Origin of the sequence: Microcoleus sp. Aus8_D2, assembly GCF_036702665.1 — a bacterium.
Lineage (GTDB): Bacteria > Cyanobacteriota > Cyanobacteriia > Cyanobacteriales > Microcoleaceae > Microcoleus.
In genome coordinates, this window is the sequence record NZ_JAUBUN010000023.1 from 64082 (window position 1) to 121752 (window position 57671).

Genomic DNA, 57671 nt, shown 5'->3' on the forward strand with positions numbered 1-57671 from the left:
GTCCTAAAAATTCTAGGTTCGTAGTGAGGACTTCAGTCCTAAAAATTCTAGGTTCGTAGTGAGGACTTCAGTCCTAAAAATTCTAGGTTCGTAGTGAGGACTTCAGTCCTAAGATTTTTCTGCGGACTAAAGTCCTCACTACAAACCTATTTTAGTGTGAGGACTTTAGCGGATATAAGATGCTTAAAAATATCGCGCTCCGAACACATCCTCCCATATAAACATACATGATAATATTAAGTATTAAATTAATAAAAATTACAAAAATGAAAACTTCGCTCGCTGAGCGCCACAATGTCAAGATCCTGGGTAAAGGCGCTCAAACCCTGATTTTTGCGCAAGGCTTCGGGACGGATCAAACAGCTTGGCGACATCAGGTAGCCACCTTTGCACCCAACTACCGCATCGTACTTTTTGACCACGTTGGGGCTGGAAATTCCGATTTTGCTGCCTACAGCCCGCACCGCTACAGCAGCATTCACAGCTATGCAGAAGATTTGCTAGAGCTTTGCTGCGAGTTAAATTTGAAACATTGTAATTTAATTGGTCACTCGGTTAGCGGTATGATTGGCTTGTTAGCAGCCCTAGCCGAGCCAAAACTATTTAACAAGCTTGTATTTATTGGTGCATCTCCACGTTATTTAAATGATACGGGATACGTAGGCGGTTTTGAGCCGTCTGACCTCAATAGCTTGTACGCGGCGATGTCGTCTAATTTCTACGCATGGGCTAGCGGTTTTGCGCCGTTAATGATGAGTCACCCAGAGCAGCCGGAATTAGCAGCCCAGTTTGCCAAGACTCTAACTGCTATCCGCCCAGATATTGCCCAAGCTGTAATTAAGGTGATTTTTGAGTCGGATTATCGATCGCAATTACCGCAGCTAAAAGTACCGACACTGATTCTCCAAGCGAAGGATGACCCCGCCGTACCTGTGGATGTAGGCCGATATATGGCTCAAAAAATACCCAAAAGTCAACTGATAGAAATAGATGCGCGGGGTCATTTTCCCCACATCAGCGCACCAGGGAAAATCACGCAGGCGATCGCATCCTATCTTTCCTCGCCCTAAAAAATAATCAAAAATTATAAGTCAAAAATAAAAAATGGACTGGCGGGAAAAATGCTTTAACTATTTCAAGAAAATTCCTGAATTAAGTCTAAAACTGCCAAAAAACAGTTTATTTTTAATTTTTCAATCTTCAGCGCTGCGCCATCCCGACAGTTTGCCGACGTTCAGGATGCCTTTGGTATTGCTGTTTGTTTTTTTCATCGCGATCGACAGTTGGCAACACACAGCAGTCAGTTGTTCGATCGACGAAAGTATCGTATTTCTCCTGTGCGTGCTGCTACCGCGCGATCGGGCGTTGCTGGGAATGCTGGGACTCCTGACGGGTTTGAAAGTTTTGTTTCCCGCCGCCGGTGACTTGCTGCTCGACTCGTGGATGACACTCGCTATCGCTGTGGCATTCAGCATTCTGGCGCGGAGGTTTCTGTTGCGAGTTGAGTGGCAATTGGCTTCGCAGAATGTACTCGCAGCCGTCACCCGTACCGGGGATACAGAAGGCGCTCAGACAGTTATTGCTAAAACTTTGACAATGCTACGGGAGTATGCTAAAGCCGATGCAGCGATCGCCCTGCGCCAACTCGATGACGTAACTGCCGAGGCGATCGCCTGCGTGCCCGCCACAGCTTTGCCGAGTCGATTCACCAGTCCGAAAATCTTTGCCGGGGCCCTAGCCAACAACCGCTGCATCTACTATTGGGACTACGCCACAACTCCCGGCGCTAACCGTACCTTACTCAGCAAAGGAGCAAAATCCCTCGCAGTGCTGCCGCTGTCTGCACCTGAGGGAGATGAAGTGGTTCGGGGGCCCAAACCAGGGGCGATCGTCCTGGTTTGGTACCGCCCCTACCGAGTTTCTGCCTATTTTCAAAACTTCACCGAGTCAGTGCTGGGGGGATTGAGCACCATACTCAGGTTTCATTACGCCAACTTCCGCCTAGAAAAGCTGCAAACTCGCTACAGCGCGATTTTGCAGACGATACCGCAGGGGGTGGTATTTGTGGACGCCAGTGGCGAACAAGGTTGGATTAATAGTGTGGCGGCTCAACTGTTCGGTTTGACAGAAGGCGCTCAAGAAGCGGCGGCGATTGCTGATGCGATGGCAAAATTGCGATCTAGGGCCACAAATTCAGAGGAAATTGCAGCCAAAGCAGCAGATTTTTTTAGCAAAGCAGACGCTAAGATTCGCGATTGGGAGTGGGTTTTTTCCCAACCCAACTGCCAAGTCTTGAATCTGTCGAGCACTCCTACTTTGCTGCGCGACGTACCGGGCCGCCTGTGGCTGCTCAACGATATTACCGATCGATATTTAAACCGTTTAGCATTGGTCGATCGTACCGCACAACTGGAAACTGCCAACAACGCTCTGCAACTGACTCAGTTTTCGGTCGATCGAGCCGGCGATGCGATTTTTTGGATCGGAAGGGATACTAAAATACTGTACGCTAACGATGCAGCTTGTGTTTCCCTCGGCTATTCCCGCAGCGAGTTGCTGTCAATGAATCTCAGCCAAATCGATAGCAACTTTACCGCCGAAATCTGGCCGCTGCACTGGCCAACTATCAAGAAATGCGGCTCTCTTACCCTGGAATCTCAGCATTGCACCAAACACGGCAAACTTTTTCCCGTCGAAGTAACAGCCAATTATTTAGAATTCAACGGCAGCGAGTACCACTGCGCCTTTGTCCGGGATATTAGCGATCGCAAGCAAGTCGAGGCCGCCATCCGCGCGGAACAGGAAAAGTCGGAGCAATTGCTATTAAATATTTTACCGCAATCAATTGCTAAACGTTTAAAACAAAACGAAACAAACATTGCTGAAGGATTCGCCGAGGTGACAATTTTGTTTGCCGACATCGTTGGCTTTACTCAGCTTTCGTCTCAAATCACTCCCAAAGAATTGGTGTACTTGCTTAACGAAATCTTCAGCGAGTTCGATCGCCTGACCGATTTGCACCATTTAGAGAAAATCAAGACAATTGGCGACGGTTATATGGTAGCTGGCGGCATTCCGATCCCTCGGAGCGATGGCGCGGAAGCTGTAGCCCAAATGGCGATCGGTATGCAAAAGGCGATCGGTTTATTTAACATCGCCCGCGGTCACTCTTTAAGCATTCGCATCGGCATCAATACCGGGGCTGTAGTAGCGGGCGTAATTGGCACGAAAAAGTTTATTTACGATTTGTGGGGCGACGCGGTAAATACGGCTTCGCGGATGGAATCTCACGGCATTCCGGGCTGCATTCACGTCACAGAAGCAACTCGCGAATTGTTGGGCGATAAATATATTTTTGAGGATAGAGGAGTGATGTTCATCAAAGGTAAGGGAGAAATGAGGACTTATTTGCTGATTGGAAAGGTTTAAAATCATCACAAATTACGCACAGTAACTCTCATAAACCGGGTTTTTAAACTCATATTCTCAGGCGTGTTTTAGTAAAAAAAACAGTTAGTGTGTCAATCCCAATCATATTAAATTTTAAATATCCCATTTATCTAACTAAAATCTCAAATCCAATGACTTTTAATCACCGTTTTTTCAAATATCGAATAGCCCTGCTCATCGGTATAATTGTGATTGTCCCTTTAGGTTATGTGGTGAGATTTTCTCACGGCGCTGCACCGGAATGGTTCAAGGATTATTTTGGGGGCATAGCTTATGAAATGTTTTGGATTTCGCTGGTAGTTTTCATCTGGCCTCGATTTTCGCAAAATAGGGCTGCTGTAGCTGTATGTCTTGCTACGTGCGCGATCGAGTTTCTCCAACTGTGGAAACCTCCATTTTTACAAGCAATTCGAGCTACTTTGCCGGGAAGGCTGGTATTGGGCAATACCTTTAGTTGGTCGGATTTTCCCTCTTATTTTCTTGGGAGTTTTTTAGGTTGGTTGTGGGTGCGATGGCTTCATTTCACTTGGCTCCGCTGGGAATGACATGGTTGCGGTTATTTTATTTGGCCGTAGGGTGCGATCGACTTTCAAAGCGATCGCCCTCATCTAAACTCATAAAAAAAAAGAGGACACAGCATTGCTGTGTCCCTACAAATACCGAATTTAAAACCCAGTTTAAAAAGACTTAAAGTCCCCCACCGGACTGAGTTTTTTTACTCAGCCAATCCTTACCCAATCTGATTGTCACATCCGACTGCAAAGCACCGGTACTCTCAACCAGCACATCTCCAAAACCCAAAGACTGGCGAATCGCTTGAGCACCTTTAATGTCGCCGTCTTGAGCTACAATCGTAGTTACGTCTAGCGGTTCAGACCAAGCTCTAGAAACCTGAACATTCCGATAGCCTGCCCGAGTTAAAGTCCTGACAAAATCTTCAACAGCCGATCGATCGCCCGTACTGTCTTGCACCGCCACCTTCAGGAAAGTCGAATCAGCATTCTCGATTGTCCAAGTATTTTGACCGAAGTCAAAATGCTCTGCTACCAGAGTTTCGATGCCATTTTGGTCTGGCAACCAAAAACTTGCCTTGTAGTCCTTAGGATCGCTGAATTTGCCCGGAACCATCAACATCTGCACGCCAGCGCGATCGGTTTGAGTAGCAAAACCAGCCAAAGCCACCAATTCTTCTATACTCAAATTCGTGTCAAGGTGAGACTGAATCACCGACAAAATCTTCGGCAAGCGAGACAGCAAACCAACATTAACTTGCTCTTCCACAAAAGCCCGCATCAACAATTGCTGGCGCTGCACTCGCCCGATATCGCCCAAATCGTCGTGCCGGTAAAGCAAATAGTGCACGATTTGTTCGCCGTTGAGACGCTGTTTGCCAGCCTTTAAATCAATATATAAATGCTGGCTTTCATCGGTATACTTCATGTCTTTAGGGACATTAATAGTAATGCCGCCCAGGGCATCTACCAAACTTTTGATACCTTGAATATTGACTGTGACATAGCGGTCAATTCCCACGCCGCCCAGCAGTCCGCTGACTGACTTCGCTGAAGAAGCCGGGCCGCCGTAGTAATTAGCCTCATTGATTTTCACGACACCCCTACCTTCAACATAGGTGCGGGTGTCTCGCGGAATGGAAAGCACGCTTATTTTTTTATTTTGAGGGTCAAACCTCACTAACAGCATAGTATCGGTTAACCCCTTAAAAGAGTTTTGCCAGACATCGTATCCCTGATCCTTATCGGGATGGCCTTCGAGGTCTGAACTCAGAACCTTAAGTCCTAAAACTAAAATATTAACTGGGCGAGTTAGCTCCGGCATCTTCATGCTGAGTTTTGCCATGTCGCCTTGAGAAAACACCGCCGCTTCTTCAGGACTCAACTTTTGTTGCTGAAGTGGCGTTGTGGAAAGGGAGACGGCTAGCAGCGCTCCGGCTGTGGCTGAGAGCATGGCTACTCCAGCCAAACCAAAACCAAAACCCAGCCAACGGCCTCGATGGGGCTGGTTCGATTTTTTGGTTGAAGGTTGAGCGGTTGATTGTTTGATAGGGTCTTGATTAGGAGTTTTTTGAGCTGGCACTGGCTTCCTCACACACAACAAAAATAAAAAAGATCGTGACAATATGTAGTATCAAGCTGAAAACGCACTCAATCAATACGGTAGGGGCTTAAAGGAACCCTAAATTATGATAAATGTTTGCCGACCACTTGCTCGGCTACGCGGCTAATTCCGGGCAACCATAGCGGTTGACGCTTCCAGAGGCGAACCATCAGTCCCAGAGCAACGATAAAATAGCTGGTTGTCAGCAGGCTACTCATTAATAACATGGTAAGTGTCGGAGATTCCGCAGAAATCGCTCCAGCTTCTAAAAGAATATGTCCTAAAAGCCAACTAAAAGCAAGGGCAATTGCCAAGCGGCTGACGGCTTGGCGTTCGGGGGTGCCCTGACGGCGGTAAAGATTCCACAGGGCGGGGAAAAACCCGATGACTGGGATCATTAGTACAAACAGACTTGCCCGATCGAGTTCGGGATTGTCTAAGGGATCTGTATTTTTCATAATTCGCTACTGAAAATTTGCAGCAGGTCTAGTTTTGCACGAAACTTATTTGTTAGAGGTAAAAATTATATCCTAAACCCAAATTCGGAGAGCTGAGCGAGTTTTGCACAAAAATTGCGGGTTAAAGGTCAAGTTTTTCCGCTAAACCTGTCCCTAGCTATTATTCACAACTTTGAGCCCCGATCGCCGTATTTTGATAAACTGGATACAGCACAGGAGACAGGAGACACAGACCTAGCCATGACCAAATCCCAAAAATCGATCGTTATTTCTCCATCAATATTATCCGCCGATTTTAGCCGTCTCGGAGAAGAGATTCAGGCTGTCGATCGCGCCGGCGCCGACTGGATTCACGTAGATGTGATGGACGGTCGCTTTGTACCTAATATTACGATCGGGCCGCTGATTGTCGAAGCAATTCGCCCCGTTACTACCAAGCCCCTGGATGTCCACCTGATGATTGTGGAGCCGGAGAAGTACGTGGAGGACTTCGCTAAGGCTGGTGCTGACATTATTTCGGTGCACGCCGAACACAATGCTTCGCCTCACTTGCACCGCACCCTGGGTCAAATTCGGGAATTGGGCAAAATGGCTGGTGTGGTTTTGAACCCTTCGACGCCGCTGGAGTTGATCGAGCACGTGCTGGAACTTTGCGATTTAATCCTGATTATGAGCGTCAACCCTGGCTTTGGCGGTCAAAGTTTTATCCCGACTATGGTACCGAAAATTCGCAAGTTGCGCCAAATGTGCGACGAGAGAGGCCTCGATCCTTGGATTGAAGTCGATGGCGGTTTGAAGGTAGACAATACTTGGCAGGTGCTGGAAGCAGGGGCAAATGCGATCGTAGCAGGTTCTGCTGTGTTTAAGGCGAAGGATTACGCAGGTGCGATCGAGGGTATCCGCCACAGCAAGCGTCCGACTCCAGAGTTGGCTGCGGTTTAATTCAAACAGTAAGGTTCGTAGTGCGGACTTTAGTCCGCTCTCATGTTGCGGACTAAAGTCCGCACTACGAACCATTTTTGTTATGGTAATCGATCGAACATGATGTCAAATATTGACGGGACATTCTCAGACCTCAAAGTATCAAGATCTAACCTGCAACGTCAGCTTAACAGTATCCTTCACAAAGCCAGGAATTAGCCAACTAAAGAGCGATCGTTCGATATCCTTAATTAAGCCAGGAATTAGCCAACTAAAGAGCGATCGTTTAATCTCTTTAATGACCTCCGCATCAGTCACCGTCGAGGCATCTTCATTTACAAGTATCCGGGTGATACGCCCTTTGCGGATGATAATTTCTAATGCCAGTTCGCCGTTGAATTCTCCCGGAAAAGTAAGGACTTGCAGGTGTTTGTTTAAACTAGCGATCGTCGCTCGATCTAACCCTGTGGCGATGACGACTTTTACTTGCTGTACGATTGGCGATAGTTCGGCGCTTGGTGGTGCACTTGGAGAGTAGCATATCGACCGCTCTTTACGAGACCCCTCAAAAACCCTCGCGGGCAACGAGATGCCACGCTCTAGTTCTTCCCCAGTGTCGAGAGAGCCCAAATACGACATTCCAGTCCGAGCAGCTCGCAAGTCTTCTAGACTGACACTCTCAAATACTTGCCCATATTCTACCGCTTCCGGCATTTCTACAGGCAGGTTCATCGCGATCGATTCCGTACCCGGTTCGACGCGCACGTCATCGCTGACAGCCACAAAAGCCGTGTACTGCGACAGAAGCTGATAGGTTAGCGCCGTTTCCGTCACTGTTTCCACTCCCACCTTGGTTTCGTACTGCACCATCTGATTCATCAAATCTTTGATGCGGTGCCGCCCCCAAAGCTGGGCTAATGCCGGATTTCCAGGATCGGTAAAGTTCATTTCGTAGGTTTGGACGTACTGGTGTCCGCCTGCGCTAACCCCTTTTATCTGAAGTGTTCCAGCTTGGCGATCGCCCTTTTTGCCAAATAGAACGAGGGGTTGTTCGGCAAATAAATCAGGTGCAATTGAAGGATAAATTACCGGATTTTCGCCCTCTCCCTGCCAAGTAATTTCCAGATTCACCAACACGGGATTGTTGATTTGGCGGAAGAACTTTTCGACAAATTCGTTAACTGGTTCGTCGTGGGTGACAATCCGGGAGAACCCCCGCCCAATTTCGGCAATGCGATCGAGTAAAAAACGATTGACGGAACTCCCCGCACCGAAGCTGTACAGGCGATTCCCCGGTTTGAGATGCTGCTGCACTTCGGCGAGAACTTGGTTTTCGTTGCCGATATAACCGTCGCTGAGAAATACCACATTTCGCAAGCGCCCCGATGGTGCGGGAAAATCGATCGCCGCCCGAATTCCGCCCAACATTTCCGTAGCGCCAGAAGCGCAGAGTTTGTTGATATGTGCGATCGCCATTTGCCGATTCTCTGCTGTATTCGGTAGCGGTTGTGTTGACAGTTGCCGCACCGAGTTAGAAAAATCCAGAATCGAGAAAGTATCCGCCGGATTCAGCCCATTAATAAACTGCCGCAACAATGCCTGACATTGCTGCAAAGGCGCACCGGCTTGCGAACCGGAAGTATCGACTAAAAAGACGACATCTTTCGGCACAATTTCATCGGTTTTGTACTCGATCGCCGGAATCAAGTAAACTGCAAAATGCCCGCCGCGAGCGTCCGATTGAGTTAATACCGTCGATTGAGTTTCTCGACCCAAAATATGATAGCGAACAATCAAATCTTTGTTGGGAATTGTATCTGCATTTCCCAACTGAACGCACACCTTCATCCCATTTTTTTCCTCGCTGCTTGGGGAAGTTTGAGGTGAGTCAAAATATTCAATTTGCAGTTTGTGAGATGGGGAATTGACATTACGAATTGGTACGCCCGCCTCAATTTCCAGCGTCACGCCGATATCGTGTCCCGATCGCATTCCCGGCGGCAAAATCGGGGCATTCAGCCGCGACGCATCGGGGACGATATCGGTAGACGAATTGACTGTCATTGGGGCTGGGGCGCTACCGCTGGCGGTTGTTTCATCCAGTGGCGTACCGGGAATATATCGCGGCCCGACAACCATCGGAAACACAAATTCATAATCGCCAGCTAGAAATTTCAAGCTGTCAGTATAGCGAATCGTGACCTCGATTTCTTCTCCCGGTTTGATGTTGGCGAGGGATTGGGTGAAAATATTATCTCGCTCTTGTTCCAGCAAACCCGCAGTCCGCCCTTCTTGTTTGGCTTTTTCGTAAATGCGTTGAGCTTCTTCGCGTTTTTTGATGCTGCCTTTAATAGTGCGATCGCCAATTTTGATTTCCATCTCATCTACCGCGGCTTCCGCAGGTAGCGGGAAAATATAGACGGCTTCCAACGGCTTAGTAAAAGGATTTTCAAATTTTTGGGAGACTTCAACTCGCGAGAGATTTCCGGCTATTTTGGCTCTGACTTCTGTATGCTTCAGAGGAAAAACGATTTGTTCTCCCTCCGGGGAACGCACGTATAATCCACTGGTTCGCTCTGTAGGAGATGTCGAAGATGGCATAGAAGTAGTCCTCCATAGTTGATAAATCAAACGGAATCGGAACTCACATCGTCTCGATTGCCTTTATGCTAACAATTTCAATCGGGTTTCAGCTTTTTTGCGATATTTAATATCATCTCCGCGCAATAACTAAGGTTCGTAGTGCGGACTTCAGTCCGCTCTTATTCTGCGGACTGAAGTCCGCACTACGAACCGATAGAAACCGGGTATTTTAGCAAATCTGTGGGCTGTAACGCAGTATTTTTGTCAAAAAACCCGGTATTCCCGTGTTCTCACGGGTATCGATTTAGATCGCTGCTGCAAAATCGGCAATATTAATCAGCCCCGCTGGTACATTGGTGAGAGTTGCTAAAAGTTGATTGGAACTGGTAACTCGGAGCAAAGTAGAATTATTTTCTACAACAATGCTCAGTTGCGAAAAGCTTAAAGCACCACTCAAGCCGATCGCATCTATCCCATCTTGAAAGTCTAAAATAGTATCGCTGCCGAGACCAACACCTAAAATAAATCGATCGCTCCCAGTACCTCCAATCAGAGTATCATTACCCTCACCTCCAAACAGCCAATCATTCCCAGCATCACCGCAGACAGTATCCTCACCTTCATTGCCTAACAGCCAATCGTTGCCCTCACCGCCGCAGATTTGGTCTTGAATGCCCGCAGAACTCGGCATAGCGGTGCCAATATCCCCGTACACAGTATCTTCCCCGTCACCGCCACAGAGAGTATCGCTGCCCTCATCGCCAAACAACAAATCGTTGCCCGAGTCTCCCAAGACTAAATCATCGCCTTTGCCAGCGTGCAGTGTATCATTTCCATCACCGCCAGAAAGGGAATCTTCGGCTTCTTTCCCGTTCAAGTAATCATCGCCATTAAGACCAAATAGCAAATCGCGACCTGTAGAATCGCTGTCTAAAGGGTTAAGAGTGCCGCCGTATAAAGTATCGTTACCCTCACCACCAATTAAAGTATCGCTGTCCTTGTCCCCAAAAATTAGGTCGTCATCTTTGCCACCGTAAACCACATCATTGTTCTCGCCCGCAAAGATTAAATCATCCCCAGCCTGGCCATTGAGGTAATCATCACCCTCATTGCCAAAAATCCGATCGTCATCTTTACCGGGGCTAAGCGGGACATCGCTGTTAATTCCGCCATAAATATTGTCATCGCCAGTAAAGCCAAATAACAAGTCGTTACCGTCTAAACCGTTGATATTGTCATTGCGAATGGAACCCAGCAGAGTGTCGTCGCTTTCTGTACCGTTGATATTGTTGGTATTTGTTTGGTTGGCGCCGCCAATAGCAGTCAGGCTGGGGAAGGTTATCTGCTGGCAAATGCAATCTTTGTCTTGAATTTCTGGCGTTGGAGTTGGAGTGGGAGTTGGAGTCGGAGTTGGAGTGGGAGTTGGAGTGGGAATTGGAGTTGGAGTTGGAGTCGGAGTTGAAATTGGAGTCGGAATTCGAGTGGGAATTGGAGTTGGAGTGGGAATTGGAGTTGGAGTTGGAGTCGGAGTTGAAATTGGAGTTGAAATTGGAGTGGGAATTGAAATTGGAGTTGGAGTGGGAATTGGAGTTGGAGTGGGAATTGGAGTTGGAGTTGGAATTGAAATTGGAATTGGAGTTGGAGTTGGAATTGAAATTGGAATTGGAGTTGGAGTTGGAGTGGGAATTGGAGTTGGAGTGGGAATTGGAGTCGGAGTGGGAATTGGAGTCGGAGTGGGAATTGGAATTGGAGTCGGAGTTGGAATTGGAATTGGAGTCGGAGTTGGAGTTGGAATTGGAGTTGGAGTTGGAGTTGGAGTTGGAATTGGAGTCGGAGTCGGAGTGGGCGTGGGAGACTGTAAGTCGTCATTCACGATCGTCCCAATGCCTGTTGCTTTAGCAATAGTCGCATTAACCGGAGTGTTGAGGTTGACGTTAAATGTTTCGTCAGCTTCAAACTTAGAATCGCCGTTGACAGCAACAGCAATGGTTTTTGTAGTTTCCCCGGAATTGAAGGTGAGGCTTCCTGTTGCCGCTGCGTAATCGCTATCAGCAGTGTTAGCAGTGCCGTCTGACGTGGCGTAATTGACGGTGACGGGAAGGCTAGAAGCTGCTGAGAGGGAGACGGTAAAGTTGGCATTAACAGTACCCGTATTTCCCTCGGTAACAGTTACATCGCCGATCGACAGACTAGACGTGTCATCATTGGCGATCGTCACAGTCGCAGTGCTAGCAGTAACAGTAGAGCTTTCCGGCGCTGCGGTCAAATTCGGGTTGCTGAGGGTGACGGTAATTGTCTCGTCAGGTTCAACTAGGGTGTCGCCCAAGACATTGATCGCGATAGTTTTAGAAGTTTCGTTGGCGGCAAAGGCGATCGTCCCTGTAGCGGTAGTAGCCCCCGCAGCATTGATGTTATTGTAGTCTGCGCCGTTAGTTGCAGTGCCTGCGATCGCATAATCTACTTTACTTGCTACCGCCGTACCACCGCTGCGGGTGACGGTAAAAGAGACGGGTTTGGTGCCGGAATTCCCTTCTGTGAGGGAACTTGTGGCTGGATTTGTAAGTGCGATCGCATAAGAAATCGCATCATTGGCTGCAATTGTTACCGTAGCATTGTTGCTGGCAGGTGCGATCGTATAATTTCCATTTGCCAAATTCAACCGCAGCGTCTCTGCCAACTCGGGTATAGTGTCATCAACCGGAGTCAGAATCACATCCACAAAGCTCTGTCCGTTGGGAATAGTGACGGGAAAGGCACTGCTGAGGGTGTAGTCGGCAGCAACGGCGGTGCTGCTGGGATCGATCGCGAGATTTACAGTTAAATTACCGATCGTGCTGTCGCTGCGGCTGACGCGGAAAGTACCTGTATCGATCGGAGTTTCAGTTGCTGAAGTATCCGTCGCGGTAATGCTGACAGTCTGCTGCAATTCAACCGCGCCGATGTCAACAGCGCTGCCAGAGGGCCGGGGTAAGTTACGCTGATCTGTAGTAGGTGCGATCGCGCTATTACCCCTGTCAAGGGCAGGACTTTCAGGCAGTAAGGCGTGAGTCTGGGTGATGCCACCGTTATTTGCCAGTGCTGCTAGTCCTGGAGTTAAATTAACGATGTCAGTACCCGTACCAATGGTACCCGTGTTGCCCGTCAGGCTGCCGATCAGATTGTTGTTATTCCCGGTGATGTTTCCTGAAACGTCGGGCACGATAGTTCCTGCTGCGGTCGAAGCATCCAAGTTACCGGCGATGATGGTATTTCTCAGGCCGATCGTCGCAGCACTGCTGAATATACCACCGCCATTGTCAGTAGCGCCGTTGGTGGCGTCTGAGTCGGCCGTGTTATTTGTAATGGTGCTGTTCGCGATCGTCCCAGCATTACCAATCCACCAAATAGCACCGCCTCTTTCTGCGGCCGTGTTGCCGGAAAGCGTACTATTAGTGATGTTGAGAGTGCCACCACTGTAGATTGCGCCACCTCCCCAAGTAGGATCGCTTGCTTTGTTGCCGGAGAAAGTGCTGCCAGTGATGGTAAGCGTAGCTTCGTTGTAAATGGCACCACCACCTTGAGATGTCACCTCATTGTTGGTAATACTGCTATTAGTAATGCTCAGTTCGCCGAACAGGATTCGGATGGCGCCACCGCCGAACCCAGTCGCCTGGTTGTTGTTGATGATACTGCTGTCAATTGTCGCCTTTCCCAGACTATTGTTGAATATCGCCCCGCCACCACCCGCTGTATTCAGGGCGAAGGTGCTGCCACTAACAGTCATTTGACTCCCGCTATTGTTGATAGCACCGCCTGAGTTGGCTTTGTTGTTTTCAAAAGTAGAATTGGTAACAGTCAAAGTGCCTTCGTTCAAGATGCCGCCACCGATATCGGGAGTGACGTTCCCCCCTGAGATAGTCGCGCCGTCCAGGCTGAAGGTATTGCCGTTAAGGACGTGAAACACGCGATCGTTCCAACCGGTGGCAGTGTTGATAGTTGTGGTTGCTGCGCCTGCACCCGTGATGGTGAGGTTTTTGGTAATGTCGAGGTCGCCTGTCGCCCCCAAGTTTTCGTTAGCACCAGTAATAGTCAGCGTGTAAGTACCCGCTGGCAGATTGATGGTGTCGCCTGTCCCAGAGTACCGAATGGCTTCGCGCAAGGAGATGCCACTACCTCCACCCAAAATGCCGTTATCTTCATCGGCGATCGTGGTGACGTTGATGGTGGCTAAAACGTGATTGTAAGCTGCGATCGCCTCTTGACTAAATGCCGCTTCTGTCTCAACACAGCCAATTGTTACTTCTAAATCCCAGTTACCGCCTAATGCAGCACTCCCTGTCAGGCTATTGGAGGCGGCGATGTTTGCACCTGTGAGTTGATTGAGGCGTTGCAGAAATGAGAGTTCTCCTACGGGTGGGGCGATTTCTGCCGCCACGTTACAACCGTACAACAGGATATCCGCGTTGGGGGTTAAGGCCTTTTTCCATTGCTGGAGTCGATCGGCCCAGCCGTCTAGATTGCCAGAATTTAGCTCAATTTCCCCGAGTTGCAAACTTCCAGGCCCGCCGTGAGAAACAATGTGAACTGCTGAAATATCGGTGTAGCTAGCTAGTAACTGTGTAATTTGCTCGATTCCATCCCCCGCGCGATCGAGTATAAATGTCTCTGTCCTTGGTTCGGCGCTTTGTGCAAGGGTTTGGTAATCTTCAACGGTTGGAGCGATGAAAACTATTTCTGTAATTTTTTGCATGATAATTTTTCCTCGTAGATGCACTTAAAATGGAACTCACAAGTGGCGATTTTATTGCCTAAAAAAATCAAATCTGTATTGAAAAATAATCATTTGAACCTACTAGCTAGGTCGAATAAAGCTGGCCAAAGGCAAGATATAATTATTAAGCTATGAGCCACTGAAACAGTCCTGGTCGCTGTCTGGATTGTGTTGCAATAGTTGGGGATTATTCGCGATCGCAACCCTCGCGCTCAGGACTCAGAATCACACAATTAGGTTGTTAGTACGTCCATAACTATTAAAGTTCCCTAAGACAAATCCTAGAGCCAATTTGTTCCCAATGGTAGAAATTTGTGAGTAAATATAGCTTGAAGTAGGTAGGCGCAAATAAATTCAAGTATGTAACACAATGTAAAGTTTCACAACCTAAAGTGAATTGCCTGACTTTAGCTCGCTAGTATTTGTAGGGTGTGTCGCCACGAACAATCCCGAGCTACCTATCGACTATTTAGCAGCGACGCACCTGACCACAACGGTTTGATAAAAAAACAAAACATTGACTGTGTAGCACTCTTTTGTCAAAATGGTATAAAAGAGCGCCCAAGCGCAACAACGTACCTTTCTTTTTTAAGGAACATTTACTCGCAGTGACTGCGTATTAAATTTTTACTGTTCCCAGACTTTAGCCTGGGAACGCATCTTTAATGACTCAGACTTGAGATAGCAGCGAAAAAGTGAAATAGACACAAAAAATTCTTTTTTGTGTCTATTTCCCTGTTATTTGGAGACACTTGCGAGAATGGTTTCCATCTCTGAAATCTCGATCGCACCGGAGAAAGTTTTGCCGTTCATAATAAAGAAGGGAGTGCCTTCGATGCCCAGTTTTTGAGCGAGTTGCACGTCTTTCTGAATGGCGGCTTCGGCGGCGGGGCTGTTGCGATCGGTGTTGAATTTATCTAATTTGAGATTGAGCTTTTGGGCGATCGATCCGTACAATGGCTCGCCTAACTGTTTCTGGCCTTCAAACAAAGCGCTGTAATATTCCCAGAATTTTCCCTGCTGTTGGGCTGCCCAGGCTGCTTTAGCTGCTGGCAGCGCTTCAGGGTGAATTGAACTCAAGGGAAAATGCTTGTAAGCTAAAGTAACTTTGTCCTGGTGTTTTGCCATAAACTGCTTGACATTATCGTAAGCGCGCGCGCAAAAAGGACATTGAAAGTCAGAGAATTCTAAAAGTACAATCTGCTGCGAAGCCGATCCCGTGCTAGGAGAATCCCCGATCGAAGATTTGGGATTAGTTTTCATCTCCTGCAAAAATGACTCCTGCGCTGCTTTGAGAGACTGCTGCTGCTGTTGCTGGTACGCTTGTACCGAATCTAAAATTGCTTGCGGGTTTTCGCGGATAATCTGCAAGACTTGCTCTTTCAACTTGGGATCGACTGAATTGCCACCCCCTGACTGGGCGGGGGAACAACCGATAAATACAAGGCAACCCGCAAGCAGTGCAGCCAAGCAGAAGGCTTGCTGGCTGCGGAGTTTTCGCCAAATAGTGGATATGTTCATCTTTGTTTCTGATTCACGGCAACACTTAATCCTACATTTAATTTTGCGGAGTGTCAGGTGTACCGCGGTTTACTGCTGTGCAGCTATTTTTAGCTGTGAGCAATAATTAGTAATTGGCGATCGCAAATTCGGAGCGGATAATTGGCAGTAGGTTTTACTCACCCAAACAGCAACCAGGGGCATAATTAAGATTTTAACTCTCGGGATTTTGTATAATATTTGAGCGAGTAGTTTGTAGTAATAACTTGACTCATATTAAAATTTTTAAGACTAAAGTTCTCCCTAGAAACACCATCCAAAAGGTTTGTAGTGAGGACTTTAGTCCTTCCGAACCAAAGCCCTCACTACAAACGCCATCAAAGAGGTTTGTAGTGAGGACTTTAGTCCTTCCCAGATTATTTGCGAAATCCAAAAGGTTTGTAGTGAGGACTTTAGTCCTTCCCGGATTATTTGCGGCTGTTGAGCCATTTAGCAGCAACTATTCCCAAAATACCCGCAACCACTGGATTGCCCAAAAACTTCATCAAACTAGGCTGTTCGGCCAGCACTTCTCGGAAAATATCCGGGTGATTGTGATAGGTAAACGAAGCCAGCTTGGTAACATCGTCAGCAGTCATGCGGCTCGCGTGGTGCGTAGAAAGTCCTAGCTGCTTTTCCAATTGGCGATCGTTCAATCCTCTCTTGTCCAACTGCTTGAAGAATTCCCGTGCCACGTCGTCTCGTTCGTTTGGCTTGATTTGGGCGATCGCCTTTTGCAGTTCCGGTTCCAACTGGGCTGGCGGGAGGGAGTCATGATTCAGAGAACGCCCGAATAATTGTTTGCGCTGATCTGGCGAAGTTCTCTGAGCAAAATCGTCAAAGTTTTCGTACTCTTCACCGGTTGTTTCCGGCATCATTTCTTTATCGCCCTGAGCCAAATCGCTCATAATTTGACGCTTGTAATTATCGCTGCTACTCATGGTAATTCTTTTCCAATCTACACAACAGTTATGTCTCAACTTGAGATTGTTTGGCCTACAAAAAACTGCGGAATATTAAACCGTCGCGCGGCTAAAGTTGAAAGTTTATAGCCTGGTCAAGACTTGTATTCAATCTGATTTGATTGCTGGTCGTACTTAGCCGTCAAAATCAGTTTTTTGTCAGGCGCGTAAACCAAAACACTTAAATCCTGATTTGGGAAATTGCGGTGAAAGCCTTGGGCTAAAGATTTCGCCAAATCTTTCACTTCAGTAGGGCGAACTTGAGGCGTGATTACCACTCCCAATTTATTATTGTCGCGCACGTAAGCATCCTGAACCAAGCCCTGAGCGGTCTTTGTTACCCATTGACCAAAATCTTGACCTGCCGCGGTATTGCCGCGTTCTAGCTGCGCGTAATAGCCTTGACTGCCACCAATTGCGACAGGTACGTTAGTCGGTTTTTGGGCAGAAACGCTGGGGGCGCAGGCAGTAGTAACAGCCAGCATTAAAACCAAGAGTAAACCCGCAATCATTTTGCGACTCTGCTGCAATAAGCTCACCTTTTTTCCTCCGTTGTGAAAACAATTTGAATACTTGAGAGGGTCAGGTTTCAAGACCCTCTCAATGAGTATTAGGCTCAGTCTATTTTCTTTTTGATCTCATCTTTTACATCTTCGATCGCGTGGCCAGCTTCTGCTTCTTTTTGCTTCATTTTACCTTCAGCTTTATCTTTGGGATCGCCAGTGACGTTGCCTAGGGCTTCTTGAGCAGCGCCTTCGATGTTTTTGCCAGTTGCCTTAGCTCTATCTTCAATGCTCATGGGTTTCTCCCTTTCTGTATCTAATATGACGTTTTTTACTTAAATTCATCATAGGTAACAAGGCATCGCCTTGCACTCTACCTGTAGGAAGAAACTAGGACAAAGCTCGGTGTACGCTATTTAAAGGATTTAACGGATATCAGCAATAAGGAATAGGGAATAGGGAATAATACAGCGGCAAAAGTTATTTTTGAGTTGGGGATAGACTGCTAGTTTCCGGCTGAGCGTTTTTTACCTAAACTGCTAACTGCTGCCAAGTGTTACCCTCAAAAAAACTCCACAGACACCCACGCGCCAAGAATTGTTTTTATGAAGCTCAAAATAATTTAAAATGTTTGATTTTATGATGATTTTTATGGTACACAGCTAAAGTCTTTTGCCTGATTTCTCGAGCAGACAAGTAAAGTAAGTATTTTTTTATTGATCTCGCCGCCCAATCCCAAATTTATCTAATTTGTTGATTCTAAAAAAGTGGTGCGGGCAAGATAAACTCTTACCCGCACCCACAACCAAACAATATTAGTCTTAATCTCGCTTTTGATGACACTCTTCATCTATTTTTTGCTGAAGTTCTTCCTTCAATTGTTCTACCGCGCGCAAAGTTTGAGCGTTTTCTTGTTTGTGCTGGCTCAGGGCTTTTTCCGTTACCTCACCGAGCAATTTTTCCCTGGATTTTGGTAGAGTGACTTGAGAGTCGCTGCCTGTGGTTTTCGCATTTTCTTCATCAATATTCATTAGTCTTCACCCTATTTGTTTGCAAAATTTATTTTTTACCAGGCTAGTAAAAAGTGATTAACTTTAAATCGATGGTAAGGGAAATTACAGAGTATTCCCTCTGCCTGAAGGGAGAGAGGGGGCTGGTAAAAGTTGATGACTTTTTGATTGAGGGTACTATACTTAAGAGAAATCACGGAGAGTTGAATCTGCTGGCAGCGAGATCGGTACAGGGGAATAGTGGGTGAGTGGGTGAAGTTACTTGGTGACAGGCAGGCTGCTATCTGCTAAATGAGTTGGAGAGATGGGAGGGAGGCCCGAGAGCGCTACAGAGCGCCCGAGGGGGAGAGTTTGTTTGAGGGTACGATCGCATCTCTTGGGTGCTGCGGTTTGTGGAATGAGGGTGTTTCGACATCGGTGAAAGGTCGAGACAGAAATCGGCGACAGGTTAGTGCAGAATTAAGTGAATGCAGGGAGGTTTGACCGTAAAAATCAACAGGAGGCAGGAATTCTCAAGTTTTGTGGCGATCGGGTGAAATAATCTGCTAAACCAGAGTGAGCCTCCGGACTAACTGCCCGCAGGAGTGAACTAAAATTTCTGTTATTAGTAAAAAGTATCTAAAACCCTATGGGAGCAAGGAGCAGTAACCCCCTCGAAGCAGCCGGCCCAACTTGTGAGCCGATCAAAATAGGCGTGTTGCATTCGCTGACGGGCACGATGTCCATCAGCGAAATTTCTGTTAAAGATGCGACGCTGTTGGCTGTTGAGGAAATTAATGCGACGGGAGGGGTACTGGGACGCCCCTTGGAAGCGGTGATAGCAGATGGAGCCAGCGATTTGCAGACTTTTGCTCAAAAAGCTAAGCAATTGCTCCAAGAATCGCAGGTGGCGGTGGTATTTGGTTGTTGGACTTCGGCCAGTCGCAAGGCTGTACTGCCGGCTTTCGAGAACTCTAACGGGTTGCTGTTTTATCCGGTGCAGTATGAAGGGCTAGAACAGTGTCCGAATATTTTCTATACTGGTGCGGCCCCGAACCAACAGATTGTACCTGGGGTGAATTACTTGCTGGCTCAGGGGAAGCGAAAAATTTTCCTGTTGGGTTCTGATTATATTTTTCCCCGGACGGCAAATTTGATTGTGAAAGCTCAACTGGCGGCACTCGGAGGGGAGTTGGCGGGGGAAGCGTATCTGCCGCTGGGTTCGAGGGAAGTGGACGAGGCGATCGCACATATTTTAGCAGTTAAACCGGATGCGATTCTCAACACTCTTAACGGCGACAGCAATGTGGCTTTTTTCCTTCATCTGCGGGAAGCTGGCTTGAAACCGGAGGATTTGCCGGTGATGTCGGTCAGTGTAGCAGAAGAGGAAGTGCGGGCGATCGGGCCGTCCAATATTGCCGGACATCTGGTGGTTTGGAACTATTTTCAAACGGTGGATACAGCGGAAAATCGGAAATTTGTCAAGGCTTATCAAGCGAGATACGGGGAAAATCGAGTGACGGATGACCCGATCGAAGCGGCTTATTTGGGCGTTTATCTGTGGAAGCAAGCAGTCGAAAAGGCTGGTTCGATAGATGCGGTTAAAGTCAGGGCGGCTGCTAAAAATATTGAGTTTGCAGCGCCTTCGGGCATCGTAAAAATAGATGCCCAAACGCAGCATACCTGGAAAACAGTGCGGATTGGTCAGGTGCGATCGGACGGTCAAATTGAGGAGATTTGGAATTCGGGGGCACCGATACAGCCCGATCCTTTTCTTAAAAGCTATCCTTGGGCGGCGGCACTTACTCCGAAGCAGATTTCTATAGGAACTCGCGCTTCTTTGCTCGGGCTGTTTGTGAGCATGGTACTGATCACTTGGATGGCGGTGGGAATCGGGTGGATGGGTTCTTTGGAGATGAAGAACTCTTTGCTGGCGATAGAGGCTGCCTCATTTCCGGCGGGGGTTCAGCAGGTAACAATGGCGGCGCTAGCTGAGCAAACTATGGCTGTGGCGAGCCGCACTCAGAGTTTGCTGGTGGGGGCTTTGGTTTTGAGTTCGATCGCGGGAATAGTAGCTTGTGTGTCGGTGTCGGCAATTATTCGCAATCTCGGCTTGCTGCGGGAAACAGCGCAACTGATGGCGAGCGGTGATTTGACGGCTCGATCGCCTGTGGTGTCTAATGACGCGATCGGGGTGCTATCTTCTACTCTCAATACGATGGCTCAGCAAATTAGCAGTTTGCTCAAAGGTTTGGAGGTGCGGCAGCGACAGCTAGAGGAGCGCTCGCGCGAATTGGAAGTCGCTAAGAACGCTGCGGAAGCTGCTAACCGGGCGAAAAGCACATTTTTGGCAAATATGACTCACGAGTTGCGGACGCCCCTGAATGCGATTATCGGCTACAGCGAGCTGCTGCAAGAAGAGGCGATCGAACTCGGCGAGGAAGAGTTTGTGATGGATTTGGCCAGCATTAATATGGCCGGCAAGCAGTTGCTCAATATTATTAGTGACATCCTGGATATTTCTAAAATTGAAGCAGGAAAGATGACTCTTTTCCTGGAGACTGTTGATGTGTTGAAGTTAGTCGAGCAGGTTGTGACTACAATTCAACCGCTGGTGGGGAAAAATGGTAACACTTTGAGCGTCAATTGCGATCGCGATCTTGGCACGATCTACGCTGATTCGGCGAAGCTGCGACAGGCGCTGTTGAATTTGGCGAGCAATGCTGCTAAGTTTACCGATCGAGGCAAAATTACAATTAATGTTTGGAAGGAAGAAGGGGAAGTTTTGGTGGTGGGTAATGCCGAGGAAATCTCGGCAACTCCCATGGGGCGCGAAAATGCTGCGATCGTGTTTCAAGTCAGCGATACGGGCATTGGGATGACTGACGATCAGGTGTCGAGGTTATTCGGAGCTTTCGCCCAAGCGGACGATTCGACTACCCGCAGGTACGGCGGCACCGGTTTGGGGCTGACAATTAGCCGGAAGTTTTGCCAGATGATGGGCGGGGATATTAAGGTTGATAGCGAGTTTGATTGCGGTTCTACTTTTACGATCCGCTTACCGATGATGAAGAAAAGGGAAAAAGCAGTGAAGGGCGATCGAGAAATTGCAGAAATACCAGTCAATTCTGCCTCGAACTTAGATACCAGTATAGTCCCGGCAACAGCGAAGAATCTGGTGGAAATGCGATCGCAACCGCTGGAAATTCCCGATGCTGCTACTGTGCTGGTGATTGACGACGATCCCGACTCGCGGGATTTGATCGGCCGCTGTTTGTCGAAAGAAGGATTTCGGGTGATCTCCTCGGCTAGCGGTGAAGCAGGGCTTCAGTTAGCTAAAGAGATGCTACCGGATGCAATTACTCTGGACGTGATGATGCCAAGCATGGACGGCTGGGCGGTGCTTTCTGCTTTGAAAGCCGATCCGGATTTAGCTAATATTCCAGTAATTATGTTGACTTTTTTGGACGACAAAAATCAGGGTTTGGAATTGGGGGCGGCGGAGTATTTGAGGAAGCCTTTGGATTACAAGCGCTTTGCTGATTTACTGAGTAAATATCAGCGTCCGTGACAGTTGACAGTTGACAGCAGTCCTTAGTCATTAGTCATTAGTCATTAGTTATTAGTCATTAGTTATTAGTCATTAGTCATTAGTCATTAGTCATTAGTCATTAGTCATTAGTCATTAGTGATTAGTCAAGTAGGATTACTATAATAATAGGTGAAAAATAGGGATTCAAGATATGATGGATAGAACTGCTTTGCTCGCTAGAATTACTCAAACACCTGGTAAATGTGGTGGACGCCCCTGTATTCGTGGCATGAGAATTCGCGTTAGCGACATTTTAGAAACTCTAGCAGACAATATAACCCCTAGCGAGATTCTGGCTGATTTTCCCGATTTGGAACCCGAAGACATTCAAGCGTGTCTGCTTTTTGCATCTCTCAGCATTGATTTTCCCAGGATAGCAGTATGATTTTCTGGTTAAATGCTCAATTGCCTCCGAGTTTGGCTCAGTGATTAACCGAAACATTCAGTGTTAACACTCTTACATTGCAAAAGCTTGGGTTGCGGGATGCTCAGGATATTGAGATATTTAATACGTTAAATAAATCACTTGATACGGTTCAATTGCTGAATCGGGATAGTAAGTAAATTTGCTAATATTGTTTCATTAGTCATTAGCTAACATTAGACCTCATGCAAAAATCGGAAAACGCCCTAAAATTATCTGCTTTTATCTGTGTTTATCTGTCTGATATCTGCGGTTGAAGGATCGATCGAAGACTTATGCAAGAGGTCTATTGAAACAACATTGATGACTAATGACTAATGACTAATGACCAATGACTAATGACTAATGACTAATGACCAATGACCAATGACTAATGACCAATGACTAATGACTAATGACTAATGACCAATGACTAATGACCAATGACTAATGACTAATTAATCTAAAAATCCCATTAAGGTGGAGCTATCGTCAATGTCGTTGGAAGCAATTGGTCGGTTGCCTCCCATTGTCGAGTAAACTTCATCAATGTGCAGAGTGCTCATGGCTACGGGGCGCGCACCGGACATACTGAACATTTCGCTGACTTGCATGGCGCTGGAGCCGATCGGGCGTCTGCCGAGTGTAGCCACCACTTCAAAGTCGCTGGCTTCGATCGGGCGATTGCCTACAATACCGTAGGTTTCGCTGATGTGCAGGGTGCTGGTGCCGATCGGGCGATTCCCCGAGATCGAGACTGTCTCGCTGATGGTAAAATCGTTTGGACCGACGGGGCGGTTGTCATGTAGGACTTGCGGCTGATAAAGTTGAATGCCCGCTGATTTGGCTTCGCTGGCGGGTGGTAGGGCCTTGGTAGTGCCTTTGTTGCGGCGGGCGCTCGCTTTGACTTGATCTTTGGGTGTGAGAGGCATAATTTTTTTTTCCTTGCTGATTGATGGGTTCGGACAACTGCTTTTCTGGGCTTTCTGCTTTCTATTGCGGCCGATAATTAAAATAATATTATAAAGTTTAACTATTTTGTTAACGAAATTGCAGATTCTCTGCATTTTTGTTAAGATTTATCGGTAATAGCGAAATTTTCCTATGGTAACTGCGGCAGCATCTTTTCAATTGCAAGCGCCCTTCCAGGCCACGGGCGACCAACCGCTAGCGATCGCCCAACTCGTCAAAGGCATCCAAGCAGGCGATCGATTTCAAACGTTACTCGGCGCCACAGGTACGGGCAAAACCTTCACCATTGCCTCGGCGATCGAAAAAATCGGTAGACCCACCTTAGTCTTAGCACACAACAAAACCCTGGCCGCTCAACTGTGCAACGAACTGCGCAATTTTTTCCCCAACAATGCAGTCGAATACTTTGTCAGTTATTACGACTACTACCAACCTGAAGCTTACATCGCCGTCAGCGATACTTTCATTGAGAAGACGGCATCAATTAACGACGAGATCGATATGCTGCGACACTCCGCCACGCGATCGCTATTTGAACGCCGCGACGTAATTGTCGTAGCATCAATTAGCTGCATCTACGGTTTGGGAATGCCCGCAGAATACCTAAAAGCTGCGATTCCTTTGCAAGTAGGAATGGAAGTCAACCAGCGCCAAATATTGCGAGATTTAGTTAACGTCCAATACAGTCGCAACGACATCGATTTAGGCAGAGGCAAGTTTCGCGTCAAAGGCGACGTTGTAGAAATCGGCCCCGCCTACGAAGATCGAATTATTCGCGTCGAATTCTTCGGCGATCAAATTGATGCCATTCGCTACGTTGACCCCGTAACTGGTAAAATTCTGCACAGTACAACCGCTTTAAATATTTATCCAGCCCGCCACTTTGTGACGGCAGATGATAAATTAGAGGCAGCTTGCCAAGGAATAGAACTCGAATTAGAAGACCAACTGGCAGTATTTGAAAAAGAGGGAAAACTCTTAGAAGCGCAGCGGTTAGAACAGCGCACTCGCTACGATTTGGAAATGCTGCGCGAGGTGGGATACTGCAACGGAGTCGAAAATTATTCGCGGCATTTAGCAGGCCGAAATGCCGGACAACCGCCGGAATGTTTGATTGATTATTTTCCGAAAGATTGGATGTTGGTAGTAGATGAATCCCACGTCACAGTGCCGCAAATTCGGGGAATGTACAACGGCGACCAAGCCAGGAAAAAAGTATTGATCGAACACGGTTTTCGATTGCCAAGTGCAGCAGACAACCGCCCGTTGAAAGCAGAGGAATTCTGGGCAAAAGAGAATCAATGTATCTTTGTTTCTGCAACTCCTGGGAATTGGGAAATGGAAATTTCGGAAGGGAGAGTTGCCGAGCAAGTAATTCGCCCTACGGGAGTAGTCGATCCGACAATATTCGTGCGCCCGACTGAAGGACAAATTGACGATTTGTTGGGAGAAATCAAGGAGAGAGTCACTCGGGACGAGCGAGTTTTGGTGACGACTTTGACGAAGCGGATGGCGGAAGATTTAACGGAATATTTGCAGGAAAGGGCGATTAGAGTCCGGTATTTGCACTCGGAAATTCAGTCGATTCAACGCATCGAAATTATTCAAGATTTGCAGGATGGCAAGTTTGATGTGTTGATTGGAGTTAACTTGTTGCGGGAAGGTTTGGATTTGCCGGAAGTGTCGCTGGTGGTGATTTTGGATGCGGATAAAGAGGGGTTTTTGCGATCGGAACGTTCTTTGATTCAAACGATTGGGCGGGCGGCGCGCCACGTGCAGGGACAGGCTATTTTGTACGCGGATAATTTGACTGACAGCATGGTTAAGGCGATCGACGAAACCGATCGCCGCCGTGGAATCCAGCTAGCGTACAATAAGATGCACGGGATTACGCCGCAGCCGATCGCCAAAAAGCGATCGACTAACGCGATTCTGGCGTTTCTGGATGTGTCGCGCAAGCTAAACTCGCAGCAGTTGGAGGAGGTTTACGAACAGGTGGACGAGTTATCTTTGGATGAGATTCCTCAGTTAATCGGGCGCCTGGAGACGCAGATGAAGGCGGCGGCGAAGAAGTTGGAGTTTGAGGAGGCTGGTAAGTTGCGCGATCGAATTAAGCACCTGCGTGATAAACTGTTAGGTCATTAAGCTTTTTGTCAGAGAGTTTAGGGGGTATTTTTAACCGCAGATGCACGCAGATAAACGCTGATTAATTGCAGAAGTCTGCGAATTTGTTCATCGGCGTGCATCTGCGGTTTTGATACTCCATAACGATTTGGGAGATAGCAATGAGCAAATTTCAGTTATTCGATGCAGTGAGTTTAACCGAACCTATCACCCTCGCCGATGGCTTAATTGCACCACCAGAAACAGCCGGGGCAATTGTTGAGATATTCAAAAATGGTGAAGCATATTTAGTCGAGTTATTTGGCGGATGGGTGAAAGCGGAAGTTGGCGGAGATTTTGTGACTGCAACTCAGGATGAACCCGAATCATTTATGGAAACTATCGGCGTTGAGACGGTTTATCCCCATCAGTTGCAATTAGTGAAATCTGCCCGCGAAATTACGGGAGTTCGAGAACAGTTAATGTCTGTGTTAGATAATTTACCTGATAATTTAGTGGCAGAAGTCCGCGACTTTGCTGAGTTTTTGGAGCAAAAACAAGCAAAATCATTCAACTCGGCGGTTGAAACCGCGTCTATACAAGCAAAACCCGCCTGCGCGGGTTGAAGAATGTGCGCGGGTTGAAGAATGGCGGAGATTGTGCGATCGCCCTTTACCATTGTCGTATTTTTGGGATGGGAAGGGCGATCGTACTTTTTACCAGCTTTCTACCCTTTCTGCGGAATAAAGGCGATCGTGACAATCTGCATTTGATGAACCATCGTTATCCCAGTCATTTGGCTGCCAATCACGTTCGCGCCTCAAGTCTTTTATTTCTTGTTGCTGTTCAAGGTCTTTTTGCTCAAAGGATTTTATAGTTTTATCCTTTGCTTCGTTTTCCTCAAGCAAACTGCGGTACGATTCCGCCAAAGCGCGGTGCGACTCCGCCAAAACAGAGAGGGTTTTCTGAGTCCGCCGAAGGTCGGTGTACAACGACTCGCATTCTGGAGTATAATGGTGGCACATATATTTCAAAAGTTACGTTGACTTGTGGTGGTCGGAAGTTGAGATGTCAAACCACCGTGAGTTCGCTTAAAGCAAAGGCCCTTGTCTGAATTAGTAGTTCAGGCGGGGCTTTTCCGTATCACATAGGATGCGATATTGCCAAAAATCCAAGACTTTAGAGCAAACATGTTCAAATGTGAAAATTCAGGAGTCAAGGATTCAGTATTACGACAAATACAAGACATTAAAAGGTTATCGTTCTTACACTTGGGGTGAGGACTATTTCTTCTGTCTTGCACTCTCCCAGTCTACACTAATAAACTTACATTGGCAACCCCCAACTATGAAATTTTAGGATAATCTTTAAAGGTTATAATCTCTCAATATATCCCGCTTATCCAAGATAATATGAGAAATTAAAATGTGTATATGTGACTCTCAAAATTTTGACAATCAAATGATTCAGCATACCTGACTATTGTGAAAAAGGCTCAGAGCGATATTTGAAATATATTATAATTAATGTACTTACCCGGATACTTAGGTATTAATTGCTTAGCATTTAACTAATCCCGATCTTTTAACAACTGTCCTCGATCTTTGTCATAACTGACCAAACATTCCCAGGGATAGCAGCAATTGGCTGGGGCTTGGGGCGAAGGCGATCCTATCTGGAAAAATCCCAGCTCTGGGAACTTGAAAAATTGTTGAGTTCGGGATGCTATGGCCTCGATCGCCCCTCTCTCCCATTTCCTCTGCGTCAAGAACGATCGCCCAAAACATCCTCTTTCATTGTGGTACGGGCGTCTCGCCCGTACATGATTTGTGGTACGGGCGTCTCGCCCGTACATCATCTGCGGTTAAAATATTCATTGACAACAAAAAGTGCGATCGCCTATTCCCAGCGCTGGGAATAGATGTTAAACAAGGTTTAAATATTCATTGACAACAAAAAGACCGATCGCCCAAAACACTACCCAAACCAACTACTTGCCTAATACCACAGCATCCGTACTGCTAGCAAAAGCCGGACGAATAAACTCCTCCTTCTCGAACAGCGTGATGTAACCTTTATCTACAGCTAGCTGCATCACTTCCTCAAGAAAACCTTTGAGCACATCTAATACGTGAGTGCGATCGAACTCAAAAACCTTTTCCCAGCAGGAAGTTCCAAACGTGCTCAAAGTACAGCTAATGCGATCGTCCCTAGGAAGCAACCTAATCATCAACCAACTCTCAGGAAAATCTATTGATATTTTGTGACCTTGCGATAGCTTAGCAATTTCCTGTGGAAAGTTATCCTCTATCATCATGGAAATATCTAAATCTAAAAATACCTCTATTTTCTCATCACCTATTTCTATTAAAACTTTATGGTCGCATTCAAAGCAGAAACGTCGCCATCCCATTTCAAAATGAGAAAGCTCTCCCAATGGATCTTCAGGAGGCTCTGCGTAGTTTTCTAAGAAACGCTCGGCTAATTTAAAATTAAATTTTTGACTGCTATTCATCGCTGCTACTCCTACTTCTATTAAATTTTCGTAGAATTACCCCATCTACTATAGGATAACCACAATTCAGAGTTCCATCAATATTCCTTTGAATAAAAGCGCGACTGACGTTCTCAGTTAGAGTTCGATTGGGATGGTAAACTCTACCAATAGGACGCTGAAAATCAATGATGTATTGACCTCGATATTTAGGTACTAATTGCTCAGCTATTATCCAATCCTCTGAATTTAGCCATTGTCCTTGGTCATCTTTAGTGCTTGCAGCTCTTCCCATAAGTTCATGGGGTTTAAGTTGGGAGCCGTGATGACGAGCAATATGGTCGTAAGCTTTCGTTGATTTAGGATTGTTCCATTGGGGTTCTGTTCCTCTACCTGTCCATTCACAACCGCTGCCAACTTCTACGCTAGAATCTATTATATCCTGTTCTATAATTTCTGCCACTTCGGTATTTTTTTTAATTGGTACAACATACATAATATAAAAAAGTTGTAAGTTGGGCGAAGTGAAACGTAGAATTCGTTACCTCAACCCAACCTACTAATAAACTTACGGCGTGGGATTCGGATACTTAGCGTGCACCGCATTGATTTCCGCTACAATCTCCTTATCCAGCGTCACCTCCAAACTACCGAGATTTTCCTCAAGTTGGGCGATCGATGTTGCACCGATAATTGTGCTAGTAACAAACCACCTAGAGCGCACATAAGCCAAAGCCATCTGCGCCGGACTCAACCCGTATTTTCGAGCAATCTCAACATACGCTTTCACCGCATCATTCAAATTAGTTCTATCGTAACGCTGACCGAATCCTGCGAATAAAGCCAGTCGCGAATTTTCCGGGACTTCATTCAAGTATTTGCCCGTCAAAACTCCGAATCCCAAAGGACTGTAAGCCATCAATCCTACATTTTTAAAACGGCAAGTTTCTGCCAAATTAATCTGAAAAGTCCGATTGCTCAAACTAAAAGCATTCTGAATCGAAACAACTTTCGGCAAACCGTGTTTTTCGGCCAACTCGCAAAACTCGCAAACTCCCCAAGGCGTTTCGTTGCTCAAACCCAAATAGCGGATTTTCCCAGCTTTAATCAAGTCAGCAAACACCTCTAACTGTTCTAAAATTGGTATTGTTTCGCGTTCTTGAGCGATGTCGTAGTCCGGCGCACCAAATAGCGGTACGTAGCGATCGGGCCAGTGGATCTGATAGAGGTCGATGCAGTCAGTTTGCAGGCGCTTCAGGCTGTCGTTGAGAGCTTTTTCGACATTTGGGCGATCGATCTGATTTTTCCCTTCCCGAATCCACTTCAATCGAGTGCTTCTCCCGGCTACCTTAGTCGCTATAATGACTTTATCCCGCTGCTGTTTCGCCAACCATTCACCGATATATTCCTCGGTTTTCCCCTGAGTTTCCGGCTTTCCCGGCACCGGATACATTTCTGCCGTATCGATAAAGTTGATGCCGCGAGCGATCGCAAAATCGAGTTGCTCGGCCGCTTCTGCAACCGTATTCTGCTGACCGTAAGTCATCGTACCCAAACAAATTTCAGATACTAATAAGTCGCTATCGCCTAGTTTTTTGTATTCCACGATCTCAATTGCCGAAAAATTATCTAATTCTATATTACCGAAAAACCTTGATTTAATATACAGCTCAGAAAAGTGAGATCGGCTTTCTCCTCTATTCCTCTTTTTCTCTGCGATCTCTGCGCCCTCTGCGGTAAAAAAAAATAAAATATCTCCGCAATTAAGTGCTAAAATAAATAATTACTCTCCCTCCGATGTATGAGCAGTCGCCAGCCAAAAGTTCCATTTGTAAACCTTTACCTGCAACACCAACCAATCGAATCTCAAATAGCAGCAACACTTGGAAAAATTATCCAGCACGGAGACTTTATTTTAGGTGAAGCACTGGCAGAATTTGAAACAGCATTTGCAGCAGCTTCTGGAGTACAATACGGCGTAGGAGTGGCTTGTGGAACTGATGCGATCGCCCTCGGACTCCAAGCTTGCGGCATTGATGCGGGCGACGAAATTATCCTCCCAGCCAACACTTTTATCGCCACCATAATTGGTGTGATTCAAGCCAAAGCAGTACCTATTCTGGTAGATTGCGACCCGGAAACCGCCCTGATTGACCTGACAGCAGCCGAAACAGCAATAACCTCGAAAACTAAAGCAATTATCCCCGTACATCTCTACGGTCAAATGGTGTCGCCCAGGCAAGTTTTAGATTTTGCCAACCGTCACGATTTGATCGTATTTGAAGATGCGGCGCAAGCGCATTTAGCCGAAAGAGAAGGATACCGCGCGGGTTCTTTTGGAAAAGCCGCAGCATTCAGCTTTTATCCCAGCAAAAATCTCGGCTGTTTTGGCGACGGCGGGATGTTAATTACTAACGATGCAGAAGTCGCAGAAAAAATGCGAACTCTTCGCAATTACGGAGCACCAAGCAAATATTTGCACGCGGAAATCGGCACTAACAGCCGCCTTGACAATTTGCAAGCGGCGGTGCTGAATGTGAAATTGCCTTACTTGGAAAAATGGAATCGCGATCGCCACGAGGCCGCCCAACACTACAATACTCTACTAGAACCCCTGAAACACAAAGGCATTATACCGATCGCCAATCACAGCGGCACAGGTCACATTTATCACCTCTACGTAATCCAGATTACTGACAAAAGCCCGATCGGCCGCAACACCCTTCAGGAAAAGCTGACCCGAGAAGGCATCCAAACAGGCATCCACTATCCCATACCTTGCCACCTGCAACCAGCCTACCAAAACTTAGGCAATCCGGGCGACTTCCCCCACGCAGAAACCCTGTGCGAACAGATTTTATCATTGCCAATGTATCCCGGATTGAGCAATACTCAGATCGAGCAGGTTGTACGGGCGATCGGTTGACAGTTGACAGTTGACAGTTGACAGTTGAGAGAAGGAAGAGTTGACAGTTGACAGTTGACAGTTGACTGAAGGAAGACAGAAGGAAGACGCAAGACGCAAGACTCAAGACTCAAGACGGAAGAAGACTTACACAGTAAACTGTTTAGCGATCGGTATTTTACCTTGAATTAAGTGGATTTTACTTAATTGTTTATAAAAGTTATGCTAAGGATCGTGAATTAAATAATTTACACAAGTTTGTGGGGTGGGATCTTGTAGCCCGCCCACCCTTTCCGGACGGGATCCCCCGCCCATCCCACAAGAAGCATAAAAATTGTAAGTTATTTAATTCTCATTCCTAAGAGTGTTGCAAGCATTAGAGTGCAATGCTCACAGCATTGGAGTTGAGAATTAACAAATTTTTAACTCATAATAGTTCAAAACCGCTTTCGCGTTGCGAACCCTCGTGCGACAATCTCCAAACTTCTCAAACCATGCACATCCAGCGCAGAATACGCATTGTTCTCAAGCGATACCTCCTGGGGGAAGGTATCGGGGTGCTCCTAGTGCTGCTGTACGCCCCTCTGGTAGTACACTGGTACGACGGCTGGTTAAACAAAAACATCAGCATCGAACACGAATATTTCAGCCACGGACTAATAGGTTTGCCCTACGCGGCTTATATTGCTTGGACGAACCGAAAGTGCTGGCTGCGCTTGCCCAACTCGCCGCATCCTTTGGGAAGCTTTTTGCTGATAGTAGCGACGCTTTTTTATCTGAGTCGCTTAAGCGATTTGGTGAATTTATCCCTACCACTAATGCTAGCCAGCATTTGCTTGTCTTTAAAAGGATTTCCCGGCTTAAAATTGCAAACAATGCCGCTTTTATTCGTATTTCTGGCCTCACCAAACCACATTCCTTACCTCATAGAACCCTACGCATTGCCGTTGCAGGACTTCATTGCTAAAACATCAGGCTTGATATTAATTAAGGTTGGTCTCAACGTGAGAGTGGAAGAAATTTATCTGTACGTAAACGATCGCATTGTCGAAGTGGCGCCCCACTGTGCAGGCTTAAAAATGCTGTTTACCAGTCTTTACGTCAGCTTAATTCTGCTAGATTGGACTGGAGTTTCGACTTCCAACAAAAGAAGCATTTTGTTTTTAGCTAGTACATCTATAATTAGCATCACTTCCAACATTCTCCGCAACACTTTGCTAACTTACTTTCACGGAACCAAGAGAGAGAGTCTTTTTACTTGGCTGCACGCCGGATGGGGTGGAGACTTGTATTCTGCTTGTATACTAGGCTTATTGGTACTTCTCATCAACGGGATGGAAAAGTATTTCCCAAGCCAGTCTGCCAATTAATGAAACAAATGATTTCAGCACGGAAACTATGGCGGCGGTACCAATCTAAAATTGTGGTACTGGTGTTTTTGCTGGTACTGGTTGCGGCAGTAGCAATTCCCGGCTACGCAACGGGAAGGTGGCCTTGGACAAACCCGCCACCAGTTGCAAACCTCAAGCAATTGAAAAGTTTGCGCCAACACGGGATGAGACTTCCCGGCTGGCTGGTGATTCGCGTCCAGAATCAAGTCCAAATTGGCGGTCACAGGTGGTTAGTTGAAGAAATTAAAAATCATCAAACAATTGCCATTTTATTGCTAATGCCTCAAAATGACCCCAAAAACCAGCCGCAAGTAGAATGGCTAGATATCGATGGATTTCATCGGTGGCAAACAGATTCTCATCGCACTTTGAGATTTAGAGTTAAATTAGCAAAAATATCCGACAACCCGCCGCCTACCGTCGAGGCCCGGTTTTTCCGAAGCTGGACTCCCCAACAAACTTTTGCTGTCGTGCAGTGGTACGCTTGGTCTAACGGCGGTTCTCCAGCAACCAGCCGCTGGTTTTGGGAAGACAGCATTGCGAGACTGTCGAACCGCCGCGCCTCTTGGGTTGCTGTCAGTATCATCGTTCCCATTCCACCGCAGAGCGACATTAAGATAGTTGAACCGCTGCTGGAATCTTTGGGCGAAACTGTTCAGGCTCAATTAATGGCAGAAACTTTCTGATAATTGATAATGGGCAATGGGTAATGGGTAATTGGTAATGGGCAATGGGTAATGGGTAATGGGTAATTGGTAATCGGCAATGGGTAATTGGTAATTGGTAATCGCTGGTGCCTAGAGCAGAGTCTCAGGTTTTTGGAGGTACAGACGCTTGTGAGAAAACTTGATATTCGCAGAATTGAATCTGGAATACCTCCTGTCGGTAATAACGGCTATATAAGCCAGTCAAACCTTTATATCGTCAGTAGGGACGGGGCGGATTTATATAATTTGTTGATAATTATCAAATATATCGGCAAAATTGCCCCTACAAAACTTAATATAGTGTCCGAGGGCTTAACCACAATCAGATTCGTTCGTAGTGCCCCCTGAGCGTCCGCAGCATGAGAGCGGACTTTCGTGGACACTAAAACGTTCGCGCGTGCGGACGCCAGGACGCAGCTTGAGAGCGTCCTGGCGTCCGCACGCGCGAACCGTTTTTGTTATGGTAATCGACCGGAGATGAGATAACATGATACAAGTCCGAATCAAACGGACACGATCTAATTCCCAATTGTTAAATCTCCAATCTAAAATAGTATAATTTATCTAAAAACTCAATAATTTTATTGACTGCGCAAATGCAACTCAAACAACCGCGAAAACTTCAAATTACTACCGTTTTTTATATCCTCAAAATGCGGGATAAATTCCTAATTAAAAATCCTGTTGCTTTTTTCTTGGCAGGCCTGTATTCAACTGCTTGGACTCTATCTTTTGCTGCTGTATTCTCGGGGTTTAACGGCAAAGTTTTTGCGGAAACGGCTTTAGCCCAATCTGTTGTTCCTAATTCTGAGCGGCTCGTACCGCCACCGCCACTGCGCGTACCGCCACCGCCACCTGCACAGCCGAACCGGGAAATTAACCCAGCTTTTCGGAATCGGCCCTACCGCCTGGGCCCGGGAGACCAGATTTCTGTTCAAGTTGAGCGCTTCCCCGAGCTAGGTTTTACGGGTGCAATCAGCCCTGAAGGGGTAATTGTACTGCCACTAATCGGAACAGTAAATGTGCGCGGCCTTACCATCGAAGAAGCACAGCAGCGCCTCCGCGAGCGGTTCACCCAATTTATTAAAAATCCTCAAGTTTCGGCTGCTTTGCTGGTTCAGCGCCCGGTTGTGGTGACGGTGACGGGGGAAGTGGCGAGACCTGGTTTTTATCCGCTGCAAACCCCGCAGCTTCCGGCGGCTCTGGCGGCTGCTGCTGGGACTACTCCGACGGCCGAACTGCGGGCGGTGCGGGTGCGCCGGACTTTGCCGGGTGGTGCTGTCGCTGAGCAAGTTGTTGATATTTTGACTCCGCTGCAAACTGGTATTGCTCCGCCGGATTTGCGTTTGGAAGATGGAGATGCGATCGTCGTACCGTATAAACAGGTTACGCCCGATCGCAAATCCGATCGAGATTTAGCATCCAGATACAGCCTAGCCGCTGCCACTGTCCCCGTCCAAATCACTGTCACCGGAGAAGTCGGCAAACCTGGTTTTTACACGCTTCCGGCGGGTTCTGGTCGAATTTCGGCTGCTTTGGTGGTTGCGGGGGGAGTCACGGGAAAAGCCGATTTACGGGCGGTGCGAGTGCGACGGACGCTGGTAGACGGCTCCTCGTTGGAGGAGCCCATCGACCTCTACACTCCCCTAGCAAAGGCTAACGATTTGTTTGATTTTCCTTTGGCCTCGGGAGATGTGATTGTCATCCCGGAATTGGACGCTAGTATCAAAAACCTAGACTACGACAAAGCTTTGGTGGCGAGGTCTACGCTGATTAAGCCCAGGATCTACGTTCGAGTTTTGAGTTACGCTAGTGGTGGTTTGACTTCGTTCTACCTAGAAAATGGCAGCAAGTTTTTGGATGCTATCAACAATTTACCTGTGAATCTAGCTGACTTGCGGAAAATGGCCTTGATTCGGTTCGACCAAAAGCAAGGTAGAGCAATCAACCGAAAGATAGATGCGAAAGCTGCTTTGGAGGGCAATGTTTCTCAGAACCCGATGCTGGAAGATAACGATGTGATTGTGATTGGTAGGAATCTGGTAGAGCGTATTGGTTATGCAATCAATACTTTTACTAGACCATTCCGCGATACTTTGGGATTTATTCTGTTCTTTGAGCAGTTGAGAAATGGGGTGAATAATCTGTTTGGGCCATCTAATAATAACAATAGGTAGTTATTGGTCATTACTTATTGGTCCTGCCGTCATTGGTCCTGCCGTCCTGCCGTTATTGGTCATTGGTCATTCAGTAGGTGGTTACAAATAAACACGCTTATGGGGAGGACGGGTTTTGTAATCGTAAACTCACTTCTATCAAAGATTGTTAGCTACACCTACCCTACAAGATACTATGTTTTTTGCCCTTACCTACTTAGGAATGGCAATTAAATAAATTAAGCGACTTGCTTGTTACTTTCGCTCTGCGAAAGTAACGAAGATCCGGAGGAAGAGCCTCCTTTTACGAACCAGCTTATAGGAGAGAGGACTGTAGGAGCTGTTTAAGTTATTAAATTTTAGTTCCTTAGTTATGATTTATCGTTAGCAATTCTTCAATTCTTCAATTCTTCAATTCTTCAATTCTTCAATCCTTATGAGTTTATCAGTTGTTAAACGTTATTTAATTGCTTTCGACCAATACAAGTGGGTGGGACTGGCCACTCTGGCGGTGACTGTGGGCGTGTCGGGAGTAGTGGGCATGCAGCCAACTCCGGCGCCGGTTTACGTTGCTACAGGTACGCTGTCATACCGCAGGCCGAGTGTGATTTTTTCATCGACTACTACCAAAATTCAACAGGAAGGACAAGAAATAACTAAAGATATGCTACAGGATACAGAGAAGGTGATTGAACCAGCAGCAAAAAAAGTAAAGATTTCTGCCCAAAAGCTGAAAGACGGCGTTCAGATCAAAATGCCGACCAAGAGTAATGACCCCAGCGCTTTGATTCAAGTATTGTACAAAAATGCCGATCGCAAAAAAGCAAAAGAGGTAGTAGAGGCGCTGATGAACGAAATGGTGGCTCGCAGCCAAACTCTTAATCGTGATAAACTCCAACAAACGATCGCCCAAATTAAAGAGCGCTTGCCGAAAGTAACTCAGGAACTCAGGGAGGCGGAAGAAAAACTTGAAGCCTACGAAAAACGAGAAGGAACTTCAATTTTAGCAGCTCAGAACGGTACTTTGCCGCCAGCGATTATCGGCAACGAACAGTTGCAGCGGCAACTCCGCGTGCAGTTGGGAGGAATTGAAGCTCAAATCAAAAGCTTGCAGGATCGCTTGGGATTGAATGTGGATCAAGCTTACGTCGCTCAAGCACTGTCTGCAGATCCAATTATTGCACAACTGCGAGTGCAACTGTTTTCGATCGAATCTCAGCTCAAAATTCTGCGCAGCGACTTGCAGGAGGAACACCCGAAAATTGTGGAATTGCTGAAACAAAAACAAGCTTTTGAGCAGCAGTTGCAGCAGCGACAGTCGGAGGTGCTCGGCGGTAACGGGGTGGCTGCTCCGCTCAGAAGTGCCGATCGAATTCGGATAGACTCTTCTTTAGACCCGGCGAGACAGCAGTTAGCTCAAAGTTTGATTGCTTTACAAACGCAGCGGGATATGGTAGGACAGCAACTCAAAGGAGTCGAGCAAACTGAACAGCAATTGCGCCAGGAATACGCGAAAATCCCCAACAAGCAGTTAGAACAAGCGCGGTTAGCCCAGCAAGTGGGGCTGAAAAAAGCTCTCTACGATAAGATGCAGTCGGCTTTGGTAGATGCTGAGGCGGCGGAAGCTGAGACAACGGGGAGTTTGACAATCGCCCAACATCCCAAAACTGATGATGTTGAGTCAAGCAAGAGAGGTTTACCGGTGATGCTGGCGGTGGGCGGATTTGTGGGATTGCTGCTGGGCGGCGGGTTGATATTTTTGTTGGGGATGCTCAACGGCAAGTTTTACAGTTGGGAAGAAGTGCGGGCGGCTTTGGTGGAAAAAGAGGTGCCGATACTGGCAGTTTTGCCTGAAGTGACGGTGTTTGATTCCTATGGGGATGAGATGCCTCTGGCTTTGGAGCCCAATTCCCCTTATTTGGACTTTTACGATCGGTTGCGGACTAATTTGCGCCGAATTGGTGAAAAACCTGTGAAGGTGGTGTTGCTGACTTCGGCGGCTCCTTTGGAGGGGAAGAGTTTTAGTGCTTACAATTTGGCAATTGCGTCGGCAAGATCGGGTAAACGGACTTTGTTAATTGAAGCAGATTTGCGATCGGCTTCTAATGTGGAGTCTTTGAAAATCGCTACTGATCCTCTGGCGGCGGTGGAACCTTTGCACTATTACGGCAATATGAGCGAGTGCGTTTTGTTGGTTCCCGAGGTGGAGAACCTATACGTTGTACCGAGTCCGGGCTTTTTGCGGCAGGCTTCGGCGGTGCTCGAATCGAGCGAAATGCGGAGGTTGTTTGAGGATGTTCGCAACCGCTTTGATTTTGTGGTTGTGGATTCTCCGGCGTTGAGCGAGTGCAATGATGCGCTGACGCTGGAACCGTACACGGACGGTATGATTTTGGTGGCGCGGCCTGGTTACACTCTGGCTAGTATGCTGTCTGAGGCTGCGGATCAGTTGCTGGAATCAGAGGAGGATGAGTCGCATAAATCGGGGCCGCGGCTGTTGGGGGCGATTATTAATGGTGCTGATATTGCGGTGAAGTTCCGCAACGATCTTGATGAGTTGGAGTTGCCTTTGAGTGCGATCGAGGTGCGAAGTGCGATCGAAGTGCGATCGAGGCAATTACCGCCGCAGTCAAAGTCAAAAAACAAAGCTATTAATAGTAAATTCAACTAATTTACGCCGCTTGATTAGACTTGAATAGCATTCGGGAGCATCTCAGTTTTGCATTTGTTGTGCTGTCGCCGATCGCGAGTATTATACAGCTTGCGATCGGGGACAGCACTGTAAAAAAAATGTTTTTTGCAGTTTGAGATTTCAGTCTTTGAGGTACGTAGTTGCGCGAAGAGCGCTCTTTGCTCTTTGAAGGCAGAGATACGTATACCCTTTCAAGCGAAAGATGAGGTACTTGACGGGCTATGGGCATAGGGCATAGGGCATAGGGCATAGGGCATAGGGCTATGGGCATAGGGCATAGGGCATAGGGCATACCTCACCACGCTTGAGAACCGCTATAGTTGCGATCGCTCTTGGGGCTCGCATCCCAACTACGTGCCTCTGGTATGTAGTTGCAGAGGTACAGAAAACTGTCCGCAGCATCAAGCCAGGATGAGGCAGCATTTAAATCTGTCTGCCTATCCCACTTGACATTGGTGACAAGGCCAGAAAGTTGTCACCAATGATTAAAACCCACTAACGCAAATTGCTAGTCAAAAGACCTGCTTAGTAAATTGGTTGTTCAAGGCGACGAAACCAGGATTAAGCTTCGGGTCTGTGAGTGAATTCAACCAGCTATCGGTGGCACCGAAGTTGGGGACTGAGTTGGAATTAATCCCGACGTTAGAGGCTCCGATTCCAGCACCCATCGCCACCTCGTTGGCGATAAATTTGTTCACCAAATCTGCTGTTCCCGGAGCCGGAGCCCCAGGCAAGCTGGAAGTCTTTCGCAGGCCACTGTCGAGTAGATCGTCGTTTGTCAAAGTGAGACTACTTGCGGTTCTATTCCCAAATTCAACGTCATTATCCACGATCGTCATAACGGCCGTACTTTGGGTGCCAATCGTGGCTCCTGTCGGGTTAACCAAACTTAAATTGACAGTTTCGTCAAGCGGAAAGAAAGCGCCATCCGGGAAAAGGTCATCGATAATGGGAATGGTGATGGTTTTGGGTGTTAAATCCCCAGCGGCAAAATTGACAGCGATCAAACCATTGGTGTAATCAGCAGGGGCTGTAGCAGTACCATCGGTCAAGTTCACGTAAGCTGAGGCTGCACCGAGAGGACTGCCAGTACGAGTCACTGTCACGGCTGTAACGGGCGTTCCATCTTCGTTGACACTGAAGAAAGGGGCGCTGAATTCGAGGGTGCTGTCATTGTCTACGATCGTCGTAACGGCCGTACTTTGGGTTCCAATCGTCGCATTGCCTGTCGGGTTAACCAAACTTAAATTGAGATTTTCGTTACCCTCTACCAAAGTGTCATCGACAATGGGAATATTGACCGTTTTGGGTGCAGAATCTCCAGCGGCAAAATTGACAGAAATTGGAGTATTGGCGTAATCACCAGGGGCTGTAGCAGTACCATTCGCTAAGTTCACAGTAGCTGAAACTGCGTCAGCGCTACTGCCAGTGCGAGTGACTGTCACGGGTATAACCGCTACGCCATTTTCTCTGATCCTGAAGTTAGGGGCACTAAATTGCAGGGTGCTGTCATTGTCTATGATGTCGAAAGTGGCGGTACTTTGGGTTCCAATCGATGCATTGCCTGTCGGGCTGCCCAAAGTTAAGCTGAGATTTTCGGTAGTCTCCACCAAAGTGTCGTTGACAATGGGAATATTGACGATTTTGGGTATCTCGTCCCCAGCAGCAAAATTCACAACGATCGGATTACCGGTGTAGTCAGCAGGGGCGATCGCAGTACCATTTGCCAAGCTGACGGTGGCTGACACAGGCCCAGAAGTAACACCAGTGCGAGTTACTGTCACGGCTGCGATCGGGGTTCCATCTTCGTTGACACTGAAGAAAGGGGAACTAAATTGCAGGGTGCTGTCATTGTCTAAAATGTCCACACTGGCGGTACCTTGCGTTCCAATCGAAGCATTGCCTGTGGGGTTAACCAAAGTTAAATTGATATTTTCGGTAGGTTCTACCAAAGTGTTGTTGACGATCGGAATATTGATGACTTTGGGTGTAGCATCCCCAGCAGCAAAATTGACAGGAATCGGAGTAGAGATGTAGTCACTAGGGGCTGTAGCAGTACCGTCGGCCAAGTTCACGGTGGCTGAGACTGCACCAATGGTATTGCCAGTGCGAGTGACTGTCACGGCTGCAACGGGCGTTCCATCTTCTCTGAGGGTAAAGACAGGATCGCTAAATTGCAGGGTGCTGTCATTGTCTAAGATGTTCAAAGTGGCGGTACTTTGGGTGCCAATGGTGGCATTGCCTGTCGGGCCAACCAAACTTAAATTGACTGTTTCGGTAGGCTCTACCAAGGTGTCGTTGACGATCGGAATATTGACGACTTTGGGTGTAGAATCCCCATCGGCAAAACTGACAGGAATCGGAGTACCGGTGTAGTCACCAGGGGCTGTAGCAGTACCATTAGTCAAGTTCACGTTGGCTGAGACTGCACCAGCACTACTGCCATTACGAATGACTGTGACGGCTGCAACGGGCGTTCCATCTTCGTTGACGCCAAAGGTAGGGGAACTAAATTGCAGGCTGCTGTCGTTGTCTACGATGGCTAAAGTGGCGGTACTTTGCGTTCCAATCGTGGTATTGCCTGTCGGGCTACCCAAGGTTAAGTTGACGGTTTCGGTAGGCTCTACCAAAGTGTCGTTGACGATCGGAATATTGACGACTTTGGGTGTGTTGTCCCCAGCGGCAAAATTGACAGCAATTGGAGTGTTGGCGTAGTCACCAGGGGCGATCGCAGTTCCATCGGCCAAGCTGACGGTGCCTGACACAGCACCAGCCGTACTGCCAGTGCGAGTGACTGTTACGCTGGCGATCGGCGTTCCATCTTCGTTGACACTGAAGCTGGAGGCACTGAATTGCAGGCTGCTGTCATTGTCAATGATGTTCAAACTGGCGGTACCTTGCGTTCCAATCGTCGCACCGCCTGTCGGGTTAACCAAACTTAAGTTGACAGTTTCGTTACCCTCTACCAAAGCATCGTTGACGATCGGAATATTGATCGTCTTGGGTGCAGAATCGCCAGCGCCAAAATTGACCAGGATGGGACTATTGTTGTAATCAGCAGGGGCTGTAGCACTACCATTGGCTAAGTTCACAGTAGCTGAAACTGCTGCGGTACTGCTGCCAGTACGAGTGACTGTCACGGCTGCGCTCGTCGTCCCATCTTCATTGACACTGAAGGTAGGAGCACTAAATTGCAGGCTGCTGGGAGGAAGAGTGTCATTGTCCACTATGTTCAAAGTGGCAGTACCTTGCGTCCCAATCGTTGCACCACCTGTAGGGCTGGCCAAAGTTAAGTTGACAGTTTCGTTACCTTCCACCAAAGTGTCATCAACAATGGGAATGGTAACGGTTTTGGGTGCAGAATCGCCAGCGGCAAAATTAACCAGGATGGGACTATTGTTGTAATCAGCAGGGGCTGTAGCACTACCATTGGCTAGGTTCACAGTAGCTGAAACTGCTGCGGTACTGCTGCCAGTACGAGTGACTGTCACGGCTGCGCTCGTCGTCCCATCTTCGTTCACACTAAAGGTAGGAGCACTAAATTGCAGGCTGCTGGGAGGAAGAGTGTCATTGTCCACTATGCTCAAAGTGGCAGTACCTTGCGTCCCAATCGTTGCACCACCTGTCGGGTTTGCCAAAGTTAAGTTGACAGTTTCGGTACCTTCCACCAAAGTGTCATCGACAATCGGAATGGTAATAGTCTTGGGTGCAGTGTCCCCAGCCGCAAAATTGACAGCGATCGGAGTACCGGTGTAATCACCAGGGGCTGTAGCAGTACCATTGGTCAAGTTCACAGTAGCTGAAACTGCGCCCTCGCTGCCACCGGTGCGCGTTACGGTTACGGCTGCAACCGCTGTCCCGTTTTCGTTGACGCTAAAGGTTGGGGCGCTAAACTGAAGGCTAGACGGATTTGCCGTCCCTTGATAGTCAATCTTTCGCACCAGGTAGTCGGAACTATCGTCTTTGAAGGCGGTGGCGGTGTAGGCAGCGGTGGGGCTATCGTAGGCTTTGGTGGAGAACCGCAGTTCGTCAAAAGCAGTGTTGGTGAGAGGCTTGGCTTCTATCTTGAATTGGAAACTGCCATCGGCCTGATCGCCAGTGAAAGTCACTCCATCTGAACCCACAGTAATCGGTTTTTGGGCGCTCGGAGCGTTGAGGCGAGTGATGGTAAAATTGCTGGCTGGTACCAGAGTCCCATTATTAAAGATTTGTAGCAAACCAACTTCATTACCTTGATCGCCAACTCCTGGGCTAGTTTTGATACCCAAGGTGCTAAGGTCGATCGTCGCGCTAGTGATATCTTGGTTATTTCCCCATTTCAGCTTCAGCGCCTGAGATTGATTTGTGTTGGGATTATAGTTGATTTCCGCTCTAATTTTACTAGGGTCGGTGAACCAACCATCATAGGAAGAAGGGACACCAATACCAAAACTACTGCCATAACTCAACCAGCTTTTAGGATTTTCATTAGTTGGTAAGGTGAGGTTGGCGATGACAGTAGGATCGAGATAATCTGTTTCCACGCCATCAAAAGCTATCCCAGATAGTTTAATACCTTGATTCTGGGCAGCAGTAGGCCATTTTGTGATTAAATCATTGACGGTAGTGAAATTAGTGGTTTGACCCAAAGAACCATTCAATGGAGTAGGCATAGCTTCTCTTTTGATAGTAATTAACGATTAGAAGTGACTTAAAACCAAAGGGTTAGGCTTTTTTGATAGTTTATCGGTCACGATAAGCAGTGTTTCATCGTCAATGACTGCGATCCGGACAAATTTCAGATAAATTTTTCAGCCCTGCAAATAGCGGGTTTTCCACCTACGTAGAGCAGAGATTGAATAATTGTAAACATACGTAAATTTACGTATAATAATTATCAAAATATGTGAAGGTGTAGTTGGAGAGCAGCAGTGTTCTCTCTGCACGCTCAACGTCAATACAGTTGGGTTAAAGTTTTTTGTCATTGCGAGGAACGAAATATTTCTAGAGTGCGTCAAAGTAAAGATGTACCAAAAAAACATTGAAAATCTTACAGCGACGCACACCCGCGACACTATTTGAGCCAACAAACCCAAAAATTATACCAATTTCCAAAATCAATGCAACAGTATCTGTAGGGTGTGTCGCTATCGACAATCTCTAAAAAAGAGTAAAAATCTAATAGCGACGCACCTTACACATTGGGTGAACGAAACAAACCCCAAATTTTTAGGGTGGCAAGATTTTTTATAAATGGTATTATTTGGTAGCAATACTTTTGAAAATTGCTATTAAAAGCAATACGCTTGGGTTAGAGGTTGTCATTGCGAGGAACGGCTCGCGAAAGCTAACGTTCCTGGGAATGACCGAAATAGGTTACTAATCCCTAAAATCCCATACTATCTGACACTCCGTGCAAACCAACACCGCATCAACTCAACCTGAAAACAATAACCATCCCCAACTTCCTCAATCAACTCTCGTTGCAGAAGCAAACCGACAGCATCATAACCATCAGGAAACTCTTGCAAAATAGTTTTATCCCTGACGATTCCCCCTTCCCCTTGAGCTGCCAAAAACTGCAAAATAGCTAATCCTGCTGCATCAACTTGATTGCTTTGAATATCTGCAAAGAAGAAACTGCCAACACTTAAAGCCTCTGGGATTGCTGCTTCGACATCCGCTAAAGTTGCCAGTCGGCGCATAGAGGGGTTTTGCTCGTTTTTGAGGGCGACAATTTCAGCGCAGAGGAGTTGTACCAGGAAAGGGTGACAGCGGGTAAGTTGCAAAACTCGATCGACTGCATCGGGTTCGTAGCGCAGGGTAAAATCTGAGACGGGTTGCTGAATTAGTTGACGCGCTTCTGGTTCTTTTAGGTAGCTGATATGAACGACTTGGACATTGATTAAATAGCTAGCCCAACGCTGAAATTCTTCTATTGTATGACTACCAGCTAGCATTACTTTGAAGCGGGGACGATGTTGAATGAGGTGACGCAACATTCCGAGAACATCTTGCTCGTCAAAACGTCCTTTTCTGATGGCATCATCTAGCGCCTCGAATTCATCTAAGGCAAGCAGGGCAATATTTTGTGCTAGCGCTGCTTCTACTTTGTCCAGCCATTCATCAAAGCGGGTGAAAGGGTCATCTTGCAGTGTTTCGCGATCGAGAGATGGAAGAGTTAAGGCACTTTGGCGCTTCGTTGAGTTTGCCATACTCCTCGCGATATTGTAGAGAAACCCAGCAGAATCACTGGCTGATGAAACTGGGCCTTGCAAGTCTACAAACATGGGAATAGTATAACCGTAGGGGCGATCGCACTCTCACGCAAAAACCAGCCAGGGCGATTGCCCGCCAGCTTATATCATCCGTCATTTGCCGGACAAGATTAATTAAAATGTGTCGCACTACTGATTAGATTCCGGGCGTTTCTGGCGCTTGTTCTGGATAAACTGTTCTAAATCGGCGATCGCATCTTCAAAATCCGACAAATTAATTTTTTTAGATTTAGCCTTCTTTGGCGGACTCGCAGACTCACTAGGAGACTTAGCTTGAGGCGACGGAGACTGAGGCTGTGCCGCATCAGGGTTGGAAGCTTCTATATAATCGAACAATTCATCCAAGGACTGAAAAAAAGATTGAGCCGAGGCCCGGCGTGAATCTTTCAAGTCATCGTCTTCCATCATAAGCCACTCCATAGACTTCAAAACTTGCCGAGAAACTCTGCCCGCCGGCACGTGCAGATATTAGACATCAAAACCTCAATCAACTAAAACCCTTGGGAAATTTCGCTTTTATCCGAGGCCAGATCCCCCGCTCATCCCCCTTAAGAAGGGGGACTTTGAGAATAATTTTGCCGAGTCTCGATCCTCTTAAATCCCCCTGCTTAATTGTTGGGGGACTTTGAGCGCCTTTTGTTCCCCCCTTCTGAAGGGGGGCTAGGGGGGATCGGACTTGGGGGACTTCGATCGCCTCTTGTCCCCCCCTTCTGAAGGGGGGCTAGGGGGATCGGGCTGGGGGACTCCGATCGCCTCTTGTCCCCCCCTTCTGAAGGGGGGCTAGGGGGGATCGGGGTCTAAGCATCCAACACTACACCGGCACTGCATTTGACTTGGTTGTTGACACGAAAGGGCCCTGTCAGCCATCAATCTGTACTTAACTTTACACCCGCCGAGTCAGTGATTTGAGACTTGGGCCACACCCAGCTCAAAATCATCCACCCTGAAAAAATCTCAGTTACTGTCTAATTAACCCTAGTCTAGTCGAGAATAAGGACACAGGACTTATGCAACTATTGCCGCTGTTCAAGGGTTGCGATCGCAATGCGCCACCTCGAAAGGACGGATAGACGGTGTTTTTTGCTTGATTCCTAAGATTTCAAAGGCATTAGGAGATTTTAAGGTGACTCAAGGATTTGATTACGATTTAGCAATTATCGGCGCTGGCGTGGGCGGACACGGGGCGGCCATACACGCGGTTAGCTGCGGGCTGAAAGTGGCAATTATCGAAGCGGGTGATATGGGCGGGACTTGCGTCAACCGCGGCTGCATTCCCTCGAAGGCGCTGTTGGCGGCTTCCGGGCGGGTGCGGGATATGCGGAATGCCCACCACCTCAAGACTTTGGGTATTCAGTTGGGAAGTGTGGATTTCGATCGCTCTTCGATCGCCAATCACGCCAATACTATTGTTAGCAAACTACGCGGCGATTTGACAAACAGCCTCAAACGTTTAAACGTAGATGTCATCCAAGGTTGGGGCAAAATTGCCGCTGCTCAAAAAATCACCATCGAAACCGAAAAAGGCGAGAAAACTATTACCGCCAAAGATATTATTCTCGCCCCCGGTTCGGTTCCCTTCGTCCCCCCTGGGATAGAAATTGACGGCAAAACTGTATTTACTAGCGACGATGCTGTCAGATTGGAATCGCTACCGAAGTGGATTGCAATTATTGGCAGCGGTTATATCGGTTTAGAGTTTTCGGATATTTACACAGCTCTCGGCTGCGAAATTACGATGATTGAAGCTCTCGATCAATTGATGCCGACTTTCGATCCAGATATTGCTAAATTAGCCGAACGAGTCTTAATTGCACCCCGCGATATTGAAACCAAAGTGGGTTTGTTGGCTAAGAAAATTATTCCCGGTTCGCCCGTAATTATTGAATTAGCTGATTTCAAAACTAAGGAAGTTGTCGAAGTTTTGGAAGTTGACGCTTGTTTAGTAGCAACTGGCCGAGTTCCCGTCAGCAAGAATTTGGGTTTAGAAGTTCTGGGCGTAGAAACAATGCGCGGTTATATCCCAGTGAACGACAAGATGCAGGTTTTGGTGGCGGGAGAACCCGTGCAGAACTTGTGGGCGATCGGCGATGTTAATGGCAAAATGATGTTAGCGCATACTGCATCTGCCCAAGGAGTTGCTGCTGTAGAAAACATTTGCGGCCGGAGTCGCGAAGTTGACTATTTGAGCATCCCGGCGGCAGCTTTTACTCACCCGGAAATTAGCTATGTGGGAATGAGTGAACCCGCAGCGAAGGAGTTAGGAAAAACCGAAGGGTTTGAAGTCGCTACTGTCAAGAGTTATTTTAAGGGAAATTCCAAGGCTATTGCCGAGGGTGAAACCGACGGTATGGCTAAGGTGATTTACCGGAAAGATACTGGGGAATTGTTGGGAGTTCACATTTTCGGTTTGCACGCTTCGGATTTGATTCAAGAGGCGGCAAATGCGATCGCCCAGCGCGATTCTGTGAACACTTTAGCATTCCGCGTTCACACGCACCCGACTCTTTCGGAAGTGTTGGATGAGGCTTTCAAACGGGCGGCTGGGGCGGCGGGCGGTCATTAATTTGTAGGGGCGGTGTTACCCAAAGCGTGTCAACTCAAGTCTCAACCCTTGAGAAATTTCGTTTGCAGTCGAGTCTAGATCCCCCGCTCATCCCCCTTAATAAGGGGGACTTTGGAATCCATTTTTCTGCTTTTTGACAGGGGCTTTGAATGCTCTTGTCCCCCCCTTCTTAAGGGGGGCTAGGGGGGATCGAGGGTTTATTATATCAACGGGAGGCTGGTACTATGTTTGATGTGTTTGGTGACTGGAATGTGCGATCGCGATCGCCCTTTTGATAATTGTGTTTAAATGGAACTAAACCAGCGAAAAGAACAATTTAGCAAAGCTTACATCCGCGCTGTGGCAGCAGTGGCTGGCTGTTCGGTAGATCAACCCGAAAATGATTATGACAGCGTTGACCTCTGTATCAAAGCTGTCGATCGCGATCCAGTACAGCCGCACCGCCTCGAATTGCAGTTAAAATGTACATCAAGAGATGTACTCAATGCCCAATGTGTTAGATATCCGCTCAATGTCAAAAATTACAACGACTTGAGAGTGACTGCCTTTATTCCCCGCCTGCGGGTTGTAGTTTTAGTGCCGGAAAATATCGGGGAAAGGATACAACAGTCTGAACAGGAAATGTTGCTCAGGCATTGTGCCTACTGGTTATCTTTGCGGGGAATGCCAGAAACTCAAAATACCAGTCGCGTGACTGTTGAGTTGCCCCGCAGCAATCAGTTTACAGCAGAGTCTTTACAGTCCATTATGCAGCGCATTAGCCAAGGAGATATCCCATGAAAGTAACTGTACGGGATTTTGAAATTTTTAAGAATTTGGATGTGAATGTAATTATAGCATATTTACAAAAAAATGGCTGGCAAGAACACAGTCGAATTTATGACAATAAAGGGGTGATTTGGGTTAAAAAAAATGATGCGGGAGATGTGTTTGATATCGCATTACCTCTGACGCGGGACTTTGCGGATTATCCAGCTAGGATGGGAGATGCTGTCAAAAAGCTGGAACTGAGTGAAAAGCGTTCTCAATTAGAGATTTTAAGCGATTTAATTACTTGTTTAGAAAATACGGATATCCAAGGATTTGTTGTCAAATGCGATCGTGAAGCAGGGGAGGAAATTGGTAAAGTTGAGATGATGGGATTTGTGGTGGCTAAGTTGCAAAAAATCTATCTCGAATTGAAGGAAAATGATTTGATTTTGGCACTGAAAGCTTATCAGGAAAGAATTCCGGTGACTTGTAGTGGCGATTTGGTCAAAGAAGGTGGATATTTTGCTGGGAAAAATCTGCGGGAGTTTGCTTTGATGGCCCAGGAATAAGGCCCATTAGCGATCGAGTGCGATGTTATTCTTAGAAAAGATGGTGAAGTTATCGGGAGAAACGGTCAACGAATCATCGGTAGCATCAAAAATAATCCCACAGAAGCTCATATCCCTTTAGATGAATGGTTGCAGTGGCAAACCTGGTACGCACCTTAGTACAGGAGAAACTTGTATGGTACAATACCCGAAAATGAGAGAAGAGTTATTAGAAACTCTCCGCAGTTTGGCAGATCGAGAATATCAGCATAAATCTTGGCTAGAGAGCGATTATCCGCCACGAATTGAGTACGATAGTTTTGATGAGACGGTTCATTTTCTTTACGACGATACTGTGTTGGCAGAAAATCCTGAAGCGACGATCGGAGTAATTCTGGAAAATGACAAAGAAGCTTGTTTGATGGCAGCAGTTTGTCAGGCTATCGATTTAGTTTTTGAGGTGTTGGGGACAGAAGCTTCCGATGAGGAGTATGTTACATCTTCCGAGTGGACAAGCGTAGTTGAGGCGGCATCGAAAGCGTTGCAGGTGATGGAAAGTAAGGTGCAGAAAGCGGTTGAGGTTTAAGTTCAAGGGCGATCGACTTTCGCGATCGCACTTTCAGCAGAATGCTGTAAATCCGGCTGACTTTTGGCAATAACAAAAGGAGATTCGATATCGATGAGCCAGTTTTCATCAATAACTTTGATATTGGCATCTAAAATCAGAGTCAGTTCGCCAACTTCCTCATCGCCATCATCGCTAACTACGTTGTTGTCGCTAGCAGATAAATCAGCTTTGAGTAAAAATTTAAGTTTAATCCAGTCACAAGTCGGATGGTTGTTGATGATATTTGTGCCGAGCGATCGACTAACTAACTCAGCACAAATGGGATGAATCAAAGCAATCTCTTCGTAAAACTTATTATTGCTATCCCAGTAACCTCTTATTTTGTAATTACAGGATTCTAAATGTTGGGTGGCGAGGTTATTTATATGAATAGGTGCTAAGATTTAGCAAGTTCATCCCAATTATTGGGTAGAGATTCCATTGGTTGTGTGCGAGCCCGATTCTTTGATTAGACCAAAGATAGAACTTTGATTTTTCCTACTGACTATAACTTGTCTGATGAATGGTTGTTGAAGCGGTGAAAATCTCCTATGGTGTTGGAGAAACAGAATTAGTGATACTCAAAAAAAGAGCGATCGCACCTCAAGAATAGAAGGGCGATCGCCGGGAGCAGTTTACCTGTTTTCTGATTTCAATCCTGGAAAATAGAAAGGTAGCTTTGTTACAACAACAAAGTGTTATTTAATAACGGTACTTAGTTGTAGCTTCGCTAGCTTGATAATCGACTTACTTACAAGTTACTTTCGTGAAGTACATTGTACACTTTGCACAAAATTCCCATTCATTAGTTTTTGGATTCCACTGCATAGTGCCGAGGCTACCATCACGTTCGTAATCAAAACTTACGGCTTCGGTATATTGATTTGCCTTGCAAAAAGCATTGGCACCTTGCTGACGTGCTCTCTCGTTTAGTCCACTAGCGCCTTTTACTACTACATCAACTGGAATATTCTCTCCTTCCGTTGGATTGCGAAAAACACGGACATCAGTAGCAGCAATATTACTAGACTTACCAGTATTTCCATTGTTTTGATTGCTTTGGGCCTTTGTTGGGAGGTTAGATGCAAGAGTCGAAATAGTTAAACCTAGAACAAAAATACCTAAAATTCGTTTCATACCTTTTATGCCTGTTGAGTGGAAATCTTTATGTAAACATCATCTGCAAAAACTTCATTTTTGCAAGTCGGAAAAAGTCGGGACTAAAACAACCGATTTAAGTCGGAAAAAGTCGGAAAAAGTCGGATACAATAGATGAAACTCTAATACCAAAGCAACTTATGGACGTTCAAGAAGTCTTAAAAATTGCCGACGACCTAGTTTTTATCAATACGGGAAAACACTTAGACAATCTGCAAGAAGTGATACTGCGGGGTACTTTCCAAGGTCAAAAATACTCAACAATAGCAGATGAATTTCACTGTACCGAAGGTCACGTCAAGGATGTTGCATCGGAATTATGGAAGCTATTTTCAAAAATATTAGGCGAAGAAGTCAATAAATCCAATTTTAGAGTTGCATTGGAGCGAGTAAAATTCTCAAATGTCTGGAACTTTAATAAAAAAGATTTTGTACACATTGGTAACGTCAACTTCTGTGGAGATACGTCACATTCCCCAAAAGTCCCCAACTCACCACCCGATGAAGAACCTCTGAATAAAGGCAACGCCAAACCCAAAGTGCGCGAATATTTAGGTGAAATGCCTAAATCTGGAGTTTTATTCGATCGCACATCCGAACTCACAACGCTCAAACAGTGGATTCTACACGAAAACACCCGCCTACTCGCCATACTAGGCATAGTCGGCATTGGCAAAACAGCACTCGCCGCCCAACTTGTCGAACAAATCAAACATGAATTCGATTTCATCATCTGGCGAAGTCTCGCCACATCTCCACCCCTGTCAATACTTCAAACAAATATAATTCAATTCCTCTGTAGAGGTGATGAATGGTGCGTGCCCGCCCAAGATGATGGGGCAACCACGGGAGGATTGCCCCTACTGGACTACTTGCAAAAATACCGCTGTCTGCTGATACTTGATGATGTACAAAATATCAATAGCAGCGGAGAACTCGCTGGCAATTACCAACCTGGATATGAAGATTACGGCACACTATTGAGACAAGTAGGAGAATTATCTCACAATAGTTGCTTACTCCTACTCAGTTCGGAAAAACCTAGAGAAATCGCCGCATTAGAAGGCAAAAATCAACCCATTCGCTCTTTACAACTCAATGGTTTAGGTGCGGGCGCGGGGGAAATCCTCAGAGAAAAAGGTTTAGCAGAAGATGAAAAATGGTCAGAATTAATTGAACAATACAGAGGCAATCCCTTGTGGTTAAAAATAGTTGCGACAATGATTCAAGATTTATTGGACGGCAACATCTCTGAACTTTTGTCTGATGATACACTATTTTTAGGCGATTTAGAATCTTTACTGCATCAGCCATTTAATCGCTTATCCGAATCAGAAAAACAGGTGATGTCATGGCTAGCAAGTGAAACCGCGCCAGTTTCCATCGCCAAACAGCGAGAAAATATGCAATTATCTCGATCGCAATTTTTGCAAGTTCTGCAATCCTTGGGACGGCGTTCATTAATTGAAAAAATCCAGGAGGGCGATCGTCGTACATTTTTCACCCTTGGGCCCGTACTAAAAGAGTATGTCAAAACTAACTATTTTCGCCCAAACAGTGAGTCATAAAAATTATATAGCAAATCCCGGTCAGGACACGGCAATGCCGTTTCCCTACAGTGAATAATCGGGAATTTGGAAATGTGCGATCGACCTTTGTTTATTGAATTGGCTTTTCAGTCCTCTTGAGCGAGGACTTTCGCTATGAGACGGGGGTTTTCAACCCCCGGCGGACTTGCGGGTTAGCGCGAGGATTTTGGCGACGGGAATGTGCGACAATTTTCGATTTTAGATTGGGAATTATTTTGGGTGTGGCGAGAAACCGGGTTTTTTCGAGAATCTTTCGTTACAGTCGGTGATTTAGCAAAAAACCCGGTTTCTTAGATTTTGGGTTTTGGCCGATCGCCCTTAAATTTGATAATATTAGGTATCTGCACAACATCTGAATGATCGCTAAATGTTTGACTCTGACAAGTACAGCAGCCTGCTATCTCAATATCAACCGCGAATCATCAAAAATGAAGATGAAAACGAGATATTTTTAGAAATAGTTGAAAGCTTGCTTTCTCGGAACAATCTAACTCCCGAAGAAGATACTATCCTAGAACTCTTAGTCAAACTAATTGAGGATTTTGAAGAAACACATTATCAAATAAATGCTTCAACTCCCCACTCAAGACTTCTTCATTTGATGGATGCTAGAAATCTAGAGCCAGCGGATTTAGTAGAAATTATGGATACAATTGAGATAGTAACTCAAATCCTTAATAACCAGCTAGAAATTACCCAAAAACAAGCTGAGGCCTTGGGAAAGTTTTTTCATGTCAATCCGAGGTTGTTTCTGTTCAATTAATCGTAATAGAGACTTCTATTATATAATAGATTGAAACTTGTCGCGATCGCCCTTTCTCCCCCTTACCATGCTTCAAATCCGCCGCCGTCCGCCCAGTACCTCAGTCTCCGTACTCTACCTCAGCTACGAAATCGCCGTACCAGACTCCAAGCCCCGGCACATCCTCGAAGAAATCGTCTGGCAAAAAGAGGTTGAAGTAGCCCAAAAGCGATCTCGCACGCCCTTAGCCGAACTTCACAAAAGACTCCCCTTTGCACCGCCCGTGCGCGACTTCCTCGGCGCGCTTAAAAACGGTAAAACCGCACCAGCAATCATCGCCGAAGTCAAAAAAGCTTCCCCCAGCAAAGGCGTAATTCGCGAAGATTTCGATCCAGTGGCGATCGCCCAAGCATACCAAGAAAATGGCGCTAGTTGCATCTCCGTACTCACCGATGAAAAGTTCTTTCAAGGCAGTTTCGACAACCTCTCTAAAATTCGTGCCGCCGTCGATTTGCCCCTACTTTGCAAAGAGTTTATTATCTATCCCTACCAAATCTATCTCGCTCGGATTAACGGCGCCGATGCTGTATTGTTAATCGCAGCTATCTTATCTGACAAAGACTTACAATACTTTGTGAAAATTGTCAAGACTTTAGGCATGACCGCTTTAATCGAAGTTCACACTCAAGAAGAACTCGATCGAGTATTAACCTTAGAAGGAGTCAACCTGATCGGCATCAACAACCGCAACCTCGAAAACTTTTCCGTCAGCCTCGAAACCACCAGTCAGCTTTTAGCCTCGCGCCAAACCGCAATCCAAGGAAAAAATATCCTCACCGTCAGCGAGTCAGGAATCCACACTCCCGACGACCTCAGCCAAGTTGCCAAGGCCGGAGTCCAAGCCGTCCTCATCGGCGAATCCTTAGTCAAACAACTCGATCCGGGCGCCGCCTTAGCCTCCCTGGCCCAGGCGCATCCCCCCATCACCAAAGGCGAGACTGCTTGACAAACACCCCCGAATTCTGATAAAAATTGATGGAGTAGGTAAATAATCAGCATTTCTAGCCCGCATCGACTCCAGCGCTTAACTGAAAAAAAAATAGCACTCACAGCTATATTGCGTAGAAATATTTTGCCAGAAAGCAATTAAATCTATTCGCTCTCGCCAGTCGATCGCCAAATTTAGCGTTGCCAACGCACCCAGCCCCGAACATTCGATCGGCAAAGCAGGGGTTTTTGTACGGTTAGCAAACCGATAAAAAATCAGGCATCTAATGTTCACCTGTCAGGAACCTCAGCCCAGACGGCATGAGGCTTGTAAGAGAAATCTTGCCAAGCCGTTCTGACCAGCCAAGCGTCTTAACTGACTACGTTTTTTGAGTCATGATACCGGAGAATGCGAAGCTAGTTTTCCGCTCTATCGTTGAAAGTTAAACAGTTCTAAGGTCACTGGAACAGTGCTTTTAGCCTAAAAAGCTCTCAAAACATTGGCGAAGCTAACATTACCCCGCAAGGGAGTTTTGGAGACAACCATATCTCCACGGAGGGGCAACTATACCCCTCCTTCCCGAAAGGGAATATAAAGCCGTCCTATAAGGATGGGGTTTCTACCCATTTTTCTGATGATGCCCCATGCAATTGCAATGGGGTGTCGGTTCGCTGAGGTATGTTAGCTTTCATGGAACCAATTCCCCTGCCTTCGTACATTCATTATGAATTGCTACTTCAATTGTTAGAACGCAAAACGATGTTGGCTGTCAGTCCACAATCGCCCCAACAGCAACAAGTACACCAGCTTATTATTACCCTGCGTAAAGCCCTGGCCATTCAAAAGCAATTAGAACAAAGCTGCGAGCGATCGAACTTAGCGGTAGAACACCGCTGGTCTTTAAATGAAACTAACCACAGCGGAGTTAAAAGTTAAAAAACTTAGAGTACCGAGGTGACGTATCGTATTAGATTTATCCTATTAACTCCCACCGAAAAAGTTAGGACAATATCATGGACAACAAGTTAATGCTGATGATTCCGGGCCCGACACCGGTGCCCGAAGCGGCGTTGTTGGCGATGGCCAAACACCCGATGGGCCACCGCAGCAAGGAATTTGACGCGATTTTTGCAGAATGTACCGAAAACCTGAAATGGCTGCACCAAACCAGCGGCGACGTGCTGAGTTTGACAGTTTCCGGTACCGGCGCGATGGAAGCTGGGATAATTAATTTCTTGAGTGCGGGCGATCGAGTTTTAGTCGGATGCAACGGCAAATTTGGCGAACGTTGGGCTGAAGTTGCACAAGCTTACGGTTTAAACGCCGAAATCGTCAAAGCTGAGTGGGGCCAACCTTTAAACCCCGAAGACTTCCGCGAAAAACTCGAAGCAGATACCGAGAAGCAAATCAAAGCTGTCATCATCACTCACTCGGAAACCTCTACCGGCGTTCTCAACGACTTAGAAACCATCAACCGCCACGTGAAAGCCCACGGCGAAGCTTTGATTATGGTCGATGCTGTCACCAGTTTAGGTGCTGTCAGCGTACCGATGGAAGCTTGGGGCATAGATGTGATTGCTTCAGGTTCTCAGAAAGCTTATATGATTCCCCCAGGTTTGGGTTTTGTGGCCGTCAGTCCGAAAGCTTGGAAAGCTTACAAAACTGCGACACTTCCCCGCTATTATTTGGATTTGGGCAAATATAGCAAAGACGCAGCCAAAAATACGACTCCTTTTACTCCGCCGGTCAATATGTTTTTTGCTCTGCAAGCATCCCTGCAAATCATGAAAGCAGAAGGGTTAGAAAACGTTTTCGCGCGGCACAAACGCTTAATGACAACTACTCGCGCGGCTGTACAAGCTTTGGGTTTGCCGTTGTTCGCGGCTGACGGTGCCGCTAGCCCTGCAATTACCTCAGTAATGCCGCCAGAATCCGTAGACGCTCAAAAAATTCGGACTTTGATGAGAAAGAGATTTGACATTGCTCTCGCCGACGGACAAGACCATTTGAAAGGTAAAATCTTCCGAATCGGTCATTTGGGCTTTGTGTGCGATCGCGATATTCTAGCCGCAATTTCCGCCCTGGAAGTTGTGCTGCAAGAATTGGGCCATGAAGGCTACACTCCTGGTGCCGGCATCGCCGCTGCGGCGAAACATTTGGCTGAATCCTAATCTCAGTTATTAAAGGATTTTGGATTTTATCGAAAATCTAAAATCCTTTTAATATGCTTGAGACAACCAATCAAAGATTTTATCCAACTGATCGAGAGTGACTAAACCGTATTGCCACAGAACCATCGGCAAGGAATTCGGGTCTCGATCGCGCTGCCGCTGTTTGTCACCGCCACGTTCGGCGACAGCGATGGACGCGGGAGAAATCGCCAAATCTTCTTGTAAAAATCGAATTAATCTAGTGTATGTTGCGGGTGCCATGTAATTTTGTCTCCATGTATAGGACACCATTTTCTGATGCGAACCTGATGTTTTTGATTAGTAATAAGCCAGTTTTAAATCTGTCTTTTAACCGTCGATAGCTGTTAAAACAGTATTAGCGGTTGTTGAAAATGCCAAAATTATTGCTGAGTGCGACTATAAAGCCAACCTTTCCCAAAAAGCGAAAGGTTTTGCACGGCGTTGCTGCTGCTGGCCCGAGCGAGCGATCGATCGCGATCGAACCGAAACTGAATACCTCGGCATTTTGCAGCCTGAATCTGAAGAAATTATGCTACCTACAACTACTAAACCAGGTTCCGAGTTTAACTTCATCTGCCAAAATGCAGAATCCGCAAATCTACTGCCGCAAAATTGGTTAGATATTTCGATCGAACCTCAAGCTGCTACCAGAAGTTAACTTGGCCAATAAACTTTGCTCGTATAATTTTACTTCCGATAGGTTTAGTAGATTTAGGTCGAACCTCAGAAGTTCCAGAGAATTTCTTTTCGCGCCAGGAGCCCGAACGGCTGAGCATCGTCTCTCAGGATTGGTAACGAGTCGCTGACTCGTCTCATACCTGCGACCAACAATTTACAGCTTCTGCAAACAAGCTCAAGCCCAGACTGACTGAGATTGACATCCTAGCAAATCTTTTGGTCTTTGTGCTGCATCTTACATTAAGACTTTAACAGATTTTATGAATTTTTGTAAAGTTTATGAATTTTTTGAGGTTTTCTCGAATCCGAACTCAGCCGGAACTGAACAGGGGAGAGGGTCCGATGGAGAGGGTCCGATGGGGAGTGAGTTCAGAAACCTGGTTTCTACTAAATTTTGCGACTGGGAAGCAGAAATGCACTCTTGACATACACCCCAGCCTAAAGGCGTGGGGATTCTTGACACTTCACTGACTGGCGCTGCCCAAGGGAAGTCTTACCCTGTCTCTGTGTCCGAAAGCGAGTCGTGGCAATGCCCTGTCCCGACTTTTTTTATATTTCTTGAGGCATTTAAATCGCGATCGTGTTCGGTTCCGCAATTCAAACACTTGAGGGAGCGCACCGACAAGTCGAGTTTTCCCCACTTAAAACCGCATTCTGAGCAAACTTGGCAAAGGAGGCTCCCACCGACTAATTACCACAAATTTCCGCTCATATTTCTCCGACTTAGCCTCACACAATACCCTAAAATCTCTCCATCCTTGCAGGCTAATTGCTCTGGCAAGTCTGCGGTTTTTGACCATTCCTGACGCGTTCAAGTCTTCCAAGACAATAGTTTGGTTTTCACTTACTACCTTAGTTGACAGTTTGTGCAAGAAGTCCTTGCGGGTATCGGCAATCTGATTGTGCAGCTTGGCTATTTGCAGGCGGGTTTTATTCCGGCGGTTGGAGTCTTTTTGTTGACGGGCTAGTTTCTTTTGGAGCCTGCGTATCTTGCGGTCTAACGCCTTGTAGTCTGGGCTGATGGCTGTTTCACCGTTGCTCATTACCGCAAAGGTTTTAAGCCCCAAATCAATACCTATACTTGCTTGTAGCGGTTCGACTTGCTTGTGCTGCCGTTCTACTACAAAGCTCAGGAAATAGCGATTAGCACAATCTTTAATGACAGTTACCGAGCTTGGCTCGGATGGCAGTTCTCAATGGCGAAATAGGATTGACAACGCCTATTTTAGCAAGGTAAACACCTGTACCTTTGACATGAAAACCAGATTTTACAAAGGTCGCAGACTGGTTGTTGGTCTTTTTTTTAAACCTAGGTTGACCGAACTTTTTGCCTTTGGGCTTACCTTTTAGCGAGTCAAAGTAATTCTTATAAGCGGTTTCTAGCTGTTTTAGCGACTGTTGTAAAGGCACAGAAGATACACTGTTTAGCCATTCTCTTTCGGCTGTTTTCTTAGATTGAGTAAGAATTTTAGCCAAAGTATTGTAACCCGGATATTTGCTGGACTTACTTAAAGCTAAAGCGTCGTTCCAGGCAACCCGGCAACACCCAAACAGTTGAGCCAAACTCCGCTGCTGTTGAGTAGTTGGATAGAATCTGTACTGGAATCTTGCTTTCATGTCTTCCGATTTAGTGCTACTGTCAGTATACCAACTGCTATTGAATTTGGCAATGACTTTCAGGAAAAACAACAAATTAGGTTTCACTAGCGACAGCCCCTTAGAAAAGACTCCCATTTGCTTTAAGGGAAGAAAAGGACAGAGAGAAGCTTTGATGGCTATTCCCAACTGGCAAGAAAAACTTAGAGATGCAATCGATCGCCTGTTAGAAGAGGAGCCGTCCTAGAAGGACGGGGTTTTAGACCCATCTCTTTGATAAACCGGGTTTCTAGCCCCATGTGTAAGCCCTGAAAATGC

General features: G+C 46.6%; 49 protein-coding genes. 25 read left to right on the forward strand and 24 right to left on the reverse strand.

The features are described from left to right. The first annotated feature begins 266 nt into the window (after window positions 1-266). The 3 genes from QUB64_RS18900 (at window position 267) to QUB64_RS18910 (ending at window position 3995) form a co-directional block, all read left to right on the forward strand. Window positions 267-1070: an alpha/beta fold hydrolase gene (locus QUB64_RS18900; protein WP_333275322.1), complete on the forward strand. Its 804-nt coding sequence runs from the start codon at window positions 267-269 to the stop codon at window positions 1068-1070. Between the two features lie 34 nt (window positions 1071-1104). Next, the gene (locus tag QUB64_RS18905) at window positions 1105-3429 is read left to right on the forward strand and encodes an adenylate/guanylate cyclase domain-containing protein (RefSeq protein WP_333275324.1); all 2325 of its coding nucleotides are present in this window, start codon (window positions 1105-1107) and stop codon (window positions 3427-3429) included. Window positions 3430-3581: 152 nt separating this feature from the next. After that, the gene (locus tag QUB64_RS18910; RefSeq protein WP_333275326.1) at window positions 3582-3995 is read left to right on the forward strand and encodes a ribosomal maturation YjgA family protein; all 414 of its coding nucleotides are present in this window, start codon (window positions 3582-3584) and stop codon (window positions 3993-3995) included. Window positions 3996-4137: 142 nt separating this feature from the next. Here QUB64_RS18910 and QUB64_RS18915 read toward each other — a convergent pair whose 3' ends face one another. Together QUB64_RS18915 and QUB64_RS18920 are read right to left on the reverse strand one after the other, a co-directional pair. After that, window positions 4138-5544 carry an LCP family protein gene (locus tag QUB64_RS18915; protein ID WP_333275328.1) on the reverse strand — a complete coding sequence of 469 codons (1407 nt, stop codon included), beginning with the start codon at window positions 5542-5544 and terminating at the stop codon, window positions 4138-4140. 104 nt (window positions 5545-5648) lie between these two features. Beyond that, window positions 5649-6023, reverse strand: a complete 375-nt coding sequence (locus QUB64_RS18920; RefSeq protein WP_333275330.1) for a hypothetical protein — start codon at window positions 6021-6023, stop codon at window positions 5649-5651. 240 nt (window positions 6024-6263) lie between these two features. Between QUB64_RS18920 and rpe the strand changes: the two genes are divergently transcribed. Next, window positions 6264-6965: a ribulose-phosphate 3-epimerase gene (gene rpe, locus QUB64_RS18925; protein WP_333275332.1), complete on the forward strand. Its 702-nt coding sequence runs from the start codon at window positions 6264-6266 to the stop codon at window positions 6963-6965. 141 nt (window positions 6966-7106) lie between these two features. On the opposite strand, the gene QUB64_RS18930 is transcribed toward rpe, so the two are convergent. From QUB64_RS18930 to QUB64_RS18960, 7 genes are all read right to left on the reverse strand, one after another. Further along, window positions 7107-9545 carry a VIT domain-containing protein gene (locus QUB64_RS18930; protein WP_333275334.1) on the reverse strand — a complete coding sequence of 813 codons (2439 nt, stop codon included), beginning with the start codon at window positions 9543-9545 and terminating at the stop codon, window positions 7107-7109. A gap of 286 nt (window positions 9546-9831) precedes the next feature. Then, complete coding sequence (locus tag QUB64_RS18935) at window positions 9832-14256, reverse strand: DUF4347 domain-containing protein (protein ID WP_333275336.1); 4425 nt, start codon at window positions 14254-14256, stop codon at window positions 9832-9834. 759 nt (window positions 14257-15015) lie between these two features. Next, window positions 15016-15798, reverse strand: a complete 783-nt coding sequence (locus QUB64_RS18940) for a DsbA family protein (RefSeq protein WP_333275338.1) — start codon at window positions 15796-15798, stop codon at window positions 15016-15018. 446 nt (window positions 15799-16244) lie between these two features. Next, window positions 16245-16757: a hypothetical protein gene (locus QUB64_RS18945; protein WP_333275340.1), complete on the reverse strand. Its 513-nt coding sequence runs from the start codon at window positions 16755-16757 to the stop codon at window positions 16245-16247. A 116-nt stretch (window positions 16758-16873) separates the two neighbouring features. Further along, window positions 16874-17317, reverse strand: coding sequence for a hypothetical protein (locus tag QUB64_RS18950; protein WP_333275342.1), 444 nt, complete (start codon window positions 17315-17317; stop codon window positions 16874-16876). A 77-nt stretch (window positions 17318-17394) separates the two neighbouring features. Further along, complete coding sequence (locus tag QUB64_RS18955) at window positions 17395-17577, reverse strand: CsbD family protein (protein ID WP_333275344.1); 183 nt, start codon at window positions 17575-17577, stop codon at window positions 17395-17397. A gap of 525 nt (window positions 17578-18102) precedes the next feature. Then, window positions 18103-18312, reverse strand: coding sequence for a hypothetical protein (locus QUB64_RS18960; protein ID WP_333275346.1), 210 nt, complete (start codon window positions 18310-18312; stop codon window positions 18103-18105). A 673-nt stretch (window positions 18313-18985) separates the two neighbouring features. On the opposite strand from QUB64_RS18960, the gene urtA reads away from it, so the two are divergent. Both urtA and QUB64_RS18970 read left to right on the forward strand, forming a co-directional pair. Next, on the forward strand, window positions 18986-21841 hold the full coding sequence (gene urtA, locus QUB64_RS18965; protein WP_442921676.1) for an urea ABC transporter substrate-binding protein: 2856 nt from the start codon (window positions 18986-18988) through the stop codon (window positions 21839-21841). A gap of 172 nt (window positions 21842-22013) precedes the next feature. Next, complete coding sequence (locus QUB64_RS18970) at window positions 22014-22247, forward strand: DUF433 domain-containing protein (protein WP_333275350.1); 234 nt, start codon at window positions 22014-22016, stop codon at window positions 22245-22247. Between the two features lie 476 nt (window positions 22248-22723). Here the strand turns inward: QUB64_RS18970 and QUB64_RS18975 are convergent, their stop codons facing one another. Beyond that, window positions 22724-23197, reverse strand: a complete 474-nt coding sequence (locus QUB64_RS18975; RefSeq protein WP_333275352.1) for a hypothetical protein — start codon at window positions 23195-23197, stop codon at window positions 22724-22726. 172 nt (window positions 23198-23369) lie between these two features. On the opposite strand from QUB64_RS18975, the gene uvrB reads away from it, so the two are divergent. Beyond that, window positions 23370-25382: an excinuclease ABC subunit UvrB gene (gene uvrB / locus QUB64_RS18980; RefSeq protein ID WP_333275354.1), complete on the forward strand. Its 2013-nt coding sequence runs from the start codon at window positions 23370-23372 to the stop codon at window positions 25380-25382. A 140-nt stretch (window positions 25383-25522) separates the two neighbouring features. Continuing rightward, window positions 25523-25966 (forward strand): DUF2281 domain-containing protein, encoded by a 444-nt coding sequence (locus QUB64_RS18985; RefSeq protein ID WP_333275357.1) that lies wholly within the window; start codon window positions 25523-25525, stop codon window positions 25964-25966. A 90-nt stretch (window positions 25967-26056) separates the two neighbouring features. Here QUB64_RS18985 and QUB64_RS18990 read toward each other — a convergent pair whose 3' ends face one another. Continuing rightward, window positions 26057-26365 carry a hypothetical protein gene (locus QUB64_RS18990; protein WP_333325614.1) on the reverse strand — a complete coding sequence of 103 codons (309 nt, stop codon included), beginning with the start codon at window positions 26363-26365 and terminating at the stop codon, window positions 26057-26059. A 629-nt stretch (window positions 26366-26994) separates the two neighbouring features. Here QUB64_RS18990 and QUB64_RS18995 point away from each other — a divergent pair. Next, complete coding sequence (locus QUB64_RS18995; RefSeq protein ID WP_333275361.1) at window positions 26995-27261, forward strand: hypothetical protein; 267 nt, start codon at window positions 26995-26997, stop codon at window positions 27259-27261. 69 nt (window positions 27262-27330) lie between these two features. Here QUB64_RS18995 and QUB64_RS19000 read toward each other — a convergent pair whose 3' ends face one another. The 3 genes from QUB64_RS19000 to QUB64_RS19010 all read right to left on the reverse strand — a co-directional run bounded on the left by QUB64_RS19000 (window position 27331) and on the right by QUB64_RS19010 (window position 29440). Beyond that, window positions 27331-27855, reverse strand: coding sequence for a hypothetical protein (locus QUB64_RS19000; RefSeq protein ID WP_333275362.1), 525 nt, complete (start codon window positions 27853-27855; stop codon window positions 27331-27333). Next, the gene (locus QUB64_RS19005; protein WP_333275364.1) at window positions 27848-28330 is read right to left on the reverse strand and encodes a hypothetical protein; all 483 of its coding nucleotides are present in this window, start codon (window positions 28328-28330) and stop codon (window positions 27848-27850) included. The genes QUB64_RS19000 and QUB64_RS19005 overlap by 8 nt, the downstream gene beginning before the upstream one ends. Window positions 28331-28402: 72 nt before the next feature. Further along, a complete protein-coding gene (locus QUB64_RS19010) occupies window positions 28403-29440 on the reverse strand; it encodes an NADP(H)-dependent aldo-keto reductase (protein ID WP_333275366.1) in 1038 nt (345 codons plus the stop codon). 195 nt (window positions 29441-29635) lie between these two features. Here QUB64_RS19010 and QUB64_RS19015 point away from each other — a divergent pair, with 195 nt between their 5' ends. The 5 genes from QUB64_RS19015 (at window position 29636) to QUB64_RS19035 (ending at window position 37664) form a co-directional block, all read left to right on the forward strand. Further along, window positions 29636-30760, forward strand: coding sequence for a DegT/DnrJ/EryC1/StrS family aminotransferase (locus tag QUB64_RS19015; protein WP_333275368.1), 1125 nt, complete (start codon window positions 29636-29638; stop codon window positions 30758-30760). Between the two features lie 473 nt (window positions 30761-31233). Then, complete coding sequence (gene crtB / locus QUB64_RS19020) at window positions 31234-32109, forward strand: cyanoexosortase B (protein WP_333275370.1); 876 nt, start codon at window positions 31234-31236, stop codon at window positions 32107-32109. 8 nt (window positions 32110-32117) lie between these two features. Then, a complete protein-coding gene (locus QUB64_RS19025) occupies window positions 32118-32816 on the forward strand; it encodes a cyanoexosortase B system-associated protein (RefSeq protein WP_333394165.1) in 699 nt (232 codons plus the stop codon). A 617-nt stretch (window positions 32817-33433) separates the two neighbouring features. Further along, on the forward strand, window positions 33434-35014 hold the full coding sequence (locus QUB64_RS19030) for a polysaccharide biosynthesis/export family protein (RefSeq protein ID WP_333278321.1): 1581 nt from the start codon (window positions 33434-33436) through the stop codon (window positions 35012-35014). 415 nt (window positions 35015-35429) lie between these two features. Continuing rightward, entirely contained in the window at window positions 35430-37664 is a 2235-nt protein-coding gene (locus tag QUB64_RS19035; protein WP_333278318.1) for a GumC family protein, read from the forward strand. Window positions 37665-38197: 533 nt separating this feature from the next. Here QUB64_RS19035 and QUB64_RS19040 read toward each other — a convergent pair. The 3 genes from QUB64_RS19040 to QUB64_RS19050 all read right to left on the reverse strand — a co-directional run bounded on the left by QUB64_RS19040 (window position 38198) and on the right by QUB64_RS19050 (window position 44350). After that, a complete protein-coding gene (locus QUB64_RS19040) occupies window positions 38198-42337 on the reverse strand; it encodes a beta strand repeat-containing protein (protein WP_333278316.1) in 4140 nt (1379 codons plus the stop codon). Window positions 42338-43063: 726 nt separating this feature from the next. Further along, window positions 43064-43879, reverse strand: a complete 816-nt coding sequence (locus QUB64_RS19045) for a hypothetical protein (protein ID WP_333278315.1) — start codon at window positions 43877-43879, stop codon at window positions 43064-43066. A 192-nt stretch (window positions 43880-44071) separates the two neighbouring features. Further along, on the reverse strand, window positions 44072-44350 hold the full coding sequence (locus QUB64_RS19050; RefSeq protein ID WP_333278313.1) for a hypothetical protein: 279 nt from the start codon (window positions 44348-44350) through the stop codon (window positions 44072-44074). Between the two features lie 715 nt (window positions 44351-45065). On the opposite strand from QUB64_RS19050, the gene lpdA reads away from it, so the two are divergent. From lpdA to QUB64_RS19070, 4 genes are all read left to right on the forward strand, one after another. Beyond that, entirely contained in the window at window positions 45066-46505 is a 1440-nt protein-coding gene (lpdA, locus tag QUB64_RS19055; RefSeq protein ID WP_333278310.1) for a dihydrolipoyl dehydrogenase, read from the forward strand. A 288-nt stretch (window positions 46506-46793) separates the two neighbouring features. Then, window positions 46794-47285: a DUF4365 domain-containing protein gene (locus tag QUB64_RS19060; protein ID WP_333278308.1), complete on the forward strand. Its 492-nt coding sequence runs from the start codon at window positions 46794-46796 to the stop codon at window positions 47283-47285. Further along, window positions 47282-47824, forward strand: coding sequence for a hypothetical protein (locus QUB64_RS19065; protein WP_333278306.1), 543 nt, complete (start codon window positions 47282-47284; stop codon window positions 47822-47824). The genes QUB64_RS19060 and QUB64_RS19065 overlap by 4 nt, the downstream gene beginning before the upstream one ends. Window positions 47825-47999: 175 nt before the next feature. Further along, the gene (locus tag QUB64_RS19070; RefSeq protein WP_333278304.1) at window positions 48000-48389 is read left to right on the forward strand and encodes an SCO4402 family protein; all 390 of its coding nucleotides are present in this window, start codon (window positions 48000-48002) and stop codon (window positions 48387-48389) included. A gap of 2 nt (window positions 48390-48391) precedes the next feature. On the opposite strand, the gene QUB64_RS19075 is transcribed toward QUB64_RS19070, so the two are convergent. Together QUB64_RS19075 and QUB64_RS19080 are read right to left on the reverse strand one after the other, a co-directional pair. Further along, window positions 48392-48703, reverse strand: a complete 312-nt coding sequence (locus tag QUB64_RS19075; protein ID WP_333278302.1) for a hypothetical protein — start codon at window positions 48701-48703, stop codon at window positions 48392-48394. 454 nt (window positions 48704-49157) lie between these two features. Next, complete coding sequence (locus QUB64_RS19080) at window positions 49158-49547, reverse strand: hypothetical protein (RefSeq protein WP_333278300.1); 390 nt, start codon at window positions 49545-49547, stop codon at window positions 49158-49160. Between the two features lie 161 nt (window positions 49548-49708). On the opposite strand from QUB64_RS19080, the gene QUB64_RS19085 reads away from it, so the two are divergent. From QUB64_RS19085 to trpC, 3 genes are all read left to right on the forward strand, one after another. Next, window positions 49709-51136, forward strand: coding sequence for an NB-ARC domain-containing protein (locus QUB64_RS19085; protein WP_333278298.1), 1428 nt, complete (start codon window positions 49709-49711; stop codon window positions 51134-51136). 388 nt (window positions 51137-51524) lie between these two features. Continuing rightward, window positions 51525-51920 (forward strand): helix-turn-helix domain-containing protein, encoded by a 396-nt coding sequence (locus tag QUB64_RS19090; protein WP_333278296.1) that lies wholly within the window; start codon window positions 51525-51527, stop codon window positions 51918-51920. Window positions 51921-51987: 67 nt separating this feature from the next. Continuing rightward, window positions 51988-52905, forward strand: a complete 918-nt coding sequence (trpC, locus tag QUB64_RS19095; RefSeq protein ID WP_333278294.1) for an indole-3-glycerol phosphate synthase TrpC — start codon at window positions 51988-51990, stop codon at window positions 52903-52905. Window positions 52906-52983: 78 nt separating this feature from the next. On the opposite strand, the gene QUB64_RS19100 is transcribed toward trpC, so the two are convergent. Continuing rightward, entirely contained in the window at window positions 52984-53181 is a 198-nt protein-coding gene (locus QUB64_RS19100) for a hypothetical protein (protein WP_333278292.1), read from the reverse strand. Window positions 53182-53577: 396 nt separating this feature from the next. On the opposite strand from QUB64_RS19100, the gene QUB64_RS19105 reads away from it, so the two are divergent. Then, a complete protein-coding gene (locus tag QUB64_RS19105; RefSeq protein ID WP_333278289.1) occupies window positions 53578-53823 on the forward strand; it encodes a DUF5340 domain-containing protein in 246 nt (81 codons plus the stop codon). 77 nt (window positions 53824-53900) lie between these two features. Further along, window positions 53901-55058, forward strand: coding sequence for a pyridoxal-phosphate-dependent aminotransferase family protein (locus tag QUB64_RS19110; RefSeq protein ID WP_333278287.1), 1158 nt, complete (start codon window positions 53901-53903; stop codon window positions 55056-55058). 48 nt (window positions 55059-55106) lie between these two features. Here QUB64_RS19110 and QUB64_RS19115 read toward each other — a convergent pair whose 3' ends face one another. Next, window positions 55107-55319, reverse strand: a complete 213-nt coding sequence (locus QUB64_RS19115; RefSeq protein ID WP_333278284.1) for a DUF2949 domain-containing protein — start codon at window positions 55317-55319, stop codon at window positions 55107-55109. A 131-nt stretch (window positions 55320-55450) separates the two neighbouring features. Here QUB64_RS19115 and QUB64_RS19120 point away from each other — a divergent pair, with 131 nt between their 5' ends. Further along, complete coding sequence (locus QUB64_RS19120; protein ID WP_333278282.1) at window positions 55451-55699, forward strand: hypothetical protein; 249 nt, start codon at window positions 55451-55453, stop codon at window positions 55697-55699. A gap of 551 nt (window positions 55700-56250) precedes the next feature. Here QUB64_RS19120 and QUB64_RS19125 read toward each other — a convergent pair. Genes QUB64_RS19125 through QUB64_RS19135 form a run of 3 tightly spaced genes read right to left on the reverse strand, consistent with a single transcriptional unit; the run spans window position 56251 to window position 57374 of the window. Further along, entirely contained in the window at window positions 56251-56382 is a 132-nt protein-coding gene (locus tag QUB64_RS19125) for a zinc ribbon domain-containing protein (protein WP_442921677.1), read from the reverse strand. A 16-nt stretch (window positions 56383-56398) separates the two neighbouring features. Next, a complete protein-coding gene (locus QUB64_RS19130) occupies window positions 56399-56947 on the reverse strand; it encodes an RNA-guided endonuclease InsQ/TnpB family protein (protein ID WP_333343317.1) in 549 nt (182 codons plus the stop codon). Then, window positions 56913-57374, reverse strand: a complete 462-nt coding sequence (locus QUB64_RS19135) for an RNA-guided endonuclease InsQ/TnpB family protein (protein ID WP_333278280.1) — start codon at window positions 57372-57374, stop codon at window positions 56913-56915. The genes QUB64_RS19130 and QUB64_RS19135 overlap by 35 nt, the downstream gene beginning before the upstream one ends. On the opposite strand from QUB64_RS19135, the gene QUB64_RS19140 reads away from it, so the two are divergent. Next, the gene (locus tag QUB64_RS19140) at window positions 57373-57600 is read left to right on the forward strand and encodes a hypothetical protein (protein ID WP_333278278.1); all 228 of its coding nucleotides are present in this window, start codon (window positions 57373-57375) and stop codon (window positions 57598-57600) included. The two genes, QUB64_RS19135 and QUB64_RS19140, sit on opposite strands and share 2 nt — an antisense overlap. Window positions 57601-57671 lie beyond the last annotated feature (71 nt).

Coding starts and splice junctions, on each gene's coding strand:
- QUB64_RS19025 (WP_333394165.1), top strand. CDS start 32,118: ATGATTTCAGCACGGAAACTATGGCGGCGGTACCAATCTAAAATTGTG.
- QUB64_RS18975 (WP_333275352.1), bottom strand. CDS start 23,197: ATGCCTCTCACACCCAAAGATCAAGTCAAAGCGAGCGCCCGCCGCAAC.
- QUB64_RS19060 (WP_333278308.1), top strand. CDS start 46,794: ATGGAACTAAACCAGCGAAAAGAACAATTTAGCAAAGCTTACATCCGC.
- trpC (WP_333278294.1), top strand. CDS start 51,988: ATGCTTCAAATCCGCCGCCGTCCGCCCAGTACCTCAGTCTCCGTACTC.
- QUB64_RS19030 (WP_333278321.1), top strand. CDS start 33,434: ATGCAACTCAAACAACCGCGAAAACTTCAAATTACTACCGTTTTTTAT.
- QUB64_RS18930 (WP_333275334.1), bottom strand. CDS start 9,545: ATGCCATCTTCGACATCTCCTACAGAGCGAACCAGTGGATTATACGTG.
- QUB64_RS18905 (WP_333275324.1), top strand. CDS start 1,105: ATGGACTGGCGGGAAAAATGCTTTAACTATTTCAAGAAAATTCCTGAA.
- QUB64_RS18935 (WP_333275336.1), bottom strand. CDS start 14,256: ATGCAAAAAATTACAGAAATAGTTTTCATCGCTCCAACCGTTGAAGAT.
- QUB64_RS19090 (WP_333278296.1), top strand. CDS start 51,525: ATGTTTGACTCTGACAAGTACAGCAGCCTGCTATCTCAATATCAACCG.
- QUB64_RS19105 (WP_333278289.1), top strand. CDS start 53,578: ATGGAACCAATTCCCCTGCCTTCGTACATTCATTATGAATTGCTACTT.
- QUB64_RS18940 (WP_333275338.1), bottom strand. CDS start 15,798: ATGAACATATCCACTATTTGGCGAAAACTCCGCAGCCAGCAAGCCTTC.
- QUB64_RS18920 (WP_333275330.1), bottom strand. CDS start 6,023: ATGAAAAATACAGATCCCTTAGACAATCCCGAACTCGATCGGGCAAGT.
- QUB64_RS19140 (WP_333278278.1), top strand. CDS start 57,373: ATGTCTTCCGATTTAGTGCTACTGTCAGTATACCAACTGCTATTGAAT.
- QUB64_RS19080 (WP_333278300.1), bottom strand. CDS start 49,547: ATGAAACGAATTTTAGGTATTTTTGTTCTAGGTTTAACTATTTCGACT.
- QUB64_RS19045 (WP_333278315.1), bottom strand. CDS start 43,879: ATGGCAAACTCAACGAAGCGCCAAAGTGCCTTAACTCTTCCATCTCTC.
- QUB64_RS18970 (WP_333275350.1), top strand. CDS start 22,014: ATGATGGATAGAACTGCTTTGCTCGCTAGAATTACTCAAACACCTGGT.
- QUB64_RS19120 (WP_333278282.1), top strand. CDS start 55,451: ATGCCAAAATTATTGCTGAGTGCGACTATAAAGCCAACCTTTCCCAAA.
- QUB64_RS18985 (WP_333275357.1), top strand. CDS start 25,523: ATGAGCAAATTTCAGTTATTCGATGCAGTGAGTTTAACCGAACCTATC.
- QUB64_RS18945 (WP_333275340.1), bottom strand. CDS start 16,757: ATGAGTAGCAGCGATAATTACAAGCGTCAAATTATGAGCGATTTGGCT.
- crtB (WP_333275370.1), top strand. CDS start 31,234: ATGCACATCCAGCGCAGAATACGCATTGTTCTCAAGCGATACCTCCTG.
- QUB64_RS19000 (WP_333275362.1), bottom strand. CDS start 27,855: ATGAATAGCAGTCAAAAATTTAATTTTAAATTAGCCGAGCGTTTCTTA.
- QUB64_RS19005 (WP_333275364.1), bottom strand. CDS start 28,330: ATGTATGTTGTACCAATTAAAAAAAATACCGAAGTGGCAGAAATTATA.
- QUB64_RS18900 (WP_333275322.1), top strand. CDS start 267: ATGAAAACTTCGCTCGCTGAGCGCCACAATGTCAAGATCCTGGGTAAA.
- QUB64_RS19040 (WP_333278316.1), bottom strand. CDS start 42,337: ATGCCTACTCCATTGAATGGTTCTTTGGGTCAAACCACTAATTTCACT.
- QUB64_RS19110 (WP_333278287.1), top strand. CDS start 53,901: ATGGACAACAAGTTAATGCTGATGATTCCGGGCCCGACACCGGTGCCC.
- QUB64_RS19070 (WP_333278304.1), top strand. CDS start 48,000: ATGGTACAATACCCGAAAATGAGAGAAGAGTTATTAGAAACTCTCCGC.
- QUB64_RS19085 (WP_333278298.1), top strand. CDS start 49,709: ATGGACGTTCAAGAAGTCTTAAAAATTGCCGACGACCTAGTTTTTATC.
- uvrB (WP_333275354.1), top strand. CDS start 23,370: ATGGTAACTGCGGCAGCATCTTTTCAATTGCAAGCGCCCTTCCAGGCC.
- QUB64_RS19115 (WP_333278284.1), bottom strand. CDS start 55,319: ATGGCACCCGCAACATACACTAGATTAATTCGATTTTTACAAGAAGAT.
- QUB64_RS18955 (WP_333275344.1), bottom strand. CDS start 17,577: ATGAGCATTGAAGATAGAGCTAAGGCAACTGGCAAAAACATCGAAGGC.
- QUB64_RS18960 (WP_333275346.1), bottom strand. CDS start 18,312: ATGAATATTGATGAAGAAAATGCGAAAACCACAGGCAGCGACTCTCAA.
- QUB64_RS18910 (WP_333275326.1), top strand. CDS start 3,582: ATGACTTTTAATCACCGTTTTTTCAAATATCGAATAGCCCTGCTCATC.
- QUB64_RS18990 (WP_333325614.1), bottom strand. CDS start 26,365: ATGTGCCACCATTATACTCCAGAATGCGAGTCGTTGTACACCGACCTT.
- QUB64_RS19050 (WP_333278313.1), bottom strand. CDS start 44,350: ATGATGGAAGACGATGACTTGAAAGATTCACGCCGGGCCTCGGCTCAA.
- QUB64_RS19015 (WP_333275368.1), top strand. CDS start 29,636: ATGAGCAGTCGCCAGCCAAAAGTTCCATTTGTAAACCTTTACCTGCAA.
- rpe (WP_333275332.1), top strand. CDS start 6,264: ATGACCAAATCCCAAAAATCGATCGTTATTTCTCCATCAATATTATCC.
- QUB64_RS19065 (WP_333278306.1), top strand. CDS start 47,282: ATGAAAGTAACTGTACGGGATTTTGAAATTTTTAAGAATTTGGATGTG.
- QUB64_RS19135 (WP_333278280.1), bottom strand. CDS start 57,374: ATGAAAGCAAGATTCCAGTACAGATTCTATCCAACTACTCAACAGCAG.
- QUB64_RS19035 (WP_333278318.1), top strand. CDS start 35,430: ATGAGTTTATCAGTTGTTAAACGTTATTTAATTGCTTTCGACCAATAC.